The sequence below is a fragment of the Pusillimonas caeni genome (assembly GCF_003545815.1).
Classification (GTDB): Bacteria; Pseudomonadota; Gammaproteobacteria; order Burkholderiales; family Burkholderiaceae_B; genus Pusillimonas; species Pusillimonas caeni.
In genome coordinates this window covers 674,684-715,296 of record NZ_PDUW01000002.1, presented here as the reverse complement: position 1 = coordinate 715,296, position 40,613 = coordinate 674,684, and the positions used below count along the sequence as shown (strand labels likewise).

Below are 40,613 nucleotides of genomic sequence, written 5' to 3'. Positions count from 1 at the left end.
TCACGGTGATTTGGGACAGCCCATAGCGCGAGAGCGAGCGGGTCTGCTCCAGATTGGGGATGCCGGCCATGACGGTTTCAAGCGGATAGGTCAGCCGTTGCTCGACTTCCAGGGGCGAATAGCCCGGCGCGGCTGTGTTGATCTGTACCTGCACATTGGTGATGTCGGGCACGGCGTCGATGGGAAGGCGTTGGTAGTTGAAGACGCCCAGCGCGGCCATCCCCAGAACAGCCAATATGACTAGCCAGCGCTGCTCGATGGAAAAACGAATAATGCGTTCGAACACGATGCTTTCCTCTTCTTAATGGCTGTGCGAGGCGCTACCCTTGCCCAACTCGGATTTGATGACGAAGCTGTTGTTCACGGCGTAGCGTGCGCCCGCCTCCAGCCCCGCGACAATTTCCACGGCTTGGGCATCGCGCCGGCCGGTCGTCACGGTCTGGGCAACAAACTCGTTGTCGTGCCTCACGAACACCACGGTTTCTTCCTCCAAGGTATGGACGGCTGCGGGCTCAACCGCTACGGGAACGTCCACTTCAGAGGAAAACACATCAACATTGACGAAGAGGCCCGGCCGCCAAGCCCCATCGGGGTTGCGTAGGCTGATCCGAGCCGTGGCGGCCCTGTTCTGCTGGCCCAACAAGGAGCCGACATAGGAAACCGTTCCCTCCGTCTGTGACTTAAAGGCGGTAGCGCTCACAGTTGCGTTGCTGCCCACGCGCACGGTACCCAGCGCCTCGGCGGGAACAATGATGTCTGCCCACACCGTTGAGAGATCAGAGATTTTGAAGACAGGCGCATCGGCAGCCACCGTCTCTCCAAGCGCAATATTTTTCTCGACAATCATTCCGTCAAAAGGCGCCCGCACTTCAAGACGGTTGAAGCTTCCCGATTTACCCGCGTCCGTCCCCAGCGCCTCGAGTTGTTCGAGGGCGTCGGCGGCGGCAATTTGCGCTTCCTGCAGCTGTTGGCGAGCCTGAAGATAATCCTGTTCGGCGGAAATCTTTTCCTTCCATAACAGCCGTTCGCGCTCGTACGTAGTGGTGGCCAAAGCTAAGCGCCTTTGCGCCGCCCTCAATGTGCTGCGCCGCTCCGACAATGCCGGACTGGCGATCACAGCCAATACATCGCCTTTGCTGACCTCTTGGCCAAGCTCCGCCTGCACCGCTTGGACGACACCCGACAAACGCGGCACCAACTGCGTAGTGCGATTGGCGTTAAAAACAATTTCACCAGGCAACTGAATCGCGTCTCGGATGCGCGCAGGACCTGCAGTAGCCATCGTGATGCCTGCTGCGTCAATTTGCGCGTCCGTAAAGGCTACTTCGCGTTCGTGCTGCTCTTCATCGTCATGCGTTTCGGCACCCTCGTCAGCGTGTCCGGACTCCTCGGACTGCTTAGATTCCGAGGTGTGATTGTGCTCATCGTGCCCGGCCCCTGCGCTCTCGGAGGCGTTGCTCGTAAGAAGCAAGGTGCCTAACAACGCGCCGACGAGGACGATGATGGCGATCAGAACAGACTGCCTGGTTAGGCGATTCGGGACTGTCTTGTTGGGTGTGTTCTTCATAGTGAATCCTGTCCGAGAATACGATCTATCTGTGCAAGCGCTTGATAGGCATCCGACAATGCCGAAAGATGTCGGGCGCGGGCCTGAAACAATGTCCGCTGCGCATCGAGCACTTCAATAAAGCTAAATTTTCCGGCCTCGAATCCCCTTTTTGCCCGTTCGAACGCCAAGTTGGCACTAGGCACGATCTCGGCCTCGAGTCTTGATGCGGAGTTCTTAGCGATGTCGAATTCGCTGGCCGCTTGCTGTAATTGCATTTGCAGTTGGGTCTTCAAGCCCAGATAGTCGTCTCGGCTCTTATAGGCAAGCATTGATGCTTCATAGATATTCCCTTGATTTCGGTCGAAGAAAGGCAAAGGAATCGACACGCCCAGCATCATCTGATTGCGCCCCAATTCGTTGTTTCGAATAACGCCGGCGCTGACCTCGATGTTGGGATAACGTTTGCTGCGCTCTACGTCGATTTGAGCCCGGCTTCGCTCCGACTCAAGCCGAGCGACTTGTACAGCAGGAGATTTTTCCAACGCGGCACTCAAGACGTCCAGATCGGGACGATCCAATGGAGTTGAAATTTTTGCATCCACTTTCGTAAATTGCGGTGAAGGGTTGCCCCACAACACGGAGAGACTGCGGCGAGCGGACTCCAGAAAACTGGCTGCCTGCGCCATTTCCAGCTCGGCATTGGCCAGCTCAACCTGTGCCCTATCCGCATCAAGCGGCGGCACTTTGCCTGCTTCGACCCGCTTGTCGGCAATACGGTAAGCATCGCGTGCGATTTCTACGGTTTTGGTCGACAGCGCTACGCTTTCCTGAGCGATCAACACGTCGAAAAAGGCGGCGACCGTTTGTGCCCGCACATCAGCGCGGACCTTCTGCGCTTCTTGCAGCGCCACGTCGCGAGTGAGCTCGGCTGCGGCAATGCGAGCATCTCGCTTGCCTCCCAACTCTATGGGAACGCTTAGCGTCGTCGTAGTGCTACGCGACGCCCTGCGAGAGGTATCTTCTACTTCGATGCCCAATACCGGGTTGGGTCTTGATCCGGCCTGAAGGACGACACCCTTCGACGAGTCAGCGGCGAAGCGAGCGGAGGAAAGTGAATAGTTATTTTGCTGGGCCAGTTCCAAAGCTTGGTCAAGCGTCAGGGAAGTAGCCGGTTCGGACAGCGTTGCTGGAACCTTTTCTTGGTAGGAGGGCAAGGGCTGAGCCGATGCCGTACTCCATAGGACCATGACGGCCCCGATTAGTACTGATGCACTGCGCATGGAATTGCTCCAAGATAGTCGATTGACGTACTTGATCTTGAGCAGTGTCTGGGAGAGCGCAGCGACGATGCCGTCTATAAACCCGGCGTGCGAAGCGATTTTGTGCCGATAAGATGCGTGTTACCTCTCCCAGCTACTGCAGGGGATGGCGAGACAACGCGTTAAGCGCGTTATCTGGCTTAGGCTGACGCGCCCCATTTAGGCCGTTCCGGCCTGTCGATGAGGGTCTGTGGAACGAACGGCGGTGCGTAGACCGAGGGAACAGGGGATGATGAAAAAGACAGCGCACGCAATGGAAGGCTATTGACAACGGACAATGCGTGCAGCCCGCAAAAGCGATCTTCATGGTGAGCGTTTTTTGTACTGGCAGGCTCTTTATCGTTGTTCTGGGCTTGAGCCTCTTGCGCTTCAGTGCAAGGATGCAGGCACATGTCGTGTTTTTGAACGACGTACACACTTACCACGCCCCAGGAAGCCTGGAGAGGCATTAGTGCGAGTAGAAGGAGGAACACGATCTTTTTCATTTGAATCGTTACTATACCATTTAGCCGAACATATCTGACGATTACATGAAGCTAAAGCCGTTTAGATATGGACCATCGTCGTAGCTGGCATAAACCCATCGCCCCGGGAGCCGCCATTGGGATAACGTCGCGCATTATGCCTTTTATGTAGGCACTTACCAATGTTCCGCAAATTCTTGGATTAGGCTTGTCGCAAGTTTGATCAAGCTGAGAGTCCACGGTAGCTTGGCAAGCTAGGACGAGCCGCAAGAGAAGTACGGAATCTTACCGCTCCGTTGGGCGAAGCTTTCCTAAACCTAGACTATAAAAGACGAGTCTCGAGCAGGCCAACAGGCCGATACGTCTTTCTCGGTCTGTTTTCCGTCCAATCGCCGATGTCCTAGAACGCACGGCGTACCAGAATCCATAGCCATGTTGAAGGTGATTCGCACATGATCGCAGCCAAATTCCTGGCTACCAGGCGTCGTCGAACCTAGCCAAGGCGGTTCTACAATTTCAAACCCCATGGGCTACGGGTGCATGAAGTTACTCCATCGACAATCCACGATGGCGCTCAATGTTCCAGGACACCCCACCGCCGCGCACTGTGGCGGCAAGCTGCTGGCCCTGCCCCCGCTCGATCACCGGCTTCCACGGCACTAGGCTGAACCCCATGCCGTCATCGAGCATCGCATAGCGCCCACTTGCGAGCATGACGGAGCGTCGGTAGATGCCGGCTACACGATGGCCGTCTGCCACGGGTCGATGTTCCAGCCCAGTTTCGGCAGCGATGTCTTTGGCGGCCTGGGCCAGTTCCCGATTACGCAGCGTTGACAGCAGATTTCGGGCAAAGATGACACGTCGCCCGCGCTTCTCAGCCAGTCCCTGTTCAACTAGGAAGTCGGCACGCTGCCGCATGGTTTGCCTGGCCTCACTACCGAAGCCGATGTCTCCCACCCCCTTGCCGCCTCCGATCAGTTGTTGATCGAGCCAAGTGGCGCCGATCACGCGGGTCTGCTGTTCGATGGGAAGGTGTGTTTTCAGCTCCACGCTCACACCGCCCAGGCGCTGCGCGTCATACTGGCGGCCACGCTCCGGTAGGTCATCGGGCACCTTCCAAAGCCCTTCGGCCACGCGCTCAACGATGCCGGCGCGGCGCAAGGCCTCCAGACGACGGACATGCGAGGCGACAACTTCCTGCGGATCGCGCCCAGGTTTAGCTCGGCCTTGCTCAATCGCCAGGTGATGGTCAGTGCGGTACAGGCCGTCGCTTGCCAGTGCAACGATATTTCGATCAGCAGCACGCTCTTTGGCGGAGCTTTTCACTTCCACCACCGAGCCGGTGGGGTAGTTCGCCGGTTCGTCACGGGCATTGAGCGCAACGTAATGGGCCTTGCCATCCACGCCGTCGATGACCAGATAACCACTATCGCGCAGTTCATCAGCCAGCCCCTTGGCGGCGACGCGACCCACAATGGTTCGGTCATCCTCGCCCGGCTCGAACACCGCCAGTTCTCGGGCCTGGCCGCTCATGGCTCGCTGCATGGTGTGGATAATGTCGCCGCGTTCGCCCAGAGCACGCAAGGTTTTCTCGGCATCAGCGTGGATCAACCAGGAGCCAGACTGCAATTCTTCAGCCAACCCCATACGCTGCAATCGTTGCAGGCGGCCGATCAGCAGCAGGCGCTGACGTTGTAGTCGGGGTTCGTTGAAGCGTTCGATATGCACTCGGCCATCGTCGCCAACCTCGCGTTGCAGGGTGCGGTCCAGACCCATCCATCGCTCCTGATCCACCTCGCGCTGCATGGTCTGCTGGATCTCCAGTTCAGTGCGCAGCCCCAGCCATTCAGTTGCCAGCTCAGAAGCGCGATGGCGGAATCCATCGGCGATGTAGTCGCCCGCGATGATGAGGTCTTGGCCCGTATCGTCGCGCCCACGCACGATGACATGGGTATGCGGGTTGTCGGTATTCCAATGATCGACCGCCACCCAATCCAGCCGTGTACCAAGGTCGGCCTCCATACGATTCATCAGGTGCCGCGTATAGGTGCGCAGGTCGTCCAGCTCGGCCCCATCCTCGGGCGAGACGATGAAACGGAAATGGTGACGATCATCGGCGCAGCGTTCCTTGAAAGCATCAAGGTCGGCTTCATCCACCTGCGGCCCATAAGCCCGCCCCGGCTCTCCATCACGGCCCGTGCCGTCGCGCTCGACGTAGCGCAAGTGCCGGGGCAACGACTGCGGGCTGGCCTGGCGCTGATTTACCAGCAAGGTCTTGATCGTGACGCGCCGCGAGAATGGCGTAAGCGTCGCCCCCGCAAAACGCGCTGCCGTGTGGCCGCGCCCCAGGCGCGAACCGGGGCGTTGACCTGTGCGCTGGCCTTGGCTTTTAGTCAACGCGGGCCGACGCACTGCCGACTTGCCGCCAGCTTTGCCAACCTGTTTGAGCACCTTGGAAACAAAGCCCTGGCCCCGATCGTTCGGGGCGCTGGGGCGCATGCGAAAGTCATCATCACGGCGATCATTCATGGTCGTTCCTTCAGAAAGCTATGGCGTGTCCTGGCGTGCGAAGCACGCGGGCAGGCTTGCATTGGCGCGGGCCACGCGCCCCAAGCGGCACAGCGGCAAAGCTGCGTCGTGCCGCGCCACCCCCATGTGCAGACTGGCTTTGCGGGCGGACAGGTGCCGCACCCTTTTATCTTGCCTTCCGCCTTTGCCTGTCGCTTTCGCTCCCGGCGCCGGCGGCTTGGTGGCGCTGCTGAGTGAGCAGCCAGCACACCGACGAACGCGGTGAAGGCCGCAGGCCAGACACGTTCCAGGCAAGATGGCTGCACGTTGGGCGGCTGCGCCGAGGGAGGCGCGAAGCGCGGTGCCCGAGACGCAGAATCAACACCCGCGCTGCACGCGCAATGACGCGCCGACGACAGCCAGGATGACACGCCCGATAGCACGACGAGATGCACGACAACGTGCAGCGAATCGGTGGTCATCATGGCCGAACCTCACGCAAGGCCGGGTGCGCAACGCCGATCACGGCGGATGCGCTGACTGGCCCGAAGTAGCGACTGTCGAACGACGCCGGGTTGCTGGCGCTCAACAGGAATAGCTCGCCCTCGGCCAGCGGGCGGCAGGGTCGCCAGAATGGCAATGCCCGGCCCAGCCGATCGGCAGACAACACGGCGGCCACCGGCACGCCGTCGATGCGTACCTGACCTTGCACGATGCAGACGTGTTGGGGCGCGACCGCGCCCACGCGTTTGAGCAGCGGGACGCGGGCGGGCAAATAGCCGCGCTGGGCGGCGAGCGACGCTGCTTCAGCGGGCAGGCGGGTAAGAACGATGCTTCCCACCGGCAGAGAATTCGGCCGACGATGGAACGGTTCGATGCGATACCAGCCGACGGGAACGCTGTCGGAGGGGTTGTAGACCCAACGCGGCAGCGGCTGCATGAAGGGCGCCCAGGCCAGCGCAGCCAGGCCGACGGCGGACAGTGCAGCCAGCGCGAAGCGTGCGCGCTGGCGCGAGCGAGGATGGGCCGTGTTTCCCGCAACAGGTGCTGATGTAGGAACCCTGCTCATCGCAGTTCCCTGCCAGCCAGCCACGCCGCATGCCTTGCGCTGCTGTATTCCGGCAGCGGCGAGCGGGCGGCGAGCCGGTTGCCCAGCATGCGCCAGTACGCGGGCGACGTGGCGGCGGGCGCAATGCCCAGTGCCTCGATGGCGTCGATGCGATGCAGCACCGCTTGCACTGCCTGCTTGCCTTCGGCCTTCAGCAGCAGACGCGCGCCGGGGCGCACGCCCGCGATGCGCTGCACCGCATCCAGCGGTGTGCAAGCCTGCATCACCATAAGCTGCCAGCGTGTGGTGCCGTAATCATTGGCCTGCCATAGCATGCGGCAGAACATGGCGCCGGGAAGGAACACCGCGCAACGCCGCCAATGATCGAGCTTCACGGTACGCGCCGGCTCGCCAAAGCGCAGATAAAGCGTCAGGCGGGTTTCGAGGTAGATGAGCGATACGCGGGTCAGCGGCACGCTGCCCGTGTAGGCAGCACGCGCGGCAGACGATGCCGCCGCCGTGGCGGCAAAAAGGGTCGTGGCCGGCGATGGAGATGTGTTCATGGCGTGTCCTTCGATGGAAACTCCCGCTCCAGGATGCCGCGCAGCAGATCGGCCACAGTTACGCCTTGCGTGAAGGCCGACACCTTGATGCGTGCGCGCAAGGCAGGCGTAATGTCCAGGGTCAGGCGGGCGGTGTAGAGATCGCCCTTGTTCAGCGCCCCGGCCTCGCCCTGGCGTATCCACGCTTCGGCGTGCGGATTCGCGGGCGGGCGCGCACCGATGCCGACGCGCTTGCCCGTGCGTTTGCTGGGGGGCGGCGATTTGATTGTCATATCCGCCACCCCAACAGTTCGTCCACCAGGGCGGTGATCTCCCGTGCGGCGGTGCTGTCGGGTGCCGACTCCCGGGCGAGACGACCAGAGGCCACGCTGTCGGCAAAGACAATTCGTTGCCGAACCTCGGCGCGTAGTGCCGGCAGCGGCTGCTCGGCCAGAGATTGCCGCGCTTCACGCCCGATGACGGTGGTGCTCACGCGCCGGTTGATGACAAAGGCTGCGCGTATCGCTGGCCGGAACACCTGCGCCTCACGAATGAGCGCCACCATCTCGGCGCTGGCCCAAACGTCATAGGGGCTGGGCTGCACCGGAATCAGGACGACTTCGGCTGCCAGCAGCGCAGAGCGCGCCAAAGCGGCAATCCTGGGCGGGCCGTCGATGATGACGTGATCGGCCTGTCTGGCCAGTTCTGGTGCTTCCTGATGCAGGGTTTCACGGGCCAAGCCCACGGCGCTGAAGAGCCTGGGCAGCCCCTGCTGGCTCCGGCGCTGCGTCCAGTCCAGCGATGAGCCTTGCGGATCGGCATCCAGCAGAATGACCTGCTGACCCCTCAAAGCCAGTTCACCGGCAATGTGCGTGGCAAGCGTGGTCTTGCCCACCCCGCCTTTCTGGTTGAGCAAGGCGACGATCATGGCACGGCCCTCCGAGCGGGAAACCGCCGCTTCACTTGACCTGCAAAACCGCTTTTCTGGTGGTGAAAATGGTCGGCTATTATGAGCCGCGTGGCAATTGCCCACTGCGACGGCGCTTCCCTACCAATAGTTAGAGTAGTTAAGTTAGATAAGTTAAGGGGTGCGCAAACCCAATGTCGGCGCGGGTTTGCAGCGGTTTGACACGCCTGATAGCACGATAGTCCCACGCCTGATAGCACGATACCCCGCACGCCTGATAGCACGACACTATCCACAGGATGTCCACAGCTCATCCACAGACTTATCCCCGTGCCGTCGGCGGCACGGGCCGGAAGGTCAGCAGCTCGCGCCCTTCGTCCGGCACCAGTTCGATACCCAGCACGTAGCCAGGCAGAGATTGCTTGGCGACCAGGGCGCGCAGATCGCAGGCGAAGTCGTAGGGCTTGGCGGTGCTGCCGGACTTCTGATGCAGGTAGCGAAAATCGAACTGCCAGCCGTTCTCCTGCTTGCCGCCGTGCTTGCGCACCAGGCGGTACAGCCAGCGCTCGATGCCGCCCGTTAGGCGAAAGTACGCCGGGTCGATGGTCAGCACGAGAGCCGCGTCGAGCACGCCCGCATAGAACCAGTCCGGCAGAATCAGCTCGATGCCCAGCGGCTTGCCGCCGGCATCGGCCAGTTCCTTCCATTCGTTGATCCACGAAAACCGATGCAGACGCCGCCCGGTGGTTTCGCGAATGGATGTGGCTACCGTCGTGGATTGCAGCCGGTCGAGCGCGGCTTTGAGGCGCTGGTAGTCGCGAGAACCGGTGCCGCGCCCGATAAAGCGCAGAATCTCGTAAGGCGTGGCCTGCATGCGCCGCGACGGCGGGATACCCGCATCGCGGGCCTGCACGATCTGACTGGCCGCCCAGATGAGGATGTCCGCATCCCAGATCGTGGCGATGCCGTGCTCTAGCGTGCCCTCCACGCGGATGGTGATGGGGCCGCTCACAAAGTCGATGGGCGCGACGCGCCGCGACTTCGCCAGAGAGAAGAACGGATAGGCCATCAAGTCCTGGGCATCGCGCGGCGCCATATCGCCCGGCAACGCACGGAACAGATCGAGCTGTTCCTGCTGTGGCGCTGCCCGCTGCCCTGATGGCAGCGCAAGGCGGGACATGACGATGGCCTGCCGCGCGCCGTCGATCAGCGGCCATCACGGCAATCACCCGCATGGCGCTGGGCGTACTCGGGGTCGGACGTGGCCTCATAGCTGCGCGCATCGGCCCAGGCATCCAGATCGGCCACCGCGTACATGACGCGGCGGCCAAACTTGCGAAACTTCGGCCCGCCGCCGATTACGCGCTGCTTTTCCAGCGTGCGCGGCGACAGGCGCAAATACTGGGCGGCTTCGTCGTTGGTCAGGTAGCGCTGGGGCTGCGCGGGCGCGGTCGTGGGTGCGGCGGCAGGCCGTAAGGGAGCGGGTCGCATGAGATGAATCTCCATCGTTCGGTATCGTCGGCAGCACCAGCGCTGCCGGATGGAGACAGTCTCAACAAAGTCGGGCTGGCTGCTCAGGGACGTTTTGCATCAGGGGCAGATCGTCCCTATACAAGCGGGGGAAGTTGTGCCAAGCGGCGGTAGCCGCCGCGCATCAACGCATCCCCGCGGCGGACAAGGCGACGCACGCGAGCGCGCAACGCGCCATCGGCGTGCCAGTCGCCCGCGGCGACCGCCTCACCGAACAGTCCTTGGGCCGCCTCGTACAAGGATGCGCCCGCCAGGGTCGCATCGAGCGCCTGCAAGGTGTGCAGCTCCTGCAAGGCCGACAAGGTGGGGCGCGGCCGCACCGCTGCAATCGGGCCGGCATCGTTGGCCAGGGCCAGCCTGTTCAGTTCGAGCATGAACGCCTGAGCGCGTGCGCCGGGCGCCGCGCTGGCACGCATGGCATAGACATAGGCCATGCCGTCTGCCAGACCGGGCGCGACAGCCAGCCGCAAGCAGCCGCCCGGCCAGCGCAGCCACAGCACCAGGCGCTTGCCATCATGAATCAGGTACTTCTGGCCGGGAAGACGCCAAAGCCTGAACAGCTCAGCGTCTGGCAAGGGGTCGGCGTCCGGGTAAAGCTGAACGCCGTCAATGTCGGGGAACCAGGCCGGATGCGCCTCGCGCGCATCCAGCGCCGGGTCTTCCAGCAGACGCAAGCCCCAGCGCTGCGCCGCTTGATGTGCGGCTTGCCGTCGGCGATGGCGATACTGCCAGTCTCGCCGGTAATCAGGATGACGGCGCAGATATTCCCAGGCCAGCGCATGGCCGTCGAGATGCAGGACGTAGAGATACGCGGCGCTCGGGTACCAGGAACGGGTGCTCGAATCGGCCATCACGCAAACCCCCCTTGATGCAGCGGGCGCGCCGTCATGAATAAACCGAACACAGCACGGTTTCAATGCGTTAAGATTTGATTACCAATCAAGTAAAGTGAAACTGAAAATATCAAGTCCGATTGGGTCTTAACCGTTGCACAGACCATCCGAATGCGACGACAGCACCGCTGCAATCTCAACATGCAGCATCAACCATCCTGCCGTATTCCGCGTAAAAGATCATGACTGTTTAAGTCTGAGCCGCAGCTCTTTTCTGCAAGACGCCTGATTCAGACCGAATGGGTCTTGAATATGATGGAAATAGTCTCAATGCGCCCTGTTTGGATGGGGTGCGCACTTCCTCCGTAGTCGGATATATCCACCCCATCAATCGATGATCGAGCCATTTTCCTGCGCCAGCCGCACATATTCCGATAGCGGGCGTGCCGCTTGGAAATAGCGGTCACGCATCACCGGCTGTTTGCGCGGCCCGACGATGGACGCCAGGGCGGAAAGCTGTACCGTGCCCAGTTCCGGCATCCCTATCCCCAAGTCGATCAGGCCATAGGCCGTATCGCCGTCTTCGGGGTCGAGTTCGGTAAGCAGCCAGATTAAGTGAGCATCCGGGGTGAACAGCCGCACGACCGGTAGCGGGTCAATGGCCTGCCCGGCAACGCGGGCCTGGCCATTGGTGAGCAGTTGTGCGCGTTCCTCGTCGGTGATGCGTAGATGGTTCACGTTTGGTCTGCCAAAGCGTAAAACCGCCGATCTGCATCCGTGTCTTTGTTCGGAAACACGAAGGCGGTTTGTAGGGAAGCCCGGCAAGCGTGAATGCGTAATGCCGCGTCTATGCGAATCAGGAAAAGCACGATTGCGATTCTCCGGTTTTAAGGAAATCCAACAATACAGATTTTCGTTATTACACAAAAAAAAGATGAAATGAGAATAAATGAGTTAAAGATAACGTGGTTTTAATTGTGCCGCCGAACGACGCTTGTGTCTATGCAAAAGCGTCCCGTCCAGCGCGGCCGACCTCTCGGCGCCACCACCTTCGATGCCGAATTGGCGCAAGCCTTCGGCATGGCGGTGCGTGCGCTGCGCACGGAACGTAGTATCGCCCAGGAAATGCTGGCGAACCTGGCCGGCATCGAACGTTCCCACCTGGGCAAGATCGAGCGCGGCGAGCACATGCCCACACTGGCGGTTATCTTCAAGATCGCCGGCGCGCTGGAATGCAGCACGGCAGTGCTGATGACCTCAACAGAAGACCAGCTTACCGAAGGTAAGGTCTAACTGTAGAACTTAAGGCGGCCGCGCCGCAACGGGCCGTTGGGCGCAAGCCGGACGCAGTAGCGCCCCGCCAAAAGGCGAGGCCGTGAGGGTTAAGCCGCTTGCGGCTTGCTGCGCGACCAGAGCAGATCGTGCGTGCCGTCCTCGTTTTCGATCAGGCGAGCGTAGACCGTGGCCGGAAACGAGGGGTCATCCAGGGTCACAGACAAGTATTCGCGCCCGGCTTCGCTGGTTTTCTGCCACGCCGCGCCGATGTCGTTGCCCGCCGCCTGCAGGCGATAGTCGGGGGCTTTGTCGCTCTCGCCCTTGTCGTTGGGTACCAGCTTGACCTTGACGTTGAGCGTCAGGGTGCGCAGTGTGCCGGTGTAACCGTCTTTGTCTGCGGTGAAGGTGCCGATATTAGCCATGGTAATTCTCCTTTCAGGGGGTATCAAGGTCGCGCCAGTGCGTCCTTGTTGTGATCCGGTCGGCGGGGGTGGACGGGGCGCACCGCGCAAGCGGCCGTAACAACGTGCAGGGCCGGGAAGCACAAAGAATTTGTCTCGCGAGGAAGCCGCCCCTGGCAGCGGGGAAATTGTTTGTGCTGGACGGTTGCGGCCAATAGCCCGAAGGCGTAGCCGCCCCCCGCCAGGATTCACGACAAGACAAGGACGTACAGGCCGACCGTCCCGCAAAGGTGACATGGTTGATTCGGTGCTCCGCATGACTGCATTACCGGCATATGCCCTGATGCGGGCAAGATCCAGCCTCCCACTATTGGGCGAGAACGCACCCGCCGCATACTGCGACGCTGAATTGAAAGCGTGGTGTGGCAGCTCCATAAGCAGGCCGGGCGATTTGTCGGTGAACCGCCCCTCGTGATGTCCAAGACCAGGTGCTGCCAGCATCGTGGACGGCACGCTTGTGTGCAACCTGCCGGAGCAAGTCCTGGCGTAATCTGACCCGCACCGCCTTTTAGCGGGGCTGATGACTGCAAGCGACGCGCGCAGCGTCGACAGGCGCGAAGAAGTGCAGGGCGAAATGCCCCGCACTGTTTTCAGGGCTTTACATCTGCCCCAGCTCGGCCAGCGAAGCCGTACTCGTCGCCGTCACGATGACATGATCGAGAAGCCGTACATCTATCAGCGCCAGCGCGTTTTTTAGATGTTTGGTCAGATTCAGGTCAGCCATACTTGGTTCGGTTAAACCCGACGGATGGTTGTGCGCCATGATGAGCGCGGCAGCGTTCAGACGCAGCGCCGTTTTGACAATCTCGCGAGGATAGACGCTGGCCTGGCTCAGTGTGCCCGACCCCTGTTCGATGTAGCGGATAGGCTTGAAACGTGAGTCCAGATAAAGAAAGGCTGCGCACTCATGCCCCAGCCCGGCCAGCTTGGCCTGGAAAAACTGCTTCACCTTGGTCGGCTGATCGACCGGCGAGGATGTGGAAACCAGACTTTCCGCCGCCGTGCGGCCAGCCGCCAGAATCTGCTCGTCGCTGGCCAGCTTATAGCGGCCGCCGGGACTGCGCACATACAGGGTGCATGTCTCGTTCATATTGTCATAGCTCAGCGCGGCGATATTGTTATCCATGATGCTCTCCAGTGTTCAGGGCGGGATTGCCCGGAACCCGAAAGGCATGGCGCAGCGCAGGTTTCAAGGGTCGAAGACGGCCAGAGGCCGCAAGCGGCGCCCACGGCGGCGCACCGCCCTTGAAACGGAGAACGGCATGACACAATGACCGGGAGCAAGACAGCCATACAGTGTCACTTGGTTTTGCGGTGAAAACCTCTGCGTGAAACGCGGCTGTACTTCAAAGGTCGCGCGTCGCGCAACCCGCAAACGTGAGTGCGCAGCGCCGCAGGCGCGAAGGCGTGAGGGATGGAAACCGAATGGCCGTGACGGCAAGGCCGGCACGGGGCGCAGCCCGACAGCCCGGCGGCGCTTGCGCCGACACGCTCAGGCTTATCCACAGATTCTGTGCGCAAGCCTGTGCATAAACCGTGAAGTTTTCGTGACAGCCCTTGTTATGCCTATCATGCAGCTAAATGGGGTGACATTTATCCAGCGTGACGGTGGCCGCCTGACTTGACCGCAAGCATCGCGCACAGCGGGGCTGGCACCGACACGCCCTGGCTCTGTTCGATGCATGATCAAAAAACAGCCTACATATGTGGCTCAATCCAGAACCACAATGCCGCCCCTGCCGCCAGCCATAGCGCCACGATCAGCACCGCTCCGAATCGGCTTCTTGGCTTGGCACCTTCCATTTGCATCCATTCGTCCGCCTTGATTCGGCATTCCGCCAGCACTTCCGGCGGCAGCAGCTTGACGGTCAACCAGATCAGGACAGGCAGCAGGATCACGTCATCGAGATAGCCCAACACAGAGATGAAATCTGGAATCAGGTCGATGGGGCTCAGCGCATAAGCGACCACAAATAACCCCAGGGCTTTGGCAAACCACGGTGTCAGGGGATGCTTTCCGGCAAACCATAGCGTCACACCGTCACGCTTGATCCGCTTGGCCCAAGCTTTCAGCTTCGCCCCGACGTTCATACGGCCTCGCGCTGCACTTCGACCGTGACATGCGACAACTCATGGATATGCGCGAGCATCGTCTTGTAATATGCCGGCTCCTGATGTTCCCGGGCGACCAAGGAAACGATGACGGCAAAGTGGCCGGGGCCAACCTGCCAGACATGTAGATCGGTGATCTGGCTTCCTGTTGGTTCCACCGCTTCCCGTATTTCCCGCTGCACTTGCCCACTTTCAGCCGTTGCATCAAGCAGCACGCTACCCGAATCACGAATCAGCCCCCATGACCAGCGGACAATCACCAATGCGCCAACCACACCCATGGCCGGATCGGCCCATGTCCAGCCATAGCCCCGGCCTACAAGCAGCGCAACAATGGCGAGCACCGATGTCAGTGCATCGGCCAGCACATGCAGGTAGGCAGCGCGCAAGTTGTTGTCGCGGCCCTTGCAGGGCGTGGGATGTTCATCGTGGCTGTGGTGATTCACATGGCCGTGTCCATGATGGTGGCCATGATCATTTTTCAGCAGCCAGGCACAAGCCAGATTGATGATCAGCCCCATGATCGCCACGGCGATCGCTTGATTGAAATCGATATGAATCGGTTGGCTGAGCCGCAGCAGACTTTCCCAGCCGATCAGCAAGGCGATCAAGGCCAACAGCACGGCACTGGCAAAGCCAGCCAAATCACCGAGCTTGCCGGTGCCGAAGGAAAAACGCGGATTGCCCGCATGCCTACGCGCAAAACGATAGGCCAGTACGGCAATCAGCATGGCTCCGGCATGCGTTGACATATGCCAGCCGTCTGCCACCAATGCCATGGAGCCATAGAGCGTGCCGGCAATGATTTCCACCAGCATCATGCTGGCCGTGAGAGCAATGACCAGCCACACCCTGCGTTCATTGCGCTGGTGGTCGCCACCGAGAAAGAAGTGAGTGTGGCCCGAGGCCGGGATGGTGTTCGTCGTCATCAGGAGTCCTGTATGTCGCAAGCCCGTAAGGAGTGGGTCATTTCATGTAGGCGCGGATGACCTCAATCATTTCCTCGCCGCCTTGATTGCGTTCCCTGTCTGTTTCGACTGCCAGGACGTGTTCGCGCAAGTGATCTTCCATCACTTCGGCCGTCAATCCATTGACCGCGCCGCGCACGGATGCGATCTGACGCAGTACTTCTACACATGCCGCTTCCGAATCCAAAGCACGCTCAATACCTTCCAACTGCCCTTTGATTCGACGGACACGGGCGATTAGCTTGTCTTTCTGGCGGGATGTATGGGACATGAGAATGAACAGCCAAATATAGTCTAGGGGATTATATTATATTAGATTGTATGTTAAGCAAGGAGCAGCTAATGGTGCATCCCTGATAGCACATGTACGGATCCAGCTTGAACTGCAGTTTACGGCTGTTTCACCGTTACTGAATCACCGCGAATGCGATGACCGACTGGTTTTTGGAGTTGTCACCGGGCGCGGCGATGCAGCGCCCGGATTTTGACCCATCGGCCCCACGGTTCCACCGCGTTGGGGGGCGATGCTGACTGGACAGCGAAGCGCCCCGGCTGAACCGGGGCGCTGGCCTATCGTCAGGATTATGCGGCTACTGCATCAACTGGTTCGTCGGTGTCGATGTCGATAGCTTCATCCTGCGAACCCTCCACCCGGAAGACGGCGGGCATCCAACCCGTACCCGCCACCAGCCGTTCGGCTTCGCTGGCAAGCTCGGCCTTCTTCAACTTTTCCAGCCGGTAAACGTGGTCAGGCGCGAACTCGCCCACGGCTTCCAGAATCATGGCCTTGGAAATGTGCATGAAGTAGCCTTCGGCGGTCGGCTGCCACCACGCTGCCATGTCCAGCCCCACGGCCTGCGCCAGTTCCATGCCCGGTTGCAGGGGCGTAGCGCGGGGGGTGATCGCATCCACCGTCATGGCCGCGCATACGGCCATCAGCCGCAACAATTCATCCTGCGGGGTCGCAAGCAAGGCGGCGAACAGTTCGGCGCTATCCTGCGGCAAGGTTTCACCCACCGCCTGTTGCATTTCGGCCAGGGCCAGGGCGGCGGGCGAATCCGGCCAATCCGAGGCCAGGCTTGCCAACCGGTCTTGCACAATCAAGCGCATTTCCAGCGGCACGTTGTGATGGCAAAAGCGGCCCATCGGTATAACCGCCTGCACCATGCCATGCACCACGGCGGCCAGCGCCACCTGTGGATTCCGGGCCAGTTCAATTTGCAGCGCGGCGGTACGGTGGGCGCTCAAGCGTTGCGCCAGCCGGTCGGACATGGAAGCGGGCTTGGGCTGGTCGTCATCCTCACCGTTCGGGTCATCCTCGCCGCTGAAACCCTGTCGCAATCGTTCCAAAGTACGCAGCGCCTTGGCTTCGGCTTCACGCATCAGGCCGCGATGCACGACGATCTGGCCTTGCCGGTCAAGGGTGACGATGGCACCGGCGGCGGCTTTGACGTTGGGGGTGTAGTCCAGAAAACGATCTTCCAGCGCCTGTAACTGCTGGCCTACGCGGTCGCCTTCTTCCTGCAAGGCGTCGGCTTTTTCCTCGTCATCTTCTTCCAGCGCCATATCGAGTTTTTCACCAATGGCCTGCATCTTGGCTTCCAGCTTTTCCATGCGGCCGGCTTCCCGCTTGGTGGGATTGCGCCGCTCTCGCGGGGCACGCTGGAAGGCTTGCCGGTCGGCATAGGTAGCGACGGGCGCGGCATCCACCCAGGCCCAACCTTCCGCCTTCACTTCGGCGGCGTGGCCGTCCAGCTTCTCGCGCACCAGCGTTTCGAGTAATGCAGCGTCGGTCACATACACGCCGCTATCGTCCTGTGCGAACAGATCACGGCGAATGCCGCCGCCTGCGGCCTCGTAGGCGTCCAGCCCCACGAAACGCACCAGTGCATGGCCTGCGTCAATCTCCCGCTCGGTCAGCCGATCACGCAAGGCGTGGGGCTGGCGCTGCCATTCGGGCGCATCGTAAAACGCCGCGTCTTGCGCCGCATGATCGTCCGTAATGGCAAGGGCCATCAACTGTTCAAGGTTCACCGCATCAGCGCGGTAATCGGCCAGCAGACGCGGCGAGACGTTCGCCAGCTTCAAGCGCCGCTGCACCACCAGCGGGGTCACACTGAAATCCGCCGCAATGTCTTCGATGGGTCGGCCTTCTTTGACCAGCGCGGCGAACGCTTCAAACTGGTCAGCCGGGTGCATGGCTTCGCGCTGCACGTTCTCGGTCAGGCTCACGGTGCGGGCGCTGGCGTCCGTCACCAGCAGGCATGGAACCTCCCAATCCTTGGCGATGCGGCGTTTCTTGGCCAGCAGCTTGAGCGCCGCCAGCCTGCGGCCACCGGCCACGACCTCGTAATGCTCGCCATTGACGGCGGCGATGACGGTGAGGTTTTGCAGCAGCCCCACGCGGGCGATGCTTTCCGCCAGCGCATCAATCGACTGGCCTGCGGTCTTGGTCTTGCGCACGTTGCGCTATGAAGCGCGAAGCTGCGACAGCGGTACGAAAATCAGGTTTTGCGTTGGTGCGGCGGCTTCGGGCGTAGCGGTGTCGATGGCTTGGGTTTCGGTGTAGTTGATCGCGTTCATAGTGAACACTCCTATGAGTTTGTGAATTGCAGCCATGAAAGACGCGGCAAGGATGGCTGCCTGCCCCTGCCGCGCAAGAGGAATCAGGCTTTCAACTGGCGCATACCCTCGGCCAGCAGCCACAGCGAACGATTCAGACGAATATCGGAATCGACGCCTTGCACCGCTCGGGTGCTTTGGCGGCGTCCGTTGGCGCTGCGGCCACGCAAACCGCCTTTGGTAAGGTTTTCTTGCAGGCGGTTGAAGGTCATCCACAGATCGGGGCGGCGGTCGTCATAGCGGCGCGGCATCAGAATCTGGCTTTCCGTGATAGGCGCGGGCTTGTCCGGGTCGTCGTATTTCAGGGCCAGCGCGGCGCGGGCGAAGATTTGGGCTTCGCCTTCGTCCAAGGTGATGGCCTGCATGGCTTCGCGGGATTCCCGCACTCGCTCGAAACCGTCCAATACCTTGAACGCACCTTCGATAACCTGCCCGGTAATGTCGCCCTTATGCGGAATGCGAACATCGGCCACGGTATCGCCGCAAACAAGACCATTTGCGCAGACAAATCGGTAGGCTCCACCGAGCATCTGATAACTGCTCGTACCATCGTGGGAATTGAGCAAAATAATCTCATTGGCAATGCTGTCATTCACCTGATTGGCATGGCGCAGGCGAATCATGTGTTTGGTGTGTTCGCGCCGGTCTTGGTTGCGTACTCGGGTCTGCGTCACCATGAAGGGTTCAAAACCCTCTTTCCGTAGCTCCGTCAGTACCGCCGCCGTGGGGATGTAGCTATAGCGTTCTGACCGGCTTTGGTGTGGGGCCTCGGCATAGATGGACGGAACCACGGCCCTGATCTGATCGTCCGATAGTGGGCGGTCGCTGCGAAGCACGGGTGAAAGGAAACCGAAGCGGGATGCAAGCATGGGATTTCTCCTGACAAAGAAAGGGTTTGCTGTTCACCGCACACCGGATTCCAAGATTCGGAAGCCCAAGCTTTTGAGCTGTTGATGTGCGGTCGGCACGAAGAACCCGGTTGGCCTCGTTGCCACCGTCTTTCCTGAGTTCATCGCCCGCGATGGTCAGGAGCCCACGGACGTGGGCCGTCAAGGAAACAAGCGTCAGGTTGGTGCGGCCCGCAGGCGAGAGCCGAGGACACGGCCTGGCGCGCCTTGACGGCACGCGGCCACGGGCTACAGTCGCGGCCAAGGTGATGAAGTCAGGAAAGATGGCTGGACAGGCAACGACCGGGTCTGGCGTGTCGCCTGCACGCAAGCGCCAGTGCGCAGGCCCGAAGCTGCGAAGCCGGGCCGAAGGCGTCAGGGATGCGCAAGGCTGGCGAAGGCCAGTCCCGTCAGGGATGAGCGGGGGAGCGAACCTGGAGCAGCGCGGCCCGACCAGGGCGACGCAGTGGGAAACCACACGAAGAGACAATGTAAGCACGACAACCGGGCAATGCACCACCGATTCGTCCGGCCCGGCCAAATACATACCTTTGCGTCAATCAATGATGGAGTTCTTGCCGACCACGGCGCGCATAAGCTAACAGCGTTCGAGCCATCAAAAGTACCGATCACGTATGAGCAGATGCGCGTGAGGTCCCTCGGTTGACCGTAGATCCCATATTTTGCAGAACTTAATCAACGCATGCTTCCAATTCATTTTGTTACTATCGCCGATAGAGTTCACACTGAACCACAGCAGTGTTCAACCTATGTAATTTCCAGTACGTCAGGTGCGTCCTAGGACAACTTCGCCTTTTGCCATATGCTAAGACTTCCTCGTAATGCCTCGCTGGACGTTGTTTCTCGCTCTATCGAAAAGCTTGGCCTGCCCGATGCCGGCGTTCTTCAAGTGCCGTTGAAAATACCATCGGATGTAGGATTTGGAGTAACTGGGCTTGTTATTCAGTTACTCGCGCTATGGTCGCGCACCCACAATCAACGCACGCTGCAAGTTGCAGGGCTACCGGTAGCGACCATCTTGGCGGGCCTCGCCAAAGAACCCCATGGAAGCGCAGCGCTGTATTTCGCGGACCACGTCAAAGGCGCGCAAAACTATAGCGCTCATACAGACGAAGCCCGACGCTATCTGATTCCTGTCATTCGTGCCATGCAGCAGCACAACCTGCGTGACACCAGTGGCACTAGAGGAGTGCATCTCTGTTGCTTTCATGGATCCGTCAACGAATACATTGGGCCGCTATACAGCCGAGATAACGATATTTCACTACGAAGCCCCAGCGATTTCATCGATCTTGTTCGCAACATGATTGCTGCATTTGAACCTACAACCTTACGTCGACTTACACCCGAGACATTAGAGTTCATTGCCTCCGTCATTTACGAATTGTTCTCGAACACACACGAACACGCCCGGAATGATGAACGGGGCAATGCATACGTTAATGGCAATATACGCGGCATCATTGCGCGAACAGTTGAGTATCGAGAAAGGAAAGGGGAAACACATATCAACCCCCACCTTGCTCGCTATATGGCGCTAGCGTCCGCAAAACAACGGAAATACGGCATCCGACCCGAAGTCAACGAAGAAAGAGTAGCTCGTGTACATACCGGCTATGCAAAACCGCCCGCATCCCGTTCAACATCACTTAGCGCGACCCGATTTTTAGAGCTCACCGTTTATGACACCGGACCGGGCCTAGCCCATCGATGGGCCGTTCAAAAAAGGAATCGCCCAATAGACGGTTTATCTTATGAAGAAGAACTCGAGTTTATCCGGGAATGTTTTGTTGTTGGCAACACCACAAAGGATACGAACGGTGTAGGACAAGGACTAGGATATTCGGTCGACTCGTTGAAGAAGCTCAATGCGTTTATGACTCTTCGCACTGGCAGAACATTCCTATACCAAGATTTTTTAAACACACGGGCAAATGGCTTTGAACCGCAGCACTGGTATTCCGACAAACCACAGCAACCCTATTTGCCTGGCACTACTTACACCATTGTCATTCCGATAGGAGGGAACAGGACATGAACGCGATGTTCATTTTCCCTTGGGTTTGTGACGGCTATGACTTTCGGATTCTCTTCAAGGCCCCCGGATCAACCCCCTCCACTTATGTCGCCGAAGCCGTCAAACAAGCGGCGCAAGACGTTCTTTATCCTGACGCGATTATCTTACTTAGCATTGAAGGCGACGATACAGAAGTGAAGAGCATTCTAGACGATGCTGCACTACAGGTCGCTATAAAACGCTTAGGCACGAGGACAGGCATTTATACTGCCGCCATCGGCGCCAGCCAGAAACGCGTCAAAACCAAGGCCATTCAAAGCAGACCGTCGGTTGACTTCATTACTCGAAGATTGAGTGACCAAGGCGTACTGAAAAACCTACTCAACGCCGGAATTCGCCATATCTTCTCATCGAAGAAGATAATCATACCCGCGCCCCCTGGCTATCATTTCCAGAAGCCCTCCGGTGATAGTGCAAGCCATTTTATTCGCGCGGAGGAGGCCTTATCCGAGAGTCACGTCGTAGAGTTTCTTGCGCTTACGCTATTGGTAAGAATGGGAAAGCGTGAAAACCTCAGAACCATCTATATCGATACGATGGGCATTTCCAGCGTGGCGTATGCGTTGCGGGAGCTAATCCGCCTGACTCAATCAAACATAATTCCCAGGATAGTGAGTTTTCACTCACACGAAGGGTTAAAGAAGATTGACTCGCCCATGCCAAAAACGGCTTACTGCATTATCTCGGCCTCGTCTTCCTTGTCGCTTGAACGAGAATGGATAAAAAGGACCAGATGTACGAATGAAGACGTCGTGACCTTACTGACATTCAACGGTGCACAGGGCTGTGAAAACGCCATGTTTACTTTCGATAGACCAGAGAACTGGGCGGAACATGGCGCGATACCGACACTAGGCACCAAGGGTCTTCGCACCTTAGGAGAGAGGTTCCAGCAAGAACAGATGCCCTTGAAAAAAATCACCCTCTCTCGGGATCATCACCCCATTGAAACGGTAAAGCATCTTGCGAAACAATTCTGGGGTTCTTCATTTCTGGATATTGATGTAGCAATGCCGAATGGAAAACGGCGAGTATTTTACGCAGATGGCACGTTGCTGGTTGATAACCAGATATTTCAGCAATGGCTTGAGAAAGAGATTCGATCTAAAGTACCCGCATCGATCCAAGGCATTATTTACCAAGACGACCCATCCAGCCGCCAAATGGCTGAAAAATGCGAAAACTATCTCAAACAGTTCAAAACAGAGTTGCCATGGGGCGTACATAGCAGCAACGAATACGAATCTAAACTCGATTCTCTAGATAGCAAAAGAGGCTTGCTCATTGTCGGAGCAGTTGTTGGTCAAGGCCACATGTTGCTCGGCATTTCAAGAGACTTGCGAGCATGTCACGAGGGCAGCAAAACATACCTGATCGGGCTACAAGTTTGTGCGGCGCAAAGCGAGTCAACCTTTCTTAGTTCCAATTTACGCAATACAAAGGACGGAACAAACTTTTTTAAAGTTTGGAATTGTCTGGCAACAGGTTCTGCCATGCAGGCATCTTTAAGAAACGAAGAGCATCTGCAAAAACTGCATCCTTCCATAAAGCCGATCATTGAGCCCAGGCACAACCGCCAAGTCCACATTGGATTGGGCGAAAGAGCATTATTACCCACTGCGGCCGAGAGCCCTTCGCTCCGCCTGCGAAAAGACTTCCTTTTTTGGCACGAAGGATATGAGGAGGGGAGCCTGCATGTGGCTCTGGTGTTAGCCACCATCGGCGCAATCCTAGAACGCGCACGAACAGACAAAAAGCTGAACGACAATTACGCCTTGAATTCAGACAAGGTCCAGCATGTGATTCTAGACCCTCAAAATTTCAATCGGTTTAACGACGGAATAATCCAAGCCTCGTTGTTGAGGCAAGCCTATCCGTCAGAACTTAATTACTCAGCCGCCCATGAAGAAAGTGCTTTCATGCGAGAGTTTCTATTAAAAATTTTCTCTGCTAGAAAAAAGTCACAAGGAGAAGCAGCCATGGAATTTGCGCTGGCCTTGGCTACGAAACGTTTAAAGATCCAGAACTCCGATCTCGAAATCGTGTGCGATAAATCAATGGCTCTATTCACGGATAGCGACTTTGATATGGGCATCCGCAACCTTCTACAGATCGCAAGACAAAAATCCTCCGACCAAACGCATGCCTTTTGACACAACCGCTTAGATCAATCGTTCGTGCTTAAGAAAAATCTCGCTGTCGCGGAGCGGCTTGCAGGCCATTCCGTCTCCAACACCTACGGACCGAGCCGTAATGCCACATCCAAGCAACTGGTTAAATCAACTACCGCAGATACCAAGTAGGCGGAACGGTCAGGCGACGTAACATCCATACGTCCCCACCAAGCAAAGCCTGCGCTTCAATCAACGATGGACCCGTTGTCGATGGCCAGCCGGGTGTAGACCGACAGCGTCCGCGTCGCCTCAAAATACCGATCCCGCATGACCGGACGCTCGTGCGGCCCCACAATCGAGAACAAATCGGACAGGCGCACCGTGCCCAGCTCGGGCATGCCGATTCCCACATCCATCAAGCCATAAGCGGTATCGCCATCGTCCGGATCCAGCGCCGCCAGCAACCACGTGGCGTGCGCATCCGGCGTAAAAAGGCGCACCATCGGCAGCGGATCAAAGGCGGGGTCGTCCGCACGGGCACGGCCATTGGGAAGCAGTTGCACACGCTGCTCGTCGGTAAGCAGAGCCATGGCGCCCTTCCTTTGCAAAGATATGAACCCACCATCGCACGTCAGTGTTTCACAACGGCGTGCACGACAAAAACGCACTCATCACAACCAGACAGACGCAGTGCCGTCGCAGCCAGTATAGAGGCAGAAACGATGCAACCACAGCAAATGAACACTATAGATTGTAGCCCTATAGAGCGCAATAGGCTGTCATCTTGGTTTTTAAGGGGAAACCATAGGTGGCAGCAGGATACTCATTGTCGAAGGCGTTAAAGACCGCCAGGAAAGCGCGTGGCTTAAGCCAGGAAGCGTTCTCCGACGTGTCCAGCCGCACCTATATGAGCTCACTGGAACGCGACCTGAAAAACCCCACGTTGAACAAGCTGGCCGAACTTTGCGAGGTCATGGACGTTCACCTACTGACGCTGGCTTACGCAGGTGACACACGCGAGGCCGAGGCACTGCTCACGCAAGTTCGCGAAGAACTGCAGCAAGTGCTCGTAACACGGAAAGCGTCGTAGGCAAGAAAGCATAGGCCGGGAAGCCGTGATATATGGTACGGTCATGATGACTAACTTCCTCGGGCCGGCTTGACAAGTGTATGAACGATCGGTGTCTCCGAAAACTCACACATTTGCGAGTCATCATGAATAAAGATCGCGTCGAACACCCGAGAAACGTCTAGCTCCTTTAGACACGAAACCAAGTAGGGAACGGCGTCAGCGTAATCAAACGGCGGCACTCGCCAATTATCATAGACAAGCAACCAATTCGCAGGATAGCGCCGGAAGCCACCAGCCATCACTTTGGACATCTTCCCCTTAATGCTGTGTGCCATTGCTGCCGCCCATTCACGCTGTGGCGCATCGCCGACCCAACCTGGACCGGGCGCATCGGTCTTGATCTCGCTTCGTAGTTGTACGGCGGTTTTGCGAGGCTCTCCCGGCCGAGCTCGTAATGGAAAATAGACGTCCGGCCCCAGCCCTTTCTCCCGAAAAAATTCAGCCCGCGCCACGTTCTCAGAAACAGCTTCCGTATGTTCAATCCCAACCATACCGGTAGGCATATTGAGTAGAAAATCGGGCTTATCTGAATGCGTCAGCGTCAAAGGAAACGCAAGCCGCGCCTCGGGTAATGTCGCCATCAAATGCGCAAGGCAATACCGCTCTGTATGATGGTTTGTCCGCCCCTCGGCCCGGGCTGGCACAGAAATATCTAGCTGTACCAGCTTGACGATGAGGTCTGTCGGCGTATCCGCTTGCAAAATCACCCCGGCCATCAGAGCGTAATCTCAATTGGTATGGACGCCGCTATTTGCGTTTCAATTTCAGCGTAGATATCTTGTGCCACTTCTGGTGCTTCAATGGACACTGCGAGTGCATAGCGCGTTTTCTGATTGAAGCGACGCAATCCCGGACGCGTTTTCCACCATCCCGTGGAAGGATATATGGCAATTTGACCACGATTGGCTAAATCCGCAGCAGACCCCACCCATACGTCCGAATGCAGCGACCCACGCCGACGCGCCAAATCTCCTAGCATCCACCCCTGATCCGCGTCCGCGCCGTCATACTCTTCATCACGTGCACGGCGATTGATACGTGCCCGAAAACCAGCTTCTGTTTCTGTTCGTCTTCGAACGTCAAATCGCAACCCGTGAGACTGGTAGGAATACTTATCCTTGAAGCCTCGCTCACCCGGATTTGGCTCAATAAAGTAGGACAAGGTCACACGCATCCTCACCTCCGTTTCACCCAGCGCTTCTAGTATGTCTCGAGGCCACGGAAGATCATGCAAGTGCATGTCGCAGGTTTTGACGGTGCTCTCTCCGTCCATACGGATGAAAGGCTGAATCGACTCCTGAATAAGCAGCGTCAAGGAATTACTCACACTCCACAGCGCCCTTTCAAGATCGGGAACACCATACCCACAATGGCGCAGCAGATTCACATGCTGCCGGCTTGGCGTGGACCCGATGCGATAGTGTTCGAGCATCAACGGCGTCCATCGCGCAGAATGAACCATCAACGCGCGTACCGTTTCGGGCCACAGCGTAGGATAGGTGGCCATGATCGTACCGGCCATGTGCGCCGCCAGCGCGGTTGACGCACTTGTTGCCCACGAGACGGTCAGAAGCCGGTCTGCGGGCTCGAAATGAGCCGTCAATAAAGCGAGGCTGGGCAGATAGCATGCAAACTCAACACCGTCCCGAGCGGCATTGCCGCCTTCAAAAACCACATCTGGCTTCCAAGGCCAGTCCTTATCCCACCCAGCGGAGGTACTCGAGAACGGGCTTAACAGCCCTGGTTGGGCGACCGGCGTGTAGTGCTGGGCATCTTCCTCATCAATCTGATGCTTTTCGGTGTAGGCGCCAATCGTCAATGCATTCCAAGCTTGCCCCGGAGACTCTAGCCCATAGTCAGACTCAGCAAAGGGTGCTGGATATCTAAGCCAAGCCTCGTTATCCTGAATGTTGCCAGCCGAAATGCAGAATAAACGACAGGTCTCGCCGTCATTGATCCAATCGGAGGCCAAGCGGTCTATCGTGGCTGACCAAGCCGAGGGACGTCCGCGGTCACGTCCAGTCTCCGATGTCACGGCCATGCAAAACACCCTGGAACGCTGAGCATCGCGCACCTCAGGCTGCGCCACGGCGTCTATGGTCAAGCTACCGAACTCCTTATCTTCGTTGCCGCTGCCCGAATTCAGTATCTTGACTGATTCGAGGTGATGCGTCAGGTTCACGGCATGCCCATGTGTCAAAGCCGCCTGCAAATCTCCGAACAAAGCAAGTCCCGCCAGCTCAGTGCCATGGCCGTGTGCGTCATGGCGACCCCAACTGTGGTCGACGGTTAGCACTTTTTCGTCAGGCAGTGAATATTGCAATAGTGGATGACCACGATTAACGCCCGTATCCAACAAACACACCACCGGTGCAGCGTCATCAGGCACCTCCAACCGGGCCGCAAGATCCTCGACCCAGGGGACTTGCTCCACGGCAGACATGCCGTTAAAAAATTCCGCCGTATCACGGGCTCGTCGAATCTCGGCGAGCATACTCAGGACGATCGGGTTGTGAAGTTGCGCTCGGCTGGCCTGCACCAACACAACGATACGCTCGGGAAAGATGACCTGCCGGTCTGATGCCCGCAATCCAAGGCCCTTGGCCACCTGCCTAAAATCGTCAAGCACAGACTGACGCTTCGGTACGTTCGGTAGCCAAGCCTCCCACCACACGGACTGGTTGATATCTTCAGGCAGCACTGCATCGTCATCCGTCCAAAGCGATGCAAACGTCGCGATGCGAATGTTCTTGATCGCATCAATCAGCGTCTGATAGTCTCGGACGTTGGTGCCCGGCGGTCGTCCAGCGATATACGCGTGCACCTTGTTCTCAAAAACCGTCAATGCGCCCTGCGGCACCCACACCGTTGCCAAAGTGCTGCCGTCAGGCTGAGCGCGCACGTTAGATAACGTGATGCCGCGACGCTCATCAGCCAATTGTTGAACCACCAGCTCTGCGTCTACAAAACTGGAGAACTCAATCTGTATGCCCACCCCACCCAACTCAGCTTGGGCAAATGCGTCAATTGTATCTTGCTCAGCCTCCTGAATTTGCGCCAGCTGTGACAATAGCGCAGGACCATGGACAGCACGATCTTGCGCAGGCACATTTCGCCTGTTCACGACGGTTCTGGGAGAGGTAAAACGCTCAGTGGTGGGCGACTGCTTGGGAAATAAATGACGGCGCCGATTATCGTTATTTTCTGCCATAAACGCGGGTTAAAAGCTATGCGCCGAGCGTCGATCGGTGGCCCCGATCACGCATACTTTGACGGTTAATGAGAAACTGTTTTAGCGCCGCCTGATCAATGGACTCGGCATCATGCATGACGGCGTCCTTGATCGCGTCATGAACGGCACGAGCAATGTCAGCATGACTTAGCCCTTGTGCCGATTCAACCAAACTCGCCCAACGCGGCCGCTTGGGCGCAAATCGACCCAACCTCATGCGCAGCACTTGGCGTATCTGCTCTGTATCGGGAAGGTGATACTCGATCACGTCATCAAAACGTCGGAACAGGGCGTAATCCAGGATTTCTGGATGATTAGTCGCCGCGATGATTAAGCTACTGGAATCGTCCTGCTCAATCATCATCAGGAAACTATTCAATATACGTCTGGCCTCACCCACATCATTCGCCAATCCGCGTTGGCTGCCAATCGCATCAAACTCGTCAAAAAGGTAAACGCCCCGCACCGATGTCAGCGCATCGAATATCTGGCGCAGCTTAGCAGCCGTCTCACCCATATACTTGGTGATCAATACCTCCAAACGCACCATGAAGAGGGGTATGCCCAACTCGCCCGCCAGCGTGGCAGCTGTCAGCGTCTTGCCTGTTCCTGGCGGCCCGACCAACAGTACTTTTCTTCTGGGATGCAGGCCATGATCCCGCAACTTGGCAAAGTAGCGTTGCTCCTTGATCACTTGCCGCAAACTATCTGCCACCCCGCTATCCAGAACCATGTCCGCCAGCCGATTCTTTGGGTAGCTGACCTGTAACAAAGAAGCCAGCTCACCACGCGGCTTGGTGATAGGAATGGGTAGCCCGTGAACTTCAGCGTTGCGCCGGGCCTTGGCCGCATCGATCAGTTTGCGCAACTCCTCAGCCAAGCGGACATGGCCTTGCTTGGCCTCATGCGCAGCCAGTTGCATAGCAATGGCGTAGAAATGCCTGTCGTCCCCATCAATGTGGGACTTCAGTAACGCCTTTAAGTGATCTCCGCTAGCCATAGAAGGATTATCGCCCATGTTGCAAATAAATACAGCTGATTGGCAAAGCCGTGCGACAACACTGCCTGATCTGCGTGCGCAATTAATCCACCCCCCACTGTATACCGACTCGTGCTGACGTGGGTCTCGGCGAGCCTGCTCGCTCTGTCCAACCATCCAGCTACCGTCTATCTTCCTCCACTAGCGGGGACATCAACGCTATAGACAAGAACCACGCTTGCGCAGCAGTTGCAGGCAGAGAAGCTAGTATAATGACAATCTCTGACATTTTTTGCCATTAGAGATCCATATGTCTTTGAACATATCCTTGCCCATCGAGATGGAAAATCGCGTCAGGCAACATGTTGCCTCCGGCATGTACGGCTCGGCCAGCGAGGTGATCCGCGAAGCACTGCGTCTCTTTGAAGCCTATCAAGCGACCCGAGAGTCGAGCCTCGTCAAGCTCAAGGCCGACATCGCCCAGGGCATGTCTGATATCGAAGCAGGACGCGTCAAGGACGTCGATATGGAAGCTATTAAGCGGCAGGGCCGTGACGCACTGGCTGCACGCAAAGTCCCCAAATAAGCATCTATCGGATTCGGCGCACTGCTAGCGCGAACAACGATTTGCTGGAAGCTTGGCTATACATCGCTGCGATGTAGAACCCGTCGACGAAGGAGTCAGTGAGATGCGCGAGTTCTTCGGCCCTGGCTGGCGCATGTACTACATCGAACAGGGTGATGTGCTGATCGTCATGTTGGGAGGTGGCAGCAAAGCCACACAAAGCCGCGACATCAAGCGGGCCAAAGAATTGGCCCGCACCCTGAGATACGACGAGGAAAGCCAATCATGAGCAAGAAGACAATCAAGGTCTCTGACCTCCCCGCCTTCGATCCTGCGCGCTACCTGCGCGACGATGAAGACATTGCCGCCTACTTGACCCAGATCATCGCGGAAGGCGACTCCGGCGAACTCGCCCATGCGCTGGGTGTGGCCGCTCGCGCGCGAGGCATGACGCAAATTGCGGAGGCTGCTGGTATTGGCCGCGAATCTCTTTACAAGGCCCTACGAGCCGACGCCAGTCCACGCTTCGATACGATCGCCAAAGTATGCAAGGCGCTGGGCGTGCGTATCGTTGTTCAGGCCGAGCACCCAGCCTGAATTCAGCGCACCGCAACTTGCTTGCCGCAGCCTTGTTCCCTAAACTGTTCCCTCGACATCAACCACTTTTGAAAAGGCTCAATGTTTATGCTGGTTTACATCCCTTTTGGGATGGAGCCCCAGCCACCATCCCTTCTTCCCACCTGGTTTCATCGCATCCCGCTTTCTCTAAGAAACAAGGGCTTGCGAAGGAAATCTGTCTCATCACTTCCCACGTTGTTTCGTTGAATCCCAGGGTTTTTGTTCCCCAGGGCGTTCCCCTAATCTGTCCCATGAAATCTTGGGGAACACGAAGGGGGACAGCGAGCCTCGCCGAAGGGAAGCCGCTCGTTCAGGTAGCGTTGGAACACGCGCCAAACATAGGGTCAGGCGCGATGGACAAGAGTTCAGCCAGACACGGGCCTAACCAGCATCAGCGGTCGCTTCCGAGAACCGGGCTGCTGCACTCAATACTGCCAGCACCGAAGCCGTAGCAATATTTGAATGCCGCCCCACGCCGAAGCGCGAACCAGGCACGCCCGGCCATGCGGCCTCCACAATAGCCAATGCCATGGCATCTGCCCCCGCGCCCAAGCTACGCTCTTCATAGCTGTCGATACGCAGGGGCAATCCCAACGCGGCCACCGTCGCAGCGATCGGGCCATTTCCAACACCTTGGAAATGTGCCTGCTCGCCACCGACGCCGATTAAATCCAGTTCGATGCCTTGACCGTCTGCATGTTCTGACAATCGGTGAGTACGATAGATAAAACCGGATTGCTCGCGTACCGGCATCAAATAGGTGCGCTCAAACACTTCCCATATCTGCTCGCTGCTCAGTTCAGTTTCGCTGTCGTCAGCCAATGCCTGGACAATGGCGCTGAACTCGACCTGCATGCGGCGCGGCATGACGATACCGTGATCTCGCTGCAGCAAGAATGCGATCCCGCCTTTGCCCGACTGGCTGTTGACGCGCACGATGCTGTCATAGGTGCGGCCAAGGTCTTGTGGGTCGACCGGCAGATACGGTACGCGCCAGAGTGCGTCAGCTTGTTGCGCGGCAAAGCCTTTGGCGATGGCATCCTGATGGGAGCCCGAGAAAGCCGTAAATACCAAGTCCCCGACATAGGGATGGCGAGGATGGATAGGCAGCGCCGTGCATTCCTCGGCAACACGCGCAACGGCTGCAATATCCGAAAAATCCAGCCCTGGAGCAATGCCCTGTGTATACAGATTCAGCGCCAAGGTCACGACATCCAGGTTGCCGCTGCGTTCCCCATTGCCAAACAAGCATCCCTCCACCCGCTGGGCACCGGCCAACAAGGCTTGCTCGGCGCAGGCAACGCCTGTGCCTCGGTCATTATGAGGGTGTACGGACAGCACAACATGCTCTCGCCGCTCCAATCGCCGATCCATCCATTCAATCTGATCGGCAAAGACATTAGGGGTAGAAACCTCCACTGTCGTCGGTAGATTGATAATCATGGGTCGCTGTGGCCCGGCATCCCAGGCTCGAATGGCGGCATTGCACACAGCCAGGGACACATCCAGTTCGGCCATGCAAAAGGTTTCGGGAGAGTACTGAAGCACCCATTGCGTTTGCGGGTGAGCTGCCGTCAGCCGCTTGAACAAAGCGATGTGATGCTCAACCATCTCGATGATCTGCGGCACGCTCATTTGGAAAACGATTTCCCGCCAAGCAGGTGCGATGGCATTGTAGAAATGCACAATCACGCGCCGGGCACCGGCTACGCTACGTACGGTTTCCTCGATCAAATCTTCGCGCAACTGTGTAATGACCATGGGCGTCACATCTGCGGGAATCTGATCATCGTCAATCAAATGACGCACGATGTCGAAGTCGGTACGTGACGCCGACGGAAACCCCACCTCAATTTCCTTGAAACCGATACGTACCAGTTCGTGAAACAAACGCAGCTTGCGCTCGCGGTTCATCGGCTCGAACAAGGCTTGATTGCCATCACGCAAATCGGTGGACAGCCAGGCGGGGGCTTGCGTCAAGGTGCGCGACGGCCATTGGCGGTCCGCCAGATCGACGGGCGGGAATGGACGGTATTTTCGAGAAGGGTCAGTCAGCATAGCAATACTCCAGGGGGTCAATAACACCTGACTCCCCTGGCTCAAGGAAAGCTGACTGTGGTCGGGGTCAGGGGGAATCAGGATGGGTCATGACGCGAGCAAGTGCGTACCGACCCCGACCAAAGGCCAGTAGTCGTAGCAGGCACGAAAGGCGAACCAACGGCGGCATAAGACGAATGAGTCCTGATTGAGAATTTCTTTGTCATATTAGGTTTGCTTGTTTTGTCTATCTACATAAAAATAGACTTTCTCTTTATCTTTTTAGACAGAACCAATAAATATGGACGTTTCATCCACTGTCCAGCCTGCTAAACCATGCGAGCCAGATGCAGCGACGGCATCGAAGCCGCCCGTCACGGGCGTAGCCATGCACTATCCGCAGGGGCATGTCGTACCCATGCACCAACATCAACACGGCCATCTGATCTACGCGAGTCGGGGACTGCTACGCGTTGAGGCGGAAACCGGACAATGGCTGGTTCCACCCACCTCTGCCGTATGGCTGCGTCCGGCGGTTGCTCATCGCCTGATCGTCCCGGTTACCTTGCAGGCGCACGGCCTATTTATTCGCCAGGACATCTGCGCGAAGCTGCCCACCACGGACTGCGTCGTGCAAGTATCCGGGCTGCTCAGGGAGGTCATTACTGAGTTGACGTGCACGGACTACACGGCACCGCTCTCTCGCCGTACACATTTGTTGGGCGAGCTGCTGCTCGAAGAACTCGGTACTCCACCCCCTTTGCCATTTCACCTGCCCTGGCCGCAGGACGCACAGATACAAAATGTCTGCCACATCCTGATGGGTGATCCAAGCCGCGATGCAACAGCCGGAGACTGGGCATCGACATTAGCTATTGGCGAAAAAACCTTTCACCGCAGATTCCTCAAAAGCACGGGCATGACGTTCGGCAAATGGCGCCAGCAGCTGCGCCTGATGTCGTCGCTTGCTCAACTGATGCAAGGCGCACCGATCACTCAGGTTGCATTGAACAGCGGTTATGACAGCCACAGTGCCTATACAACGGCATTCAAGAAACAGTTTGGCCAATCACCATCGGAGTTTGCACAACGTCAGTCTGCCTAGCCGCAAGCCGATGGCCTTCAAAGGCGCCACCCGGGCTCTTCGGATTTTGATATGCTGCAAGAGCCAGAGCTTCAAATTTCGATTTATCAGGGGCCTTATCAGGCGACGTTACGCAAACGAACTCTCGTGATAGAGCAGGAATAATGTGGGAGAACGATCCGATCTTCAAAGGACACGGCACGCCACCATGGACGCTGGGTGACGCCGTAGCTCCCTGCTTCCGCCTCTGCGCTTATTTTCCCTATCGAGAGGCACACCCTTACACCAACACCGAAGCCTTCGAGGAGCTCTTCGCCTGCTTCGCGCCGATTCTCCGGGACCATTGCGATCGGATCCGCATGTGGGACAAGCCGGGGGCAAAGGCACGCCGCGGCAACAAAATCAGACCCGGCGACTGGACACCGTTCAGACATATGAAATCCGTCTATTCCGATGTCGAACACGGCATCTGGACCGGGTTCTATTTCATCGACCGGCGCGAAGACGGCGAGATGGCCGGCGGCAAGCCCTGCTCATTCCGCTATTTCGTCTATGGGGGTGCCACCACTCTCGACGCCTGCATTCCGCTTCAAGACTGGCGGGCCGGACGCCTTGACATCGAGCGCGTCAAGGCCGCCTTGCAAAAAATTCCGTATTACAGCTTAATGGCCGGTTATGGCCTCTCGCTGCGCGAAACCTATGATGCCAACGAGTTACCGCCCATTGCGGAAAAATACCCGGCGCTCGATCTCGCTGCAGCGACGTCGCGCAATTCTTTTCCGGACGAATGGCCCAACACGGAGCCCAATCATTACTGGATCGGCGGCATCAACTGGCTGACCGGGGTCGGCGAGCCGTTCCTCACATGGCTAGGTGGAGCAAAAGCAATAATCGACGGCCTGCCCACAGCAATTACGGTCGATGAATCGCCGCATGGCGTGATCTTCCAGTTGGGGCCGCGACCTGTCACTGGCGAAACCGGTGCTGACGGCGCGCACGATATTCAACTCTATCACGCGCTGGGACGACGGCTGCGGCCACATGATTTCCATGTGAAGGACGAAGACATGGAGAGCATCGGCCAATCGGAACCCTATCGATCATTCGGACCGGTCTTCGGCGAGATGGCTTGGGACGAGAGCCTCCGGTGGGCGCGCCGATTCTATTCATGACCGCGCGGAGCGGTCATCGGTGCCGACCGCCGCGGCGTGAAACACGCGATTGCGCCCGACCGCCTTTGCCCGGTAAAGCGCAGCATCTGCCATAGCCAGCGCGCCGCGAAGGTCGTCTCCATGCGCAGGATAACAAGCGACGCCGAGAGAAATGGTCACATTTCCGACGACGTCAAAGCGAGCCTGCTCTATGGTGGATCGCAGTCGTTCCGCAAAATGCCTTGCCGACTCGAGTCCCGTTTCAGGTAATAAGGCGACGAATTCTTCACCGCCCATGCGTGCTACTACGTCTTCGTTCCGTGCTTCGGCCATAATCAAGCCGGTAATGGCCTTCAGAACTTCATCGCCAACGGCATGGCCAAATTTGTCATTGACCGCTTTGAAGTGATCGACGTCTATCATCACTACGGCCACATCCCGCGCCGTCTCCATCAGTTCCTCAATGGCCGTTTCCAGGCCTCTGCGGTTGACGACACCGGTAAGCGGATCCGTTGTTCCTTCACGGTGGAGTTTGCGCATCCGGTTGCCGATCGCCGAAAAACTCTGCATCAGGCCTTCCCGAATCATGGCCGCTTCGAGGTACCAGCCTTTGATAAAACGGATGCGCAAGAAGTTGGCGCGATTGTCCAAATTGGCCGCAACCTCGGCCAACTGGCGCAAAGGATTCGCAATGAGTCGCGACAGCCACCAGATGGCCAGCAAGCTGATGATGAATATCGGCAATGAATAATAAAAAGTCCGCCAAAACAGTTCACCAATGTTGGATAACGCCAGCTTGATCGGCCGTTGGGCTACGACGCCCCAGTCCGCGAACGGTATCGGCGCGTAGCTGATGAGCTGGCCATCGGACTCGACGCCGCTCAGGTATTGTGTTGCCCTTCCGCCAAGCGGCACTACCGGCGCGGATTCTATGTCTTCCGACCGGGAGCCAATGAGATCTTGTGTCGGATGATAGACAATCCTTCTCTCTGCATCCACGATGTAGAAGTAAGCGCCCTCCTGATAGTGCAACCTGGTCAGAGCGCTTTGCAATGCACTGCCGCTTTGCAAGAGCACCGTGCCGCCTATAAACCCCGCATAGCCGCCATCCGGCGAGAAAATCGGCTGCGCGACGATACTCATCCAGCGGCCGCTCGGCCCTTTGAAAGCGCCGCTTATCGCCGTGGCTTCTTTCGCGTTGAGCAGCTCTCTCGCTTGTGGCGCCTCCAGAAAGGCGTTCAAGAAAGCGCTTCTTGGTTTGGCGGCGATGATCTTGCCCGATAGGTCGACGGCAATGATTGCGTCGAAGGCATCGGTAATACTGGCAAGCTGGTCGAACTCATTTTGTATGGCGGCAGGATCGAGCCGAGTTTCAGTAATGTCCAACGCGGCGGCCTGCAGTGCCTGGGCGGATGATTCAAGGAAGGAATCCGTCGCGTGCGCAAGCTTCTCAGCATAGGCGCGGTTCGTGTCGAAGCTATGCCTGAGCAGCAGGCCATGCTGCACCTTGTATGCGGCATGAAGGCTGTTGGCCAGTGCCAGAAATACGAAGAACAGACACAAGCACAGGATGAGACATCGTAGGTCGATGCGGAAAAACGACTTGGATGCCTCCGTCGGATTGATGTTGGCCATTGATAAGAGAGTCGGTTCGGCAATGGTTGCCATTCTAGCAATTGCCTCGCCCTGTCTTTCGACCGTTCAGTACGCCTCTTTGCCCATTCTACGATTGCGCCCAGCCACCACGGATCCAGCCGCGCCGGACCAGAGCGCAGCCTACCAGCGAGGCCGACGCAACCAGCCCGCCATCAACAACGCCGCCACCAGCAGCCACAGCCAAAGCCCTCGTTGCACTGGCTGAACCGCTGCGGCGGCACGCGGCTCCAGCACATAGCCTTCCACGTTTGCCGCCGAAGGCGATGGCTCGGCGGCACCCGCCGTGGCGCTCGGCGCCGCCACGGCAGGTGCTGCGGCCGGGGCGGGCTGCTCCATCTTCACAAGCTCCGCTGCCCTGCACGAAGGCAATGCGCAATCCGACCCGTGCCGCTCCACGCTTTGGGCCAGCGCCTGCTCCAGTTGTTCGCGATCGGCCTCGTTCGCCTGCCAGGCGCCGCGTTCGACGGCGTCCAGCAGCGTTTCGAGCAGATGCTGGCGCGCATGCGGATTGTGCTGCTCGAAGTAGGCGTCCATGTCCATGCCGTATTTGTCATCCACATAGACCGCCTTGACCTCGGCCCAGTCGGCGTCGGCGACGAGTGCCGGCGTCGTGACGTCCCACAGCAGCATGTGCGCAGGCAGGTCGGCCATGTAGCGCGCGCCGTTGTAGCCGCTTTCCTGCATGGCTCGTATCCACTCTGGATTGAAGTAGCGCGACTGCAATTCCCGCCCGAAGCTGCGGGCAAGGGGTTCCAGGTGCGCCTGGCCGGTCGGCGAAGCTTTCAGGTCGGCCACGTAGTTGCTCACCTGGCGCCCGGTATGCTCGCGCACCGCCATGCCGATGCCGCCGAGGTAGGCGGCCGGCATGCTGGTGTCCAGCAGGCCATAGGTATTTGAACTGCGGCTGAAAACGGCCGCTTCGACGGAAGACAACTGATCGACGAAGCCCTCGGCGTCGGCCGCGCCGTCTTCGTTTTCGCCGTAGGCGTGGCCCAGCCTGTCCGTGTATAGCTTCGATAGACGGGCATCGTCCCATTCCGCACCCGCACGGATGGCGAACTGTGTCGAAGGCGAATAGGCGCCCGGCGCGGTCGAGTAGACCCGCCGCACAGAACGTTGCTCGGCGATATCGGCGTCCACGCCGCCGGCGCGCAGTCGCCTGGCTTGCGCCTGGCTGTGCAGATAGACGGGGTTGTCGTCTTCGCGCGCCTGCGCGGCCAGCCTCGCCGCCTTGGCCAGCATGGCGATCTTGTCGCGGAAATGATCGCGATAGGTGCCCGAGGTCGTCACCAGCACATCGACTCGCGGCCGCCCAAGGGTCGCGCGGTCGTCCAGCGCCACGTCGACGACTTCGCCGCGCGGGTTCCAGACCGGGCGAGCGCCCAGAAGGCGCAGTATCTGGGCTTCCATCGCGGCCTCGTTCTGTGTGGATTCGCCCGACCACAGTACGAAGGCGACCTTGCGCGGCGTGCCGCCGTGCTCTTGCCGGTAGGCATCGATCAACTCGTCGGCGAGGCGGGCGCCGATCTCCCAGGATTCGCGCGTCGGCAGGCTGCGCGTGGCCAGCGTATAGGGATTGCGTCCCGGCGGCAGGGCGTCGGGATTGCGCACCGCGTCCGCCATGGGCCCCGGTTCGATGTACCCGCCCGACAAAGCTTGCAGCACGGCGTCCATTTCGCGGGGCGCGGCGGCGACGCGGGCCGCATAGTCGCGAATGCGCGCCAACTGGCCGGACTCCACCCCGGCGGCATCGCCCCGCAACACCGCACGCACGGTGTCTTCATCCGGCGCATCGTGGCCGTCGCCCGCCAGCATGGCATGCACCATGCCGACGGTCGTGTCCTCGTCAGGCGCCCGGCCCAGCACGTGTCCGCCCACCGGCATGACGGCGTCGGCCACCTCGTCGAGATAATCGCCAAGCGCAGCTTCCAGCTCGGGCCACCGCGCCGATGCGGGGTCGACGCCCAGTTCCCGCTCGTGGGCCGAGGCGGCTTTACGCACGGCCTGCCGGGCGGCCTCCCGGTCCGCGCTGGACGTCGTCCCATCCGACGCCAAGGCCAAATCATCCCGCAGCCCCGCCAGCGCCGGCGGCAGGCCGCCCCGCCTCAGCGGCGGCATGAAACCCAGTGTCACGGCATTGGCGCGCCGCTTGTTGCCGATGCCGCCGTTGGCCTGCAATGGGGTGGGCTGTATATGGGGCAGCGCGCCTATCAAAATTCCTACCCAATCGTCGCGCGCGGGCCCCTGCTGCTTGCCCGGCATCAGTGAAAGTTGAGTGAAGACAGGCAGGTAGGCGTCGGCCTGCCAGCCCCGCGCCATCCAAAGATAGAACGCGATGTACTGGTGATGCGGCGGCAAGGCGCCCGTGGATGACAAGGCGGACGCATCCTGCAGATAGCCCCAGACCGGATGCGGGGCCAGCGCCACCTTGCCGAAGCGCAGCAAGGGGATGACGATGGAACGAGCGCCATCCTGGTCGACGTGGACCATCAGCCTGCCCGGGGGCGGCCCCCAGCGCGCCTCGGTCTGCTCGCGCAGCGCCTTCGGCAATTGCGCATACCACTCCAGGTACTGCGCCTGGGGTATGGCCACGGCGCCGCCCTCTTTCAGGCGCCGGTCCAGCTCGACCTGCGCGTTGGCCGCCTGCGCGTCGTCGGCGCCCCGATGATCCGCGGCGCCCCACATCCCCGCGCTGACATTGGCGCCGTCGCGCGCCATGCGTCGCGCCAGCTCCTGCGCATCGGGCAAGGGGCTTTTGCCTACGTCATAGCCTTCGTCCCTGAGCCGGCGCAGCAGCGCCGCCAGGCTGGCCTGGGCGTCCAGATAGGTGTCCGGGTCGCTGCCGACGTCGGCGCGGTCGGCCGCCTCGCTGTGATAGGCGATCACCAGGCGCTTGTCGGCATTGGCCATGCGATGCAGGCGCGCCCAGGACATGGCCCGCTCCACGCGCCAGGCCACCTGTTCGGGCAGCGCCTGGTGCCGGACCGCACCGTCGCCATGCGCCACGTTGGCGCCGACCATCATAGGTTCCACGATGCCGCTGGCCTCGCTCATGGCCAGCTGGCCGCTGCGGTCGGGTGCGAAGCCGCCCGGATCGGCGCGCCATTGCTCCGGCGTGCGGGAGTAGTCCGTCGTGCAGTTCAGCACGGCCACGCCAAGCGCTTTGGCCTCCGCCACGCCGGCGCGATGGTCAGCGTAGTCGATCTGGCTGGCGCACAGGATCAGGACGTCGACCGCCGGCCGGCCGTCCCGGTCATGCAGGCCGCGCAGCGAGTCGCGGCTGCCGCTGCGCCACAGCGCCACGGGCAGCCCGCCCTGGCTCTCGGTTTCCTCGATCAACGCATCGATTACGGCAGTGTTGTCCGCCAGCGCCAGGCTGCGGTAGAACACGATGCCCACGCGCGGGCGTTCGGCAGCATCGGCGTGGCGTTGTCCCATCCAGTCCAGATAGGCCTGCAGGTCGGCAAAGCCCCCGGCATGGCCAGGATGGTAATAAGCATGCTCGGCGTATTCGACCGGCGCGGCAACGGGCCGCTCCAGACCCAGCAGGCGCGCGCCCAGATAGTCGAACAGATGCGTGTAGTTGTCGGCCGTGGCGTTGCGCCAGTACTTGATGGCGTCGGGCACCGAAGCGGGCTCCACATTGCCGCGCACCCATTCATGTCCGTTCAGCACCAGCACTTTCGTATGCCGCGCTGCTTCATCCAGGCGCGGACGGTACGAGGCCAATCGAGGGCCTATGCCTTCGACGACGATGAGATCGTAGCCTTCCAGCTCGACGCCTTCCAGCGTGGGCAGATGCCCGCCCCCCAGCCCGAACAGGTCGATCCGCATGGCGGGCGCCTGGCGCGCCGCCGCCTCGCGCATCAAGGTGGGCTGCTGCGCCAGCTCTATGGAAATGACGGCGATGCGCGGGCGAGACCCCTGGGCCGCATCCGCCCCCGCGGGCCAGAAGCATAAGGGCCATAGCAGGCACATCACGCACAGCCTTATGCCCGTGCGCCAATCCGGCAGGCGGCACCGGAGCCGCGTACGGTCCCGCACGTTCAAGCCATGGGCGCTCATATGTCGATCCATATCAGGGTTTCTCGCCTTCTTGTTCGGGCACGTACACGACCTGGCCGCCCTGCAGGCGGTAGGCCGTGCCCAGCCGCTCGCCCTGCCCCGACAGCTTGCGGTCGGATACGCGCTCGACCTTGATCTGCTGCTGCTCCTTGCTGACGACTTCCAGCTCGCCGTCGGCAGTCGTGCGTGTCAGTGTCCAGCTGGCGTCGGCGCTGAGCATATCGGTCGAACCCAGCACGGAAAACAGCGCCAGCGCCATCGCCACGATGAAAGCCAGGCTGGCATCGAAGAGATTGGCAACGCCGGCCAATGGGTCGTCGTGGCGACTGATGTCCAGTCGAGACCGGGTAAAGCGCAGGCGCGATTTCATGCGGCCGCCTTCGGCGCGCCGGCCTCCTGGGCCCGCAGCGCGCGCTCGGCATGCAGGCGGATGTCGTCGAGATCCTGGCGTTGCCATCCCTCGCGCACCATCGCGATCACGTGCATCACGACGCCGATGGCAATGCCGACGATGGTGGCCGAGAAGGCCACCACCATATGCTCGGCCAAAGCCGGCAAGTCGCCGCGCGCCAGCCCGCTCAATGCGGCCGCCATGGGGATCAGCGTGCCCATCAGGCCCAGCGAAGGGCCGGCGCGCACGGCGAAGCGCACGGTGTTCAGGCTGCGCAAGCTGCTGTGCTCGGCCTGGGCCAGTACGCGCTCAATGCGGATGTCGGCATCGGGCGCCGTGTCGGCCGCCGCCGCGTCGATCAATCGGGCGAACCGGCTCACCGCCGGCCTTTGCCCGCGCCGGCGACCGGCCAGGCTGCGCAGAAACATGCCCAGTGCCACCAGCGTCCATATCACCAGGGCCACCA

The 40,613-nt window shown here is 59.2% G+C and carries 37 protein-coding genes and 1 pseudogene (1 of these 38 cut by a window edge); 9 read left to right on the top strand and 29 right to left on the bottom strand.

Going from position 1 to position 40,613, the window contains the following annotated elements:
* From CSC67_RS07185 to CSC67_RS07120, 13 genes are all read right to left on the bottom strand, one after another.
* A partial coding sequence (locus CSC67_RS07185) for an efflux RND transporter permease subunit (protein WP_135227438.1) occupies positions 1-286 on the bottom strand: 286 nt, incomplete at its 3' end.
* Positions 287-301: 15 nt separating this feature from the next.
* Positions 302-1,567 (bottom strand): efflux RND transporter periplasmic adaptor subunit, encoded by a 1,266-nt coding sequence (locus CSC67_RS07180; RefSeq protein ID WP_118993805.1) that lies wholly within the window; start codon positions 1,565-1,567, stop codon positions 302-304.
* A complete protein-coding gene (locus CSC67_RS07175) occupies positions 1,564-2,829 on the bottom strand; it encodes a TolC family protein (RefSeq protein ID WP_118993804.1) in 1,266 nt (421 codons plus the stop codon). Before CSC67_RS07175 ends, CSC67_RS07180 begins: the two co-directional genes overlap by 4 nt.
* Before the next feature lie 179 nt (positions 2,830-3,008).
* Complete coding sequence (locus CSC67_RS21200) at positions 3,009-3,353, bottom strand: hypothetical protein (RefSeq protein ID WP_135227437.1); 345 nt, start codon at positions 3,351-3,353, stop codon at positions 3,009-3,011.
* Between the two features lie 525 nt (positions 3,354-3,878).
* On the bottom strand, positions 3,879-5,861 hold the full coding sequence (locus CSC67_RS07170) for a relaxase/mobilization nuclease domain-containing protein (protein ID WP_118993803.1): 1,983 nt from the start codon (positions 5,859-5,861) through the stop codon (positions 3,879-3,881).
* Between the two features lie 460 nt (positions 5,862-6,321).
* Positions 6,322-6,909 (bottom strand): S26 family signal peptidase, encoded by a 588-nt coding sequence (locus CSC67_RS07160; RefSeq protein WP_118993801.1) that lies wholly within the window; start codon positions 6,907-6,909, stop codon positions 6,322-6,324.
* Entirely contained in the window at positions 6,906-7,451 is a 546-nt protein-coding gene (locus CSC67_RS07155) for a DUF2840 domain-containing protein (protein ID WP_118993800.1), read from the bottom strand. Before CSC67_RS07155 ends, CSC67_RS07160 begins: the two co-directional genes overlap by 4 nt.
* The gene (locus CSC67_RS07150; protein ID WP_118993799.1) at positions 7,448-7,723 is read right to left on the bottom strand and encodes a chromosome partitioning protein ParB; all 276 of its coding nucleotides are present in this window, start codon (positions 7,721-7,723) and stop codon (positions 7,448-7,450) included. Before CSC67_RS07150 ends, CSC67_RS07155 begins: the two co-directional genes overlap by 4 nt.
* Positions 7,720-8,358, bottom strand: coding sequence for a ParA family partition ATPase (gene parA, locus CSC67_RS07145; protein ID WP_118993798.1), 639 nt, complete (start codon positions 8,356-8,358; stop codon positions 7,720-7,722). The genes CSC67_RS07150 and parA overlap by 4 nt, the downstream gene beginning before the upstream one ends.
* 301 nt (positions 8,359-8,659) lie before the next feature.
* Complete coding sequence (locus CSC67_RS07135) at positions 8,660-9,517, bottom strand: replication initiator protein A (RefSeq protein WP_118993796.1); 858 nt, start codon at positions 9,515-9,517, stop codon at positions 8,660-8,662.
* Between the two features lie 26 nt (positions 9,518-9,543).
* A complete protein-coding gene (locus CSC67_RS07130; RefSeq protein ID WP_118993795.1) occupies positions 9,544-9,828 on the bottom strand; it encodes a helix-turn-helix transcriptional regulator in 285 nt (94 codons plus the stop codon).
* 116 nt (positions 9,829-9,944) lie between these two features.
* Complete coding sequence (locus CSC67_RS07125; protein ID WP_118993794.1) at positions 9,945-10,718, bottom strand: DUF7011 domain-containing protein; 774 nt, start codon at positions 10,716-10,718, stop codon at positions 9,945-9,947.
* A 369-nt stretch (positions 10,719-11,087) separates the two neighbouring features.
* Positions 11,088-11,438 (bottom strand): DUF2958 domain-containing protein, encoded by a 351-nt coding sequence (locus CSC67_RS07120; RefSeq protein WP_118993793.1) that lies wholly within the window; start codon positions 11,436-11,438, stop codon positions 11,088-11,090.
* A 264-nt stretch (positions 11,439-11,702) separates the two neighbouring features.
* Between CSC67_RS07120 and CSC67_RS07115 the strand changes: the two genes are divergently transcribed.
* Complete coding sequence (locus tag CSC67_RS07115; RefSeq protein ID WP_118993792.1) at positions 11,703-11,993, top strand: helix-turn-helix domain-containing protein; 291 nt, start codon at positions 11,703-11,705, stop codon at positions 11,991-11,993.
* An 89-nt stretch (positions 11,994-12,082) separates the two neighbouring features.
* On the opposite strand, the gene CSC67_RS07110 is transcribed toward CSC67_RS07115, so the two are convergent.
* From CSC67_RS07110 to CSC67_RS07075, 7 genes and pseudogenes are all read right to left on the bottom strand, one after another.
* Complete coding sequence (locus tag CSC67_RS07110) at positions 12,083-12,397, bottom strand: DUF736 domain-containing protein (protein ID WP_118993791.1); 315 nt, start codon at positions 12,395-12,397, stop codon at positions 12,083-12,085.
* Positions 12,398-13,034: 637 nt separating this feature from the next.
* Positions 13,035-13,562 carry a JAB domain-containing protein gene (locus CSC67_RS07105; RefSeq protein WP_245220154.1) on the bottom strand — a complete coding sequence of 176 codons (528 nt, stop codon included), beginning with the start codon at positions 13,560-13,562 and terminating at the stop codon, positions 13,035-13,037.
* A gap of 572 nt (positions 13,563-14,134) precedes the next feature.
* On the bottom strand, positions 14,135-14,527 hold the full coding sequence (locus tag CSC67_RS07095) for a YkvA family protein (protein WP_118993788.1): 393 nt from the start codon (positions 14,525-14,527) through the stop codon (positions 14,135-14,137).
* Positions 14,524-15,477, bottom strand: coding sequence for a CDF family Co(II)/Ni(II) efflux transporter DmeF (gene dmeF, locus CSC67_RS07090; RefSeq protein WP_118993787.1), 954 nt, complete (start codon positions 15,475-15,477; stop codon positions 14,524-14,526). Before dmeF ends, CSC67_RS07095 begins: the two co-directional genes overlap by 4 nt.
* A gap of 37 nt (positions 15,478-15,514) precedes the next feature.
* Entirely contained in the window at positions 15,515-15,787 is a 273-nt protein-coding gene (locus tag CSC67_RS07085; RefSeq protein WP_118993786.1) for a metal/formaldehyde-sensitive transcriptional repressor, read from the bottom strand.
* A 311-nt stretch (positions 15,788-16,098) separates the two neighbouring features.
* Positions 16,099-18,099: pseudogene (locus tag CSC67_RS07080) on the bottom strand (ParB/RepB/Spo0J family partition protein).
* Between the two features lie 83 nt (positions 18,100-18,182).
* Positions 18,183-19,007 carry a DUF932 domain-containing protein gene (locus tag CSC67_RS07075; protein ID WP_118993785.1) on the bottom strand — a complete coding sequence of 275 codons (825 nt, stop codon included), beginning with the start codon at positions 19,005-19,007 and terminating at the stop codon, positions 18,183-18,185.
* An 841-nt stretch (positions 19,008-19,848) separates the two neighbouring features.
* On the opposite strand from CSC67_RS07075, the gene CSC67_RS21195 reads away from it, so the two are divergent.
* Together CSC67_RS21195 and CSC67_RS07065 are read left to right on the top strand one after the other, a co-directional pair.
* On the top strand, positions 19,849-21,084 hold the full coding sequence (locus CSC67_RS21195; protein ID WP_135227436.1) for a hypothetical protein: 1,236 nt from the start codon (positions 19,849-19,851) through the stop codon (positions 21,082-21,084).
* The gene (locus tag CSC67_RS07065; protein ID WP_118993783.1) at positions 21,081-23,276 is read left to right on the top strand and encodes a hypothetical protein; all 2,196 of its coding nucleotides are present in this window, start codon (positions 21,081-21,083) and stop codon (positions 23,274-23,276) included. Before CSC67_RS21195 ends, CSC67_RS07065 begins: the two co-directional genes overlap by 4 nt.
* Before the next feature lie 206 nt (positions 23,277-23,482).
* Here CSC67_RS07065 and CSC67_RS07060 read toward each other — a convergent pair whose 3' ends face one another.
* Positions 23,483-23,827: a DUF2958 domain-containing protein gene (locus CSC67_RS07060; RefSeq protein WP_118993782.1), complete on the bottom strand. Its 345-nt coding sequence runs from the start codon at positions 23,825-23,827 to the stop codon at positions 23,483-23,485.
* 218 nt (positions 23,828-24,045) lie between these two features.
* Between CSC67_RS07060 and CSC67_RS07055 the strand changes: the two genes are divergently transcribed.
* Positions 24,046-24,327 (top strand): helix-turn-helix domain-containing protein, encoded by a 282-nt coding sequence (locus CSC67_RS07055; RefSeq protein ID WP_118993781.1) that lies wholly within the window; start codon positions 24,046-24,048, stop codon positions 24,325-24,327.
* A 50-nt stretch (positions 24,328-24,377) separates the two neighbouring features.
* On the opposite strand, the gene CSC67_RS07050 is transcribed toward CSC67_RS07055, so the two are convergent.
* From CSC67_RS07050 to CSC67_RS07040, 3 genes are read right to left on the bottom strand one after another with little or no spacing between them, the layout of a single operon-like run.
* Positions 24,378-25,085, bottom strand: coding sequence for a hypothetical protein (locus CSC67_RS07050; protein WP_118993780.1), 708 nt, complete (start codon positions 25,083-25,085; stop codon positions 24,378-24,380).
* The gene (locus CSC67_RS07045; protein ID WP_209304279.1) at positions 25,085-27,580 is read right to left on the bottom strand and encodes a S8 family peptidase; all 2,496 of its coding nucleotides are present in this window, start codon (positions 27,578-27,580) and stop codon (positions 25,085-25,087) included. Before CSC67_RS07045 ends, CSC67_RS07050 begins: the two co-directional genes overlap by 1 nt.
* Before the next feature lie 16 nt (positions 27,581-27,596).
* Positions 27,597-28,601, bottom strand: a complete 1,005-nt coding sequence (locus tag CSC67_RS07040) for an AAA family ATPase (protein WP_118993779.1) — start codon at positions 28,599-28,601, stop codon at positions 27,597-27,599.
* A 289-nt stretch (positions 28,602-28,890) separates the two neighbouring features.
* On the opposite strand from CSC67_RS07040, the gene CSC67_RS07035 reads away from it, so the two are divergent.
* The 3 genes from CSC67_RS07035 to CSC67_RS07025 are packed head-to-tail and all read left to right on the top strand — an operon-like array spanning position 28,891 to position 29,742.
* The gene (locus tag CSC67_RS07035; RefSeq protein ID WP_118993778.1) at positions 28,891-29,166 is read left to right on the top strand and encodes a type II toxin-antitoxin system ParD family antitoxin; all 276 of its coding nucleotides are present in this window, start codon (positions 28,891-28,893) and stop codon (positions 29,164-29,166) included.
* Positions 29,167-29,218: 52 nt separating this feature from the next.
* A complete protein-coding gene (locus CSC67_RS07030) occupies positions 29,219-29,434 on the top strand; it encodes a type II toxin-antitoxin system RelE/ParE family toxin (protein WP_118993777.1) in 216 nt (71 codons plus the stop codon).
* Positions 29,431-29,742, top strand: coding sequence for an addiction module antidote protein (locus tag CSC67_RS07025; RefSeq protein WP_118993776.1), 312 nt, complete (start codon positions 29,431-29,433; stop codon positions 29,740-29,742). The genes CSC67_RS07030 and CSC67_RS07025 overlap by 4 nt, the downstream gene beginning before the upstream one ends.
* A gap of 402 nt (positions 29,743-30,144) precedes the next feature.
* On the opposite strand, the gene CSC67_RS07020 is transcribed toward CSC67_RS07025, so the two are convergent.
* Positions 30,145-31,821 carry a 2-isopropylmalate synthase gene (locus CSC67_RS07020; protein ID WP_118993775.1) on the bottom strand — a complete coding sequence of 559 codons (1,677 nt, stop codon included), beginning with the start codon at positions 31,819-31,821 and terminating at the stop codon, positions 30,145-30,147.
* Positions 31,822-32,188: 367 nt separating this feature from the next.
* Between CSC67_RS07020 and CSC67_RS07015 the strand changes: the two genes are divergently transcribed.
* Entirely contained in the window at positions 32,189-32,905 is a 717-nt protein-coding gene (locus CSC67_RS07015) for an AraC family transcriptional regulator (protein WP_245220153.1), read from the top strand.
* Positions 32,906-33,048: 143 nt separating this feature from the next.
* The gene (locus CSC67_RS07010) at positions 33,049-34,056 is read left to right on the top strand and encodes a type VI immunity family protein (RefSeq protein ID WP_118993773.1); all 1,008 of its coding nucleotides are present in this window, start codon (positions 33,049-33,051) and stop codon (positions 34,054-34,056) included.
* Here CSC67_RS07010 and CSC67_RS07005 read toward each other — a convergent pair.
* From CSC67_RS07005 to CSC67_RS06990, 4 genes are all read right to left on the bottom strand, one after another.
* Complete coding sequence (locus tag CSC67_RS07005) at positions 34,051-35,703, bottom strand: sensor domain-containing diguanylate cyclase (RefSeq protein WP_118993772.1); 1,653 nt, start codon at positions 35,701-35,703, stop codon at positions 34,051-34,053. The two genes, CSC67_RS07010 and CSC67_RS07005, sit on opposite strands and share 6 nt — an antisense overlap.
* Before the next feature lie 108 nt (positions 35,704-35,811).
* Entirely contained in the window at positions 35,812-39,756 is a 3,945-nt protein-coding gene (locus CSC67_RS07000; RefSeq protein ID WP_167752785.1) for a cobaltochelatase subunit CobN, read from the bottom strand.
* A gap of 13 nt (positions 39,757-39,769) precedes the next feature.
* Entirely contained in the window at positions 39,770-40,126 is a 357-nt protein-coding gene (locus CSC67_RS06995) for a DUF2149 domain-containing protein (RefSeq protein WP_118993770.1), read from the bottom strand.
* A protein-coding gene (locus CSC67_RS06990) for a MotA/TolQ/ExbB proton channel family protein (RefSeq protein ID WP_118993769.1) crosses the window boundary here: on the bottom strand, positions 40,123-40,613 show its 3' portion. The gene runs 64 nt beyond the window's last position; 491 of the gene's 555 nt are visible here — the last part of the coding sequence; its start codon lies beyond the right edge, outside the window; it ends in the stop codon at positions 40,123-40,125. The genes CSC67_RS06995 and CSC67_RS06990 overlap by 4 nt, the downstream gene beginning before the upstream one ends.

Bases quoted from the DNA above. Each gene is read 5' to 3' on its own strand.
- CSC67_RS07115 (WP_118993792.1), top strand. From the start codon at position 11,703: ATGCAAAAGCGTCCCGTCCAGCGCGGCCGACCTCTCGGCGCCACCACC.
- CSC67_RS07020 (WP_118993775.1), bottom strand. From the start codon at position 31,821: ATGCTGACTGACCCTTCTCGAAAATACCGTCCATTCCCGCCCGTCGAT.
- dmeF (WP_118993787.1), bottom strand. From the start codon at position 15,477: ATGACGACGAACACCATCCCGGCCTCGGGCCACACTCACTTCTTTCTC.
- CSC67_RS06995 (WP_118993770.1), bottom strand. From the start codon at position 40,126: ATGAAATCGCGCCTGCGCTTTACCCGGTCTCGACTGGACATCAGTCGC.
- CSC67_RS07180 (WP_118993805.1), bottom strand. From the start codon at position 1,567: ATGAAGAACACACCCAACAAGACAGTCCCGAATCGCCTAACCAGGCAG.
- CSC67_RS07175 (WP_118993804.1), bottom strand. From the start codon at position 2,829: ATGCGCAGTGCATCAGTACTAATCGGGGCCGTCATGGTCCTATGGAGT.
- CSC67_RS07095 (WP_118993788.1), bottom strand. From the start codon at position 14,527: ATGAACGTCGGGGCGAAGCTGAAAGCTTGGGCCAAGCGGATCAAGCGT.
- CSC67_RS07060 (WP_118993782.1), bottom strand. From the start codon at position 23,827: ATGGCTCTGCTTACCGACGAGCAGCGTGTGCAACTGCTTCCCAATGGC.
- CSC67_RS07000 (WP_167752785.1), bottom strand. From the start codon at position 39,756: ATGAGCGCCCATGGCTTGAACGTGCGGGACCGTACGCGGCTCCGGTGC.
- CSC67_RS07150 (WP_118993799.1), bottom strand. From the start codon at position 7,723: ATGACAATCAAATCGCCGCCCCCCAGCAAACGCACGGGCAAGCGCGTC.
- CSC67_RS07085 (WP_118993786.1), bottom strand. From the start codon at position 15,787: ATGTCCCATACATCCCGCCAGAAAGACAAGCTAATCGCCCGTGTCCGT.
- CSC67_RS07110 (WP_118993791.1), bottom strand. From the start codon at position 12,397: ATGGCTAATATCGGCACCTTCACCGCAGACAAAGACGGTTACACCGGC.
- parA (WP_118993798.1), bottom strand. From the start codon at position 8,358: ATGATCGTCGCCTTGCTCAACCAGAAAGGCGGGGTGGGCAAGACCACG.
- CSC67_RS07160 (WP_118993801.1), bottom strand. From the start codon at position 6,909: ATGAGCAGGGTTCCTACATCAGCACCTGTTGCGGGAAACACGGCCCAT.
- CSC67_RS07045 (WP_209304279.1), bottom strand. From the start codon at position 27,580: ATGGCAGAAAATAACGATAATCGGCGCCGTCATTTATTTCCCAAGCAG.
- CSC67_RS07035 (WP_118993778.1), top strand. From the start codon at position 28,891: ATGTCTTTGAACATATCCTTGCCCATCGAGATGGAAAATCGCGTCAGG.
- CSC67_RS07075 (WP_118993785.1), bottom strand. From the start codon at position 19,007: ATGCTTGCATCCCGCTTCGGTTTCCTTTCACCCGTGCTTCGCAGCGAC.
- CSC67_RS07135 (WP_118993796.1), bottom strand. From the start codon at position 9,517: ATGTCCCGCCTTGCGCTGCCATCAGGGCAGCGGGCAGCGCCACAGCAG.
- CSC67_RS07040 (WP_118993779.1), bottom strand. From the start codon at position 28,601: ATGGCTAGCGGAGATCACTTAAAGGCGTTACTGAAGTCCCACATTGAT.
- CSC67_RS07170 (WP_118993803.1), bottom strand. From the start codon at position 5,861: ATGAATGATCGCCGTGATGATGACTTTCGCATGCGCCCCAGCGCCCCG.
- CSC67_RS07025 (WP_118993776.1), top strand. From the start codon at position 29,431: ATGAGCAAGAAGACAATCAAGGTCTCTGACCTCCCCGCCTTCGATCCT.
- CSC67_RS07155 (WP_118993800.1), bottom strand. From the start codon at position 7,451: ATGAACACATCTCCATCGCCGGCCACGACCCTTTTTGCCGCCACGGCG.
- CSC67_RS21195 (WP_135227436.1), top strand. From the start codon at position 19,849: ATGCTAAGACTTCCTCGTAATGCCTCGCTGGACGTTGTTTCTCGCTCT.
- CSC67_RS07005 (WP_118993772.1), bottom strand. From the start codon at position 35,703: ATGGCAACCATTGCCGAACCGACTCTCTTATCAATGGCCAACATCAAT.
- CSC67_RS07105 (WP_245220154.1), bottom strand. From the start codon at position 13,562: ATGGATAACAATATCGCCGCGCTGAGCTATGACAATATGAACGAGACA.
- CSC67_RS07130 (WP_118993795.1), bottom strand. From the start codon at position 9,828: ATGCGACCCGCTCCCTTACGGCCTGCCGCCGCACCCACGACCGCGCCC.
- CSC67_RS07010 (WP_118993773.1), top strand. From the start codon at position 33,049: ATGTGGGAGAACGATCCGATCTTCAAAGGACACGGCACGCCACCATGG.
- CSC67_RS07015 (WP_245220153.1), top strand. From the start codon at position 32,189: ATGCACTATCCGCAGGGGCATGTCGTACCCATGCACCAACATCAACAC.
- CSC67_RS07050 (WP_118993780.1), bottom strand. From the start codon at position 25,085: ATGGCCGGGGTGATTTTGCAAGCGGATACGCCGACAGACCTCATCGTC.
- CSC67_RS07125 (WP_118993794.1), bottom strand. From the start codon at position 10,718: ATGGCCGATTCGAGCACCCGTTCCTGGTACCCGAGCGCCGCGTATCTC.
- CSC67_RS21200 (WP_135227437.1), bottom strand. From the start codon at position 3,353: ATGAAAAAGATCGTGTTCCTCCTTCTACTCGCACTAATGCCTCTCCAG.
- CSC67_RS07065 (WP_118993783.1), top strand. From the start codon at position 21,081: ATGAACGCGATGTTCATTTTCCCTTGGGTTTGTGACGGCTATGACTTT.